The following is a 47,683-nucleotide window of genomic DNA, read 5'->3' as shown; positions in this document are numbered from 1 at the left end:
CCGGCGGTGCGCCTCGGAGAGCATCGCGTAGGTCTTGCCGACGCCCGGCGCCGCGCCCAGGTAGATCCGCAGCTTGCCCCGTGTCATGAGTCGATCGTCCGTCCGCCTTCGTGCGTGTCGCACCGTCGAGCGTACGACCGCGGGAGCGGTCCGGCGCGCCGGGCGAGTGCCGGGGACCGGACCTTGACGTATCCCTGACGGGGACGGGGGGCGTGCCGGGAGCGGGCGGGCGGGGGGGCGGCGCGGGTACGGGCACGTGGCCGTACGGGGGCGGGTGTACGGGCCGCGGCCCGGGCCGGGCCGGGCCTGAGCCGGGGCCGACGCCCGGCGCCCGGGCACAGGCCCCGCGGCCGGCGCGGGCGTCGCCCGTCAGGGCGCGGCCGGCTCCGGGGCCGGGTCCGTGTGGTCCGTGATCGTGCCGTCGCGCAGCTCCAGCACCCGGTCCGCCAGGTCCAGCAGCGCCGCGTCGTGCGTGGCCACCAGCGCCGTGACGCCCTCGCTGCGCACCACCGCCCGCAGCAGCTCCATCACCGCGTGGCCCGTCTCCGCGTCCAGCTGCCCCGTCGGCTCGTCCGCGATGATCAGCGCCGGCCGGTTCGCCAGCGCCCGGGCGATCGCCACGCGCTGCTGCTGCCCGCCGGACAGCTCCCCGGGCCGCTGCGCGGCGTGGTCCGCGAGGCCGACGAGCGCGAGCAGCAGCTCCACCCGCTCCTCGCGCTCCCGCGGCGGCACCTTGCGCAGCCGCATCGGCACCCCGACGTTCTCCGCCGCGGACAGGATCGGGATCAGCCCGAACGACTGGAAGACCAGCCCGATCCGGTCCCTGCGCAGCTCCAGCAGCTCCGCCTCGCCGAGCCCGGACAGCGCGACGCCGTCCAGCTCGATGCGGCCGCCGTCGGCGACGTCGAGGCCCGCGACGAGGTTGAGCAGCGTCGTCTTGCCGGAGCCGGAGCGGCCCTTCAGCGCGACCAGCTCGCCGCGCGGCACCCGCAGCGACACCCCGCGCAGGGCGTGTACGGCGGTGGCGCCGCTGCCGTACGTGCGGTGCAGGTCCTCGACGACGACCATGGCGTCGGCGGTGTCCGCCGCCCGCTCCCGTACCGCCGTGGCGTCTCTGCCGGTGTCCTCGCTCATGCGTCCTCCCCCTCGTGGTGCTCTTCGCCGTGCTCGCGGCCGTCTTCGCCGTCTTCTCCGCCGTGCCGGTCCGGTTCCCCGCCGGCCCGCCACACCCCGACGTGGTCCCGCTCCGCGGTCAGCCGGACCCGTCGTCGCAGACCGTACCGCTCGACGTACTCGCGCGGGAGCTGCAGTCTGCCGACGCGGTCGAGCACGGCGTACTCCGCGGCCGTCAGCTCCTCGTCCCGCAGGGTCTCGGCGGCGGTGCGGCCGTCGCGGATCTGCACCGTGCGGCGGACCTGGCGGGAGACCAGCGGGTCGTGGGTGACGACGAGGACGGTGGTGGCCAGCTCCTCGTTGGCGCGGCGCAGCGCGGCGAAGACCTGCTCGCCGCTCGCGGTGTCCAGCTCGCCGGTCGGCTCGTCGGCCAGCAGCACCCGCGGCCGGTTGGCGGCGGCGACCGCCACGGCGACGCGCTGCTGCTCTCCGCCGGACAGCTCCGCGGGGCGGCGGTGGGCGCAGTCCCCGACGCCGAGGGCGTCGAGGAGTCCGGCGGCCCGGGCGGGGCGCTCGCGGCGGGGGACGCGGGCGTACGCCATGGGCAGCGCGACGTTCTCCTGGGCGGTCAGGTACGGCAGCAGGTTGCGGGCGGTCTGCTGCCAGACGAAGCCGACGGTGCGGCGCCGGTACGCCAGCCGCTCGCGGCGGCCCATGGCGAGCAGGTCGTGCCCGGCGACGCGGGCGCGCCCCGCGGTGGGCACGTCGAGGCCGGAGAGGATGCCGAGGAGGGTGGACTTGCCGGAGCCGGAGGCGCCGACGAGCGCGGTCATCTCGCCGTCGGCGACGGCGAGGTCGAGGCCCTGGAGTGCCTGCACCTCGACGCCCTCGGTGTGGAAGATGCGGACGAGGTTGTCGCAGTCGACGACGGGGCCGGCGGCCTCGCCGGCCCCGTCGTCCGGCGCGGCCCGGGCGGCACGCTCCAGCTCGGCGAGGTCGGGGGGCGGTGTGCGGGGTTCGGTCACGCGGACCTCCTGGGACGGGTCCTGGGCGGTCGGGGATGTGCGGCGGGCGGGCGCGGTGCGGTCACCGGTCCTCCCCCACGCGCAGGGCCGTCAGGCGGCGGGTGCGGCGGGTGGTCACCCCGTCGGCCGCCACCGCCGCCGCGACGAGGGCCGGCAAGGCGAGGGTGAGGGCGGCGGTGAGGAGGCGGTCGGGGGAGAGCGGCGGAGCGGCCGGGCCGCCGGTGAGGGCCCGGAGGTCCAGCGCCGGGCCCAGCGCCGCGGGCAGCGCGAGGCCCAGGGCCAGGCCGCCGGCCGCGGCGGCGAGGGCGAGCGGGGCGAGCTGCAGTGCGCCGAGGGCGAGGGCGCCGCGGCGGTCGAGGCCGAGGAGCCGCAGGTACGCGGTGGTGCGGGCGCGCTCGGGCGCGGAGAGCAGCAGCTCCACGAGCAGCGTCAGCAGCGCCAGGGCGGCGGCCAGCGCCGCGCACAGGGCGTGCGCGCCCCGGATCGCGCCGAGCACGCCGTCGTCGCCGTCCGCGGCCCGCTCCTCCGCGGCGATCAGCAGCTGCCCGTACGGGCTGTCGTAGCCGGTGCCCGGCGCGGCGGCGTGCAGGGCGGCGGGGGCGGCATCGCCGTAGTACAGGACCGCGGCCGTGCCGCGCGGGGTGTCCGCGGCGCGCTCCCGGTCCGCGGCGGCCAGCGCGGCGGCGTCGGCCAGAAGCAGCGGCCGGTCCTCGCCCGGCGCCGCGCCACCGGCCCCGTACAGCGGGCCGAAGGCCTCGTCCCGGGCCGCTTCGCCGGCAAGCCGCCCCGCGACGCGCACCCGCACCCCGGACCACTCCGTCTCGTACGTCCCGCCGGTACGGACCTCCCCGCGTTCGCCCCCGGCCAGCACCGGCAGCACCAGCCGCCCGGCGCTGTCCCGCGTCGGCTCCCCCAGCCCCGCCAGGGCCGCCGCCGCGGCCGAGCCGGGGTCGGCCCGGCGCAGCGCGGCGGCGTCGACGGCGAGCACGTCGGCGCCGCGCTCCCCGAGGCCGGTCGCGGTGCTCGTCAGGTCGGTGCGTACGAGCCGGACCCGCACCGCGTCCGCCACCCCGGGCGCCCCGCGCAGCGCCTCCTCGGCACCGGGGGTGCGGGCGTCGGTGAGCACCGCGGCGGCGCCGCCGGTCCGCCAGCCGAGCGCGTCGCGGCGGCCCTCCTCGACGGTGCCGGTGACGAGGCCGCCGAAGACCGCGGCGCCCAGTGTGGCGACGAGCACGAGCAGCGCGAGCACGGCGGCGGGCGCGTCGCGGGCGGCGCGGGAGAGGGCCAGCAGGCCGAGCGGGCCGCGGCGGCGGGCCGCGAGCCGGGCCAGCAGGCGCAGCGGCGGCGGGTAGGCCCGTATCAGCAGCACCACGACCGCCAGGCCGCACAGCACCGGCACCGCCGCGACCAGCGGGTCCGACGCGCTGCCGCCGGACGTGCCGCGCACCCGCAGCGCCACCACTCCGGCGGCGGCGAGCAGCAGCACCGCGGCCTCCGCGGTCAGCCGCCGGCCGGCGCGCGCACGGCGGGCCCGGCCCGTCCCCCGGTCCTGGCCCGGCCCGCTGTCGCGGACGGCCGCCCAGGTCAGCACCGGCAGCACCAGCCACGCCGCCGCGGCGACCGCGGCCGCCGGCCACGGCGACAGGGACGTACCGGAGGGCAGCAGCAGCCGCGCCCCGAGGTATCCCGCCGCCAGCCCGGCGCCCGCCACGGGCGCGTACCGCGCGGCGCGGGAGAGCGCGAGGCCCGCCGCGGAGGCGCCGCGGGCGCGCCGCAGCCGGTGCTCGCCGAGCCGCCGCCGCACCGCGAGCCGGGCGGTGACGAGGGCGGCGGCGAGGCCGACGCCCACGACGGAGGCGACGGCGAAGGAGATGACGGTGGCTGCCTGGTCCCACTCGGCGGCGAAGTCGCGGACGAGCGGCTGGACCTCATCGGTGCGGGCCGGGTTCTGGGCGGGGTGGGAGCCGTAGAGGCACGGGGGGCCGCTGGAGGCGGCGCAGAAGTTGTCGGCCGAGGCCCTGTCGTACGCGGCGAGGGCGCGGATCAGCTTGTCGCGGCCGTCGTCCCCGGCGAAGCGGGCGGCGGCCTCCTCGCGCTCCTCGTCGGCCTCGCCCACCTCCAGCCGGAGCCGCCATTCCGCGGTGAGCTGCGGCAGCCCGCGGTCGAGGAGGGCGTCGAGCGCGCCGGGCGCGATGAGCGCCCGGGCCTCGGCCGGTCCGCGGCCGGCGGGGAGCGGGACGGCGAGGAGCGGGTTGCCGCGCCAGAAGCGGGCGGCGGGGTCGGGGCGGAGGAAGCCGGTGACGACGACGGAGGTGTCGAGCTGGGCGACGTGCGGGGTCAGGGCCAGCCGCTGGCCCAGGCGCAGGCCGAGCGCGTCGCGGGTGCGGGTGGAGACGGCGATCTCGACGGGCCCCCCGGCGCCGGTTTCGCGGGGCGGACGGCCGGCGGCGTAGCCGGCGCGGCCGGGGGCGTCCCCGGTGTGGAGCAGGGACAGGGCGGCGGGGCCGCGGGGTCCTTCGAGGGTGGCGGCGGGGACGAGGACCTGGAGCCGGGGCTCGTCGAGGAGGCCGTCGAGGGCGTCGGGGACACCGTTGGTCACGTCCAGTTCGGCCGATCCCAGGTCGTCGGCGACGCGGGTCCCGCCCTCCCCCGACGGCCCGGTGACGGGCTGGCCGAACGTCACGGTGCGGGTGAGCAGCGGGCGTTCGGCCTGCGCCGCGTCGATCCGGTCGACGAGCGCGCGGCCGGCGGCCCGGTCGAGCAGCGGGGGCGCGGCGGCGGCGACGGCGGCGAGGAGCGCGACGAGGACGCCGAGGCAGACGAGGGCGGGCAGGTCGGCGCGGGCCTGGCGCCAGGCGCGGGGCCGGCTCATTCGTCCCCCGCCCTCAGCACCCGTGCCAGGTCCGTGCGCGCCAGCGCCCGCGCCGTGGCCGTGACCGCCAGGCAGATCAGCGCCGTCACCGCCGCCGCCACCACGGCGACCCGCAGCCACGGCACCGCCACCGCCAGCTCCGGGTGCACGGCCGCCCCCGTCTCGGTGACCGTCACCGCCGGCACCACGGCCGCGGCGAGTGCCACCCCCGTCGCCGTGCCCACCGCGGCGGCGAAGGCCGCGACGCACAGCTGCTCCGTCCACAGCAGCGCCGTCAGCTGCCGGGTCCGTACGCCCAGCGCCCGCAGCAGCGCGAACTCCCGCGCCCGCGCCCGTACCGCCAGCACGCTGTGCAGCGCGAAGCCGACGACGGCGAACGCCGGCGCCAGTACCAGGCACAGCCGCAGCGCGCCGTCCGTGCCCTCGCGCAGCGGCGACCGCGCCAGCTCCGCCCGCTCCCCCGGTACGTCGCGCGCCGTGCCCAGCTCCGGCCGCCGCTCGACGGCCGCGCGTGCGGCGCCGGCGTCGCCGCCGCGGGCGGCCAGCCACCAGTGCGACTCCACCGGCGGGTCGAGCCCGGCCCGTACGAGGTACGCCGCCAGCACCCGGGTGTCCACCAGCAGCCGCGCCCGCCGCGGGTCGGTGCCGGGGACGGCGTCGACGCTGCCGACGACCTCCGCGCGCAGCTCCGTCCCGCCGGGCAGCCCGGCCCGCAGCGTCCCGCCCACCTCCGCCTGGCCCGCGGCGAGCAGCGCGTCGGTGACCAGCACGGGGACGGGCCGCGGCTTGCCCTGCCCGGTGAGGCCGAGTTGGAGCTGCCAGCTGAGCAACTCGTCGGGCAGCGAGGTGTCCGGGCCGCGCAGCAGGCCGTCGAAGAGCGTGCCGGGGGCGGTGCGTATCTCGCAGAGGACGTAGCCGGTGGCGCGGCGCGGCGGCATGCCGCGCGGCGGGGCCGGCTTGCGGCCGGGGCAGCCGGCGAGGCCGGGGTCGGGCGGCTCGCCGCCGGTGAGGTCCTGCCAGCGGGCGCCGCGCGGGGCGCCCGCGAAGTCGTCGATCCGCAGCCGGTAGGTACGCTGCCCGCTCTCCTCCTCCGTGTTGAGCCGGAGTCCGGTCAGCCGCAGCGGGTATTGGTGCGCGGCCCCGAGCGGGATGCGCAGTCTGTGCGCCCGGCCGTCGGCGGGCGGCAGGGTGCCGGAGACGGTGTGCGCGAGGCCGTCGGCGTCCTCCAGGGTGGCGGTGAGCGTGAACGGCTCGGCGGTGCCGGGGCCGTCCGCGTCCAGCCGTACGCGCATGGCCAGGGCGTCGGGGCGGCCGGGCAGCGGCAGCCCGTGGGCCGGCGCCGCCTCGGTGCCGCCGAGCGCGGCGAGCGCGGTGTACGGCAGGCCGACCCCGTCCCGTACGGCGGGCACCGGGCCCGCGGCGGCGCCGGCGCCGTCCCTGCGCAGCGTCGGCAGCACCTCCGCGGTGTCCAGCGCCGTCATCCCCGCGAACGAGGTGCCGACGGTGACGTCCCAGTCCACCACCGGCGTGGCCGCGGTGACGCCGGGCAGCCGGCCGTAGCTCGCGTGGCGCTCCGTGCGCGGCACGAATCCCGCGCCCTCCTGCCCGGCCTCGACGCTCAGGTCGGCGCCGACCGCGAACGCGGCCTGGTCGCGGTCGCCGCGCTCCAGCACCGCGAGGGCGGTGGCGCCGAGGGCGGCGATGGCCAGCGCGAGGGCCACGAGCAGCGCGGGACCGGCGTGCCCGGCCGCCCGGCGGCCCAGATGCCAGCCGCCCAGCGGTAGGACGAGCCCGGCGGAGCGGCGCGCGAGCCGGTCGGCGGCGCGGGCGGCGAGGGGCAGCAGGCGCAGCGCCAGCAGCACGGTCGCGGCGGTGAGGGCGACGGGCGCGAGCACGACGACGGGGTCGACGGTGCCGGAGTCGGCGACCGGCGTGCGGTACGTGACCAGTTGGAGCCAGCCGACCGCGGCAACGCCGGCCAGCGCCAGGTCCGTACCCGCCCGCTGGTACGCCGCCAGCCGCGGCACCCGCCGCCGCAGCCGGGCCACCGCGCGCCGGTCCCGGGCGGCGCGGGCGACGGGCGTCAGCGCGGCGGCGGCGTGCACGGCCAGCGCCAGCGCGGCGACCGTCCACCCCGCGCCGGTCGCGGCACCGGCCGGCACCGGCCCGTCGAGGAGCCCGGCGTCGGCCAGCGCCCGCAGCAGCGGGCCGGCCAGGTACGGCCCGGCCAGCGCGGCGGGCAGCGCCACCGCCGCCCACTGCGCCGCGGCCCCGCCGACGAGCCGCAGCGGCCCGGCGCCGCGGCTGCCGAGCAGCACCTGCTCGGCGGCGCGGTGGCGGGCGAGTTGGCGGGCGGTCAGCACCAGCGCGGCGAGCGCCAGCGAGGCGAGCAGGGCCACCGGCAGGTACGCACCGGCCCGCGCCACGGCGACAGGTACCTCCAACTGCCGCAGCGCGTACGGCAGGTCGGCGTCGGCCCGCACACCGGCGAGCCCCTCGGCGCGGCCGAAGACGACCTGCCCGACGTCGCCGGCGGCCAGCGCGGCGACGCGCTCGCGCAGCGGCTCGACCTGCCCGAGTCGCAGCCGCCGCGCGTCGGGCACGGCGAGCCATGCGGCGGTGGCGTCGCCGCGCAGGGCGGGCTGCGCGGCGAAGGCGCCCCGGTCGACGAGCCCGACGCTGTCGGGGGTGCCGAAGGTGCCGGTGAGGTCCTGCCAGAGGGGCGCGGCGGGCTCCCGCGGGACGTAGAGCCCGGAGACCCGCATGCGCACCGGCCGCGCCGCGGCGTCGCCGCCCGCACCGGTCTCGGCGTCCGCCCCGCCGGACCCACCGCGTTCACCGGCGGCGCCCTCGGCTCCCGGGTCCGCGCCCGAGCCGTAGCCGTCCGGGCCCGCCTCGGAGCCCTCCTCGGCGTCCTCGTCGCCGCCCAGGGTGAAGTCGTCGCCCCGCGCCAGCCCCAGCCGCGCCGCGTACCCCTCGTCGAGGACGACCTGCACGGCCTCTCCGGCCGCCGCCCGGTCCCCGCCCGCCGCCCGCGGCCACTCCCCCTCCGTCAGCCGCGCCTGCCGCCGGGCGTCCTCCGCCCACAGCAGCGAAAGGCCCACCGCGCCCCGCCCGCCGACACCGCTCCCGGCCACCGGCAACTGCTGCTCCCGCGCGGCCGGCGCCCGCACCAGCCGCGTCGTACGGTGTGCCACCTCGCCGTACGCGCGCGCCAGCGCACCCCGCACCGGCGCGTCCGCGCGCGCCACGGCCTCCGGGTCGTACTCCCCGCTGATCCGCACCGCCGCGTCCGGATCCGCCGCGAGCCGCTCCCGCGCCCCGGTCTCGGCGGCCTGCTCGGCGACGGCGACGAGGGCGGCGAGGACGGTGACGGCGAGTAAGAGTGCGAGCGCGGCGGCGGCCAGCACGAGGCCGTGCTGCGCGCTCTGCCGCAGCACAGGCGGAAGCCGGCGCCGCACGACGTTCCCGGTCAACGGTCCCCCCTGTCCGGATGCCGGGAGAATAAGCGAGCCGCACCGCCCCGGGCAGCCCCGGAACCCGCCTTGACCGCTTCGTTACGCGCCCGCCGGGTCGCCCGGGCCCGCGTGCGCCGGGACCGCCGCCCGCGCACGGCAACGGCGGCGGGCCGGGTCGTCGTGACCCGGCCCGCCGCCGTGGGAACCCCATCCGCGCGGGAGCGCTCAGCGCACCTCGGTGATCTCCGGGCCGCGCGCCAGCGAGTCGATGCCGCCCGCGAACCGCGAGCCCTCGCTCGCCTCGTCCTGCTGCACCCCGTCCGGCACCATCTGCGCGTCCGTCGGCAGCTGCAGCACGATCGGGTCGCGCGGCGCCATCGGGCCGTCGCCGCGTACGACGACGGTCTCGCGGAAGATCTTCTCCAGCACGCCCGCCGCCTGCGGCTGCACCGCGGCGTGGCCGGAGATCACCCCGCGCAGGAACCACCGCGGGCCGTCGCAGCCGACGAACCGCACGACCTGCATGCCGCTCTTGCCGTCGGGCAGCTTGACGGGCACCTGCGCGCGCAGCTCCCAGCCGAGGGTGTCCTTGCGCTCGTCGATGATGCCGCCCTGCTTGGTGATGCCGTTGGCGATCTCGGTGCGGACCTCGCCCCAGATGCCCTCGTTCTTCGGGGCGGCGAAGCCCTGCAGCTGGATCGCGCTGTCCCGCAGCACCACGGTCGCGGCGACGATCGACTCGCCCGCCACCTCGACGCGCAGCTCCATGCCCTCGACCCCGGGGACGAGCAGCCCGCCGAGGTCCACCCGGCCGCGGGTGGCGTCCTCGACCTCGCCGATGTCCCACGGCCCGTCGGGCCGCTCCTCGGGAGGCAGGGCGTACCTGCGCTCCTCCCCGTCCTCCGGCTCGTCCGCCGACTCCTCGGCGTCCTCGGCGGCCACGCCGTCGGCGAGCTTGTCGGCGGGCTCCTCCTGCCCCTTGCGACGACGTCCGAACACGTCACTGTCCTTCCCGGTCGGCAATGACCGAAGCGTATCCATGAACGGTCTTCCGGTCCCCGAGGGAAGCGTGCCCTCCGGTCGACCCGTGCCCGCCCTCGCCCCTGGCGGAGCCGGGGAGTTCGGCCACTTCGTGGAAGCGGGCCCTCTCCACCTGCTGGATCACCAGCTGGGCGATCCGGTCGAAACGCTCGAACCGCACCGGCCGGCGCGGGTCGAGGTTGACCACGTTCACCTTGATCTCCCCACGGTACCCGGCATCCACCGTCCCCGGGGCGTTCACGAGCGTCACGCCGCAACGGGCCGCGAGACCGGAGCGCGGGTGGACGAACGCGGCGTAGCCGTCGGGCAGCGCGAGGGCGATCCCGGTGGGCAGGACGACGCGCTCGCCGGGGGGCAGCTCCGCGGGCCGGGTGGTGACGAGGTCGACACCCGCGTCACCCGGGTGCGCGTACGCCGGGATCGGCACCTCGGGGTCGACGCGGCGGATCAGCACGTCCACCGGCTCCCGCCCCGCGCTCACGGGTTCACCTCGAAGGCCCGGGCCCGCCTGACCTGGTCGGGGTCGGCCATCGCGGCCTTGATCTCCTGCTCCCGGCCGTTCGCGACGAAGTGGTCGACCTTGACCTCCACGAACAGGGCGTCGGCGCGGACGGCCACCGGGCCCTCCGGGCCGTCCAGGCGGCCCGTGGCGGTGGAGTAGATCTTGCGGCCGGAGACGGCGCGGACGTGGGCCGCCAGGTGCAGCGTGGTGCCCACGGGCACCGGGCGCAGGAAGTCGGTCTCCAGCCGGCCGGTCACCGTGATCGAACGCAGCAGCCAGCTCAGCGCGCCCAGCGTCTCGTCGAGCGCGGAGGTGAGCACCCCGCCGTGGGCCAGGCCCGGGGCGCCCTGGTGGGCGGCCTTGACGGTGAACTCGGCGGTCACGCTCACGCCCTCGCCCGCGCGCGCGGCCAGGTGCAGGCCGTGCTCCTGGTCACCGCAGCCGAAGCACTGGTCGTAGTGGGTGCCGAGGAGCTCACCGGGCGCCGGGGCGTCCGGGTGCCGCACGGGTTGCGCGGCGCCGGGCGGCGGGGTCAGCTTGTCACTTGCAGTCACGCGGCCAGAGCCTACCTGCGCACCCGACCCGCGGCCGAAGCGCGGGCGGCGGCCGTGGGAGGCTGGTGGCCATGGAGACGACGCAGAGCTACGACGAGCGGCTGAGCGCACCGCGGTCCTGGTGGGGCCTGGCGCTGGGCACGGGGGTGTGCCTGGCGCTGGTGCTGACGCCGTTCGGGACGCTGCCGCTGCTCGCCGGGCTCGCCGGCGGCACGGCGCTGGCGGCGGTGGGGGTCAGCTCGTACGGCTCGGCGCGGATCCGCGTCGTCGCCGGGAAGCTCGTCACCGACGACGCCCGGATCCCGCTCACGGCGCTGGGCGAGGCGCACGCGCTGGACGCGGAGGAGGCGCGGGCCTGGCGTACGCACAAGGCGGACACGCGCGCCTACATGCTGCTGCGGGGGTACATCCCGACGGCGGTGCGGGTGGAGGTCACGGATCCGGAGGATCCGACGCCGTATCTCTATCTGTCCACCCGGGAGCCGGAGCGCCTGGTGGCGGTGCTGCGGTCGGCCGCGGGCTGACTCCCCGGAGCGACCGCGGGGCTCCTCAGCGCTCGGTACGCGGCTGCCCCGCCGGCGGAAGTCCGGCCGGGGGTACATCGCCCGGGGGGAGATCGCCCGGGGGCAGTGCGGCCGGGCCGCCCTTGCCCGGTCCGGCGTCCACGGCCCTCTCCGCGCCTGTGCGGCCCTCCGAGCCCCCCGGTGCCGCCGACCCTTCACCCGCGGGCGGGAGCGCGTCCCACGGCACCTGACGGGCGCGCAGGTCGTCGCGGATGCGCTCGGCGAGCTTGCGGGTGTCCCTGTGGTTCATCAGCGCACCGGCGGCCGCGCCCATGAGGAACGGGGCGAGGGTCGGCAGGTTCCGCACGGTGCGCCTGAGTACCTGCTGCCGCAGCCGGCGGCGCATGGGGCCGCCGAGTACGGCGTCGAAGCTGACGAGCTTGGCGGTGTCGATGCCGCGCTCGTCGGTCCAGGCGCCGAGGTACGCCATGGCCCGCTGCCGCGCCGGGCCTGCCGCCCGTACCCCGTACACCTCGTGCAGCTCGGCGATCAGCTTCAGCTCTATCGAGGCCACCCCGACGATCTCGGCGGCCAGTTCCGCGGGCATCGCAGGCGGCGCGGGCATCATCGCCGCCGCTCCGATGCCCGCGCCGACCGTGGCGCTCCCCTTCACCGCTCCGGCGATCAGCCGGTCGGCGATCTCCTCCGGGCCGAGCCCGGGGAACTGCCGGCGCAGGGTCGCCAGGTCGCGGACCGGGACGCGCGGCGCCGTGTGCACGATGGCGTCTGCCACGCGCTCCAGCGCCGCCCGGACGCGCCGGTCGGGGCGCGTCCGCTGCAGGATCCCGGTCTTCGGCCCGGCGGGACCGGAGCCGGCCGTGGGGGCCACGGCCGGCCTCAGGCCGCGCAGTCGCGGCAGATCGGCTGGCCGTTCTTCTCTGCGGCCAACTGGCTGCGGTGGTGCACCAGGAAGCAGCTCATGCAGGTGAACTCGTCCTCCTGGCGGGGCAGGACCCGCACGGACAGCTCCTCGTTCGAGAGGTCCGCACCGGGCAGCTCCAGCCCTTCGTTCTGCTCGAACTCGTCGACGTCGACGGCGGCGGCCGACTTGTCGCTGCGCCGCGCCTTCAGCTCCTCGATACTGTCTTCGTTGACGTCGTCGTCTGTCTTGCGTGGGGTGTCGTAGTCCGTTGCCATTCTCGCTCTCCCCCTCCGGGTGGTCAGTGAGTCTCCAGCGCACGTAACGCATGAGAGGCCGGTCTTGTGCCCGACCCGAAGCGGAGATTTTGCCTCACATCAAGGTCTGTTACTCAATCGACACCCAGCCGCCCCCCGCAGGGGTGATCGCGGCCGGATGGCGAAAGGGACCATACGCGGTCCCGCGCCCTTCTCGTGCACGCCACCCCGTGTACTTCCCGTGACCGCATCCTGCGGAAACGCGGATCTTACGGGCTTTTCCCGGAATACGGCGATGACGCAGCGCACACGGGCGGGATGGGCAGAATGTGACGTATCACACAGTCTGCATGGGCAGGGCGACGTGAATCACCAGGCCCCCGCCTTCGCGCGGCTGTGCGGTCACCGTCCCGCCGTGCGCGCGAATGACGGATCTCACAATGGACAGCCCCAGTCCTACCCCCTTGTCACTGCCGGTACGCTCCGTCCGCAGCCGCCGGAACGGCTCGAAAAGGTTGTCCACCTCGTACGCGGGAACGACCGGTCCGGTGTTGGAGACCGTCAGCACCGCGACGCCGGGCTGCGCCTCCGTCGCCACCTCGACCCAGCCGCCCTCGGGGACGTTGTACCGCACGGCGTTCTGCACCAGGTTCAGCCCCACCCGCTCCAGCAGCACCCCGTTCCCCTGCACGTACGCGGGCTTGCGCACCCCGCGCAGCTCGACGCCCCTGGTCTGCGCCTCGCCGCGGACCTGGTCCATGGCCTGGGAGGCCACCTCGGCGAGGTCGACGGGCTTCCTGTCGACGATCTCGTTCTCGCTGCGGGCGAGCAGCAGCAGGCCCTCCACCAGCAGCTCGCTGCGCTCGTTGGTGGCGAGCAGGGTCTTGCCGAGCTGCTGCAGCTCCGGGGACGCCTCCGGGTCGGAGAGCTGCACCTCCAGCAGGGTGCGGTTGATCGCCAGCGGGGTGCGCAGCTCGTGGGAGGCGTTGGCGACGAAGCGCTGCTGTGAGTTGAACGCCCGGTCGAGGCGGTCGAGCATGTCGTCGAAGGTGTCGGCCAGCTCCTTCAGCTCGTCGTCGGGCCCGTCCAGCTCGATGCGCTTGTGCAGGTCGGAGCCGGCCACGCTGCGGGCGGTGCGGGTGATGCGGCCGAGCGGCGAGAGCACGCGGCCGGCGACGACGTAGCCGAAGGCGAAGGCCAGGACGGTCATCCCGAGCAGCGCGAGGAGCGACTTGCGCAGCAGGGATTCCAGGGCGAGCTGGCGCCGCCGCTCGATGCAGGCTTCGAGGATGCCGTTGAACTGGTCGTACGTCTTCGCGTCCGAGACCTCGGGGCACGGGCCGCTGGCCACCTGCACCGTGCCGCTGCTCTCCAGCAGCTTGAAGGGGGTCGCGAAGCTGTCCAGGGCGGCGGCGGCCAGGAGATAGATGATGGCCAGCAGCACCATGCCGGCCATCAGGAACATGCCGCCGTAGATCAGGGTGAGGCGTATCCGGATGGTCGGGCGCAGCCAGTACGGCGCCGCGGCCTCCCGGGGGTCCCAGGTGGGCTTGGGCGGGGTGCCGGCGGGCAGCGCGTCGGACGCGGAGCGTCTGTTGTCGTCCATGGGGCCATCCGTCGGGTGCGTGGGGGCGTCAGATGCGGTAACCCGAGCCGGGCACCGTGATGATCACGGGGGGCTCGCCGAGCTTGCGGCGCAGCGTCATGACCGTGACGCGTACGACGTTGGTGAACGGGTCGGTGTTCTCGTCCCACGCCTTCTCCAGCAGCTGCTCCGCGGAGACGACGCCGCCCTCGGCGCGCATCAGCACCTCCAGCACGGCGAACTCCTTCGGCGCGAGCTGCACCAGCCGGTCGTCCCGGTAGACCTCCCGGCGGCCCGGGTCGAGCCGGATCCCGGACCGCTCCAGCACCGGGGGCAGCGCCTGGGTGCTGCGCCGGCCGAGGGCGCGCACCCGCGCGGTCAGTTCGCTGAAGGCGAACGGCTTGGGCAGGTAGTCGTCGGCCCCCAGCTCCAGCCCCTCGACGCGGTCGCGGACGTCGCCCGCCGCGGTCAGCATCAGCACACGGGTGGGCAGGCCCAGCTCGACGACCTTGCTGCACACGTCGTCGCCGTGGACCAGCGGCAGGTCGCGGTCGAGCACCACGACGTCGTAGTCGTTCAGCTCGATGCGGTCGATGGCCGCCGCGCCGTCGTAGACGACGTCCACCGCCATCGCCTCCCGGCGCAGCCCGGTGGCCACGGCGTCGGCGAGCAGCTGCTCGTCCTCGACGACGAGTACGCGCACGGCGGGGTCCTCTCTCGTAGTGCGTAGGGGGCACGGATCGGTGCCGCGGAACAGCTCCATCCTGCCTGCAATGTGCGTAAACCGGTGGTAAGCAGCCGGGCACCCAAAGATTCTGCGGATCCGATGTTTCCACCCGGGGTACGGCGGGGAGGACGATTCCACACCCGCCGATCACGTTTCCCAGCCTCCATTCCCGGCATGGCACACAGGCTGTAGCCGGAGGGACGGTCTCCGTGATCTGAACCGTCGGCACACCCCCAAGTGCCTCGACCCGACGACGAGGGGGCGCACACAATGGACGCTTTCACCGCTGGCATTCTGCAGCGCATCAAGAAGGCCGAGAACGAGCTGGACCGCGCCCGCGAGGAAGGCGACGAGTTCGGTGTCGAGGTCGAGCAGGAGGAGCTGGACGATCTGCGCCGGCTCGCCGCGGACCACGGCGTCGAGGTCGGCGCCGGCTCCGGAGTCTGACCGCCCGGCGACCACGACCACACCGCCCCGGCACCCGACGGTGCCGGGGCGCCGCACTGTCCGGAGGTGTCCGGGAGGCGTCGGGGCGGTGGCGCGGAGGTTTCGGGGCACGGGCGCGGAGGTGGCGGTACGGGCCTCGGCAGCCGTGCCGGCGGCCGTCAGTCGTGCCAGGCGCCCAGCTCGTCCAGCAGCCGCTGGAGCGGCTCGAAGAGGCCCGGCACCGCCGCGACGGTCAGGTCGCCGTCCGGCTTCCCGCCCGGCCGTGAGCCCGTCAGCGCGCCCCCCTCGCGGGCGATGAGGTCTCCCGCGGCCAGGTCCCAGGGGTGCAGGCCGCGCTCGTAGTAGCCGTCGAGCCGGCCGCAGGCCACGTCGCACAGGTCGATCGCCGCGGAGCCGCCGCGGCGGATGTCGCGTACCCGGGGTATGAGCTGCCGCGCCACCTCGGCCTGGTGCGCGCGCACGCCCTGGACGTAGTTGAAGCCGGTGGAGACCAGCGCCTGGTCCATCGGCGGGGTGGGGCGGCAGTGCGCCGGTGCGCCGTTGACGAAGGCGCCGCCGCCGCGTACGGCGTGGTACGTCTCGCCGCGCATCGGCGCCGCCACCACGCCGGCGACGGCCTCCCCCGCGTACTCGGCGGCGATGCTGACCGACCAGTCGGGGCGGCCGTAGAGGTAGTTCACGGTGCCGTCGATCGGGTCGACGACCCAGCGCACGCCGCTGGTGCCGGGCCTGCTCGCGCCCTCCTCGCCCAGGATCCCGTCGGCGGGCCGGCGCTCGGCGAGGAAGCCGGTGATCAGCTTCTCGGCGGCGAAGTCCATCTCGGTGACGACGTCGATGGCACTGGACTTGGTCGCCGCCACCCCGAGGTCGGCGGGCCGGCGGTCGCGCAGCAGTTCGCCCGCGCGGCGCGCGGCCTCCAGCGCCACGGCCAGCAGCTCGTCGAGGGGCGGGGCGGCGGGCTCGGGGCGGGGCAGGTCGGTCACGGTGCTCCTCGGGTGCGGCGGCGGGTCCTGCGGGCGGCGCAGCGGGTCAGTCGGCGCCCGCGGTCGCGGGCCGGGGCGTACGGGCCGGGCAGCAGCCCGCCGGGCAGACGTCGTGGCTCGGGCCCAGCAGGCCCAGCGCGGGCCGCTCGACCTGCTCGCCGCGCTCGGTCGCGGCCCGCTCCAGGATCAGCTTCCGCAGCGTCGAGACGAACGCCGGCCGCGCCCCCACCGTCGCCGAGCGCACCGCGGGCAGGCCCAGCTCCGCCGCCTTCGCCGCCGCCTCGGTGTCGAGGTCGTACAGGACCTCCATGTGGTCCGAGACGAAGCCGATCGGCACCATCACCACCGCGGGCGCGCCCTCGGCGTGCAGCTCCTCCAGGTGGTCGCAGATGTCCGGCTCCAGCCACGGGATCTGCGGTGCGCCGCTGCGCGACTGGTAGACCAGCCGCCAGGGCCGCACCACGCCCGTGAGGACCGCCACCGTGTCCGCGACCAGCTTGGCGACGTCCATGTGCTGCTTCACGTACGCGCCGCCGTCGCCGTGGTCCGCGGGGGGTCCCGAGGTGTCGGCCGCGCTGGTGGGGATCGAGTGCGTGCTGAACGCCAGGTGTGCGCCGTCGCGGACGTCCTCGGGCAGCTGCTCCAGCGCCTCCTGGACTCCGACGACCATGTCGCGGACGAAGCCGGGCGCGTTGAAGTAGTGCCGCAGCTTGTCGACCCGGGGCGGCTCCAGCCCCTCCGCGGCGAGCGCGGCCAGCGACTCGGCCAGGTTCTCGCGGTACTGCCGGCAGCCCGAGTACGAGGCGTACGCGCTGGTGACCAGGGCCAGCACCCGCCGGTGCCCGTCCCGCGTCATCTCCCGGAGGGTGTCGGTGAGGTACGGGGCCCAGTTGCGGTTCCCCCAGTAGACGGGGAGGCCGAGGCCGGCGTCCGTGAAGTCCTTGCGCAGGGCGTCGAGGAGCACGCGGTTCTGGGCGTTGATGGGGCTCACGCCGTCGAAGAGGTAGTAGTGCTTGCCCACCTCCTCCAGCCGCTCGCGCGGGATGCCGCGGCCCCGGGTGACGTTCTCCAGGAACGGAACGACATCGTCCGGGCCCTCGGGGCCGCCGAACGAGAGCAGCAGAAGGGCGTCGTACGGCTGGGGGGACGGCACGTCAGGCATGTCTTCGATCCTGCCATGCGACCGCCCCCCGCCCGAGCCGGGCACCGGCGTCGGGCCGGTCCGTACGCGCGAGTATCATCCCTTGCCAACCGGGGGCGGGGTGCCGAGACGAAGGGCCGTACGACAGGCCCGTTCAGCGGATGGACGGCGGATGCATCAGGTGAGCAGCACGAGGGCCGGGGGCGCCTGGCGCAACTGGGCGGGCACCGTCGCCGCGCGCCCCGCGCGCACCGTCAGCCCCGCCACCACCGCCGAGGTCGCCGACGCCGTGCGGGCCGCGGCCGAGGACGGCCTGAAGGTCAAGGCCGTCGGCACGGGCCACTCCTTCACCGCCGCCGCGGCCACCGGCGGGCTCATGGTCCGCCCGGAGCGGCTGGTCGGCATCCACGAGATCGACCGCGAGGCCGGCACCGTCACCGTCGCCGCGGGCACCCCGCTGCACCAGCTCAACCACACCCTGGCGGCCGCCGGCCTCTCGCTGGCCAACATGGGCGACATCATGGCGCAGACCGTCTCCGGCGCCACCGCCACCGGCACCCACGGCACCGGCCGCTCCTCCGCCTCGCTGGCCGCCCAGATCACCGCGCTGGAGCTGGTGACGGCCGACGGCCGGGCGCGTACGTACACGGCGGCGGACACCGGCGAGGACGCGGCGGTCTTCGCCGCCGCCCGGCTCGGCATCGGCGCGCTGGGCGTCGTCACCTCGCTGACGTTCGCGGTGGAGCCGCTCTTCCTGCTCACGGCGCGGGAAGAGCCGATGGCGCTCGACGACGTCCTCGCGTCCTTCGGCGAGCTGGCCGAGGACAACGAGCACTTCGAGTTCTACTGGTTCCCGCACACCGGCCGCTGCAACACCAAGCGCAACAACCGCAGCGAGGGCCCCGCGCGGCCGCTGGGCAGGATCGGCGGCTGGATCGACGACGAACTGCTCTCCAACGGCGTGTTCGCGGCCGCCTGCGCGGTGGGGCGGGCGGTGCCCGCGACGATCCCGGGCATAGCGGCGGTCTCCAGCCGGGCGCTGTCGGCGCGTACGTACACCGACATCCCGTACAAGGTCTTCACCAGCCCGCGGCGGGTGCGGTTCGTGGAAATGGAGTACGCGCTGCCGCGGGCGGCGGCCGTGTCCGCGATCCGGGAACTGAAGGCGATGGTGGACAGGTCGCGGCTGCGGATCAGCTTCCCGGTGGAGGTACGGGTCGCGCCCGCGGACGACATCCCGCTGTCGACGGCGTCGGGGCGGGACACCGCGTACGTCGCGGTGCACCTGTACCGCGGGACGCCTCACCAGGCGTACTTCACGGCGGTCGAGCGGATCATGACGGCGCACGGCGGCCGGCCGCACTGGGGCAAGCTGCACAGCCGGGACGCGGCTTATCTGGCGGGGGTGTACCCGCGGTTCGGCGAGTTCACGGCGGTACGGGACCGGCTGGACCCCGGCCGGGTGTTCGGGAACGACTACCTTCGGCGGGTCCTGGGGGACTGAGCGCCCCCGGGGCGGCTACTGCCGCCCCCGGTGCCGTCGCGCCGTCCGGCTGCGGGGTCGCCGGCGTCTCCCCCGTGCCGGGCTCCTGGCCCTCCTCGCCGGTGTCCGGCGGCGTCGGGGTGGGCGTGGGGGCCGGGGTCGTACCGCCGCCGTCACCGTCGCCGTCGCCGGGAGCGGGGCTGCCGCCGCCGGGCTGCGGGGTGGCGGTGCCGCCGGGGTCGCGGTGCTGTCCGGTGCCGTCGTCCGGGGCGCCGGTGCCGTCGTCGCGGGGTTCGCCGGAGCCGGTGCCGGGGCTGCCGCCGGTCCCGCCGGTCTCCTCGGAGCCGGGCTCGGCGGTGTCCTCGTCGGCGGTGCGGCCGTCGTCGTCACCGGCCGGCGGGGAGTCGGACTTTCGTTCGCCGGGGCTGAAAGATGTGCCGGTGCGGTCGTCGCCCCAGGCGTTGGCGAGCGGGCCGCCGGTGAGCTTCTCGATGCCGAAGACCACGGCCATCACGGCGAGGAACGTCCCTGCGGCGACCAGCGCGAGGCGCCGCCAGCCGCGGGCGCGGGTGCCGTGGGTGCTGGCGGTGCCGAAACCGCCGGTGGGGGCGGGTGCGGCGAGCACGGTCGTGGCGTCGTCGGGCTCCGGGCGGGCGGCGGGCAGGAGTTGGGTCGCGTCGGCGTCCGCGGGCCGTGCGGCGGGCAGCAGTCGGGTCGCGTCCTCCGCCGCCGCGGGCGCGCCCGCGGCCGGCCCGGTCCCGCCCTCGGCGGGCAGCGCCACGGTCCTGAGCAGCTGCGTCTCGTCGTCGGCCCGGTTGCGTACGGGCGTGTGCAGCGGGGCCGTCTGCTTGTGCAGCGCCTTCGGTGCCGCGACCGCCGCGTCCTTCAACTGCTGGCCGGTGCGCCGGAAGACGTGCTGGAAGAGCGCACCGCCCGCGGTGGCGCCCACGCTGACGACGCCGGCACCGATGATCGTGCCGTACACGCCCATGCTGGACGCGAGGAACGCGGCCACCATCGTGGCCGACGCACCGCCCGCGACCTGGGCGCCGCTGAGTTCGATCTTCCCCTTGCGGCGCTCCTCTCCGGGGCCGTCCGCCGTCCTGTCCGCCGTGCTCCGCATCTCCATCCCAAGATCGCTCCATTGGGCTCCTGCCCTCCTGGACGAGCGCGCGGACGGACCCGTTAGTTCCGATTCCGGGGATTCTGTGATGCAACGCACCTCTTGATCGAACCGGGGCGCAACAGGCAGACTCAACTGCCGTGCAGCGTTCCGCGTTCGGTGGCGCGCCGGTCCACCCGCATGGCTCGAATGGAGTACTGTGGGCGAGCCAGTGCTCCGGTGCCCGTCCGACGGCGGCGATCACGGCCGCTGCGTTGCAAATGCGTAACCGTGTCATAACGGCGCATCGGGTTCAAAGACCCGACACGCCGGGCAACTCAGCAATGTTGTGGCAGGCTGCACCCGGGCAGGCCACACTCGACTAGCGGAAAGAGCAGCGACGCACCGAACGTCGGCAGGCACCACCGGGAGGTTCCCATGCCCGAACTGCGTGTCGTGGCGGTCAGTAACGACGGCACACGGCTGGTGCTGAAGGCTGCGGACAGTACGGAGTACACCCTTCCGATTGACGAGCGTCTGCGCGCCGCGGTGCGCAACGACCGTGCGCGGCTCGGCCAGATCGAGATCGAGGTGGAGAACCACCTCCGTCCCCGCGACATCCAGGCCCGGATACGAGCCGGAGCGTCCGCGGAGGAGGTCGCCTCGCTCGCCGGGATCCCCGTCGACCGCGTGCGGCGCTTCGAGGGCCCGGTGCTGGCGGAGCGCGCGTTCATGGCCGAGCGGGCCCGCAAGACGCCCCTGCGGCGGCCCGGCGAGAGCGCCGGTCCCGCGCTGGGCGAGGCGGTCGCCGAGCGGCTGATGATGCGCGGTGCGGAGAAGGACTCTGCACGGTGGGACTCCTGGCGCCGGGACGACGGCACCTGGGAGGTGCTGCTCGTCTACCGCGTCGCGGGTGAGCCGCACAGCGCCGGCTGGACGTACGACCCGCCGCGCCGGCTCGTGCAGCCCGTCGACGACGAGGCGCGCGCGCTGATCGGCGAGACCGACGCCTCGCCGGAGCCGAGCCTGCCCTTCGTGCCCAAGATCGCGCGGCTGCCCCGGAGTCCGGAGCGGCCGGCCGACGGCGGGCGCGGGGACAGGGACTCCTCCGGCGAGGACCGGGACTCCCTGACCAGCCTGCTGGAGGCGGTGCCGAGCTTCCGGGGCGACCTGGTCGTGCCGGACCAGTCGACGGCGGCGTCCGCGCCCGACGGGCCTGCCGCGGCGGCCGGTTCCGCGACCAAGCCGGGGCCGGTCCACGGACCGGTTCCGGGGCCGCCGCCGGAGGAGGAGCCCGAGCCGCCCGCGGTGGAGGAGGAGCCTCCGGCGCCCGCGGCGAGCGCGGGTTCCGCGTACGCGGACGTGCTGATGCCGCGGAGCGTCTCGGCGCACCGGGAGCGGCTGACCGGGCAGACGGACCGGCAGGCGGAGGCCGACGGCGTGCGGCCCGGCCGCCGGGCCGCGGTGCCGAGCTGGGACGAGATCGTGTTCGGCAGCAGGCGCAAGAAGCCGGAGTAGCAGTGCGGTAGGGCGCGGTTCGCGGGGATTCGTCCGTTACGAACCGCGCCCCCGCCTGCCGCCGCGCCACCCCCGGAGTGGCGCCGCCCGCACGCCCGTTGCCCGGGTACGCGGCCGGCGCCGCCCGCTCCGTCAGCCGGGCTCCGCGCCCGTCGCCACCGGACGCGCCGGGTCCGCCACCCACTCCGACCACGAACCCGGGTACAGCGCCGCGGGGATGCCCGCGATCGCGAGCGCCAGCACCTCCTGGGCCGCGGACACCCCCGAGCCGCAGTAGACCCCGACCTCCGTGCCCGGCGCGGCCCCGAGCGCGCGGAACCGCGCCGCCAGGTCGGCCGCGGGCAGGAACCGCCCGTCCGCACCCAGGTTCTCCGCCGTCGGCGCCGACACCGCGCCCGGGATGTGGCCCGCGACCGGGTCGATGGGCTCCGTCTCGCCGCGGTAGCGCTCCCCCGCGCGGGCGTCGAACAGCACGCCGCCGCGGGCGAGTACGGCGGCGTCCGCCGCGGTGAGCACCGGCAGCGCACCCGGCTCCGGCGTGAAGTCCCCCGCGCCCTCCGGGGGCGCCGTGCGGGAGAGTTCGCCGGGCCAGGCGGCCAGGCCGCCGTCGAGGACGCGGACGTCGGGGTGGCCGGTGTAGCGCAGCAGCCACCAGCAGCGCGCGGCGGACCAGCCCTGGCCCGCGTCGTACACGACCACGGGCCGGCCGGCGGTGACGCCCGCGCGGCGCATGGCGGCGCCGAACACGTCGGGGTCCGGCAGCGGGTGGCGGCCGCCGGGGCCGGGCGGAGCGGCCAGTTCGGCGTCCAGGTCGACGTAGGCGGCGCCGGGGATGTGGCCTGCGTCGTACTCGGGACGGCCCGGGGGGCCGCCGAGCGTGTAGCGCACGTCGAGCACGACCGGGGGCCGCGGGCCCGCCAGGTCGCCCGCGAGGTCGGTTCCGGAGATGATGGCATCCATGGAGGCCATCTTGGCGCAGCGTCGCGCCGCGCCTCCCGTCGGCGCCCCATCCCGCCGCTTCCCCGACCGCCCTTCACCCCGAAAGCGAACATCTCCCAGCGAGACGGACAATTCTTCAGATCGATCGGCGCAGAGGGGGCGCACTGCGGCACGGGGGATGGAAACATCTGCAGAGGCGTCACCGGAACGTCACCTACCGCCACCTTCCGATGGTCAGAGAGGGCTGCCATGTCCGAAGGAGCGATCCCCTGCGCGCCGGGAACACCGTGCTGGGTGAGCCTGATGGTGCACGGGCTGGACCGGACCGAGGAGTTCTACCGGGGCCTGTTCGGCTGGGTCTTCGAAGAGGGCCCGCGCGCGCTGGGCGCGTACCGGCTGGCACTCCTGGACGGCGGCCACGTCGCCGGGATCGGCGCGATGGCGCCGGAGCGCAGGCTGCCGGTGGCCTGGACGCCGTACCTGGCGACCGACGACGCCGACGCCGCCACCGAGCAGGTCCGCTGCTGCGGCGGGACGGTGGGGGTGGGGCCGCTGGACGCGGACGCGGCCGGCCGCAAGGCGATCTGCTCGGACCCGGCGGGGGCGGTGTTCGGGCTGTGGCAGCCGCGGCGGGTGCCGGAGGTCGAGCGGCGGGCGCGGCCGGGCACGCCGGTCTGGAACGACCTGCTGGTGGCGGAGCCGACGCTGGTCGCGAAGTTCTACGAGCTGGTCTTCGGCTACGACGTGCGTTCGGAGGGCGACACCGCGACGCTCCACGTCCAGGGCAGGCCCGTCGCGTCGGTCTGCGCCGCGGACGAGGAGACGCTGCGGGAGACGGGGCCGCACTGGACGACGCACTTCGAAGTCGCCGACGTGGACGCCTCCGTGGCGCGCGCGGTGGAGCTGGGCGGACGGCTGGTGCGGGAGCCGCACGAGACGGCGGCGGGGCGGATGGCGGAGGTCGCGGACGTCGAGGGCGCGCGGTTCACGCTGGTGCGCTCGCCGCGGTAGCCGGGCGTACGGTCCTGCCGGGGGCGGGGCCGTGTTCCCCGGGATACCGCGGATATCCGCGGGAACCCGCGGGTCAGGAGCGTACGGTCAGCAGTGGGACGAGCTGTTCCGCCGGGGTCAGCGAGCCGTGCATGCCGGCGAGCGCGGACTCCTTGGGCTCGCGGCGGGTGGCGACGATCGCGATGTCGTCGGCGGTGGCGGCGATGACGTCCCCGAGCCGGTCCCGTACCCGCTCGTCGACCTTCGGCCCGAACCACCCCAGCTCGACGGCCTCTTCGCGGCTCGCCACCCAGGCGCGCTCCCCCAGCACCTCGCGCCAGACGGTGAGCACGTCGGCGGCGGCGCCCGGGGCGGTGTACACGTGCCGGGCGCGGCCCTCGCCGCCGAGGAGCCGGACGCCGGCGCGCAGCTCCCAGTCCTCGTCGACGTCGTAGCGGGCGTCCTCGGTGAAGGGGATGTCGACCATGCCGTGGTCGGCGGTGACGTAGAGCACGGCGCGCGGCGGCAGTTGCTCGGCGAGCCGGCGGGCGAGGCGGTCGGCGTAGCCGAGCTGGCCGCGCCAGGCGTCGGAGTCGACGCCGTGCCGGTGGCCGTTGCCGTCGACCTCGCTGTAGTACGTGTAGACGAGCGTGCGGTCCGCGGCGGCGAGCTGCTCCGCGGCGAGGTCCATGCGCTCCTCCCCCGACAGCCGGCCGTGGAAGGTGCCGCCGCTGAGCGCGATCGTCGTCAGCGGGGTGGTCTCGAAGGCGGGCGAGGAGACCTGCGCGGTGTGCACGCCGGCGTCGTGGGCCAGTTGGAAGACGGTGGGGTACGGCTGCCACGCGCGCGGCGAGGTCCAGGGGTGCCAGCGCAGCTGGTTCATCAGCTCGCCGGTCGCCGGGTCGCGCACCGTGTAGCCCGGCAGGCCGTGGGCGCCGGGCGGCAGGCCGGTGCCGACGGAGGCGAGCGAGGTCGCGGTGGTGGCGGGGAAGCCGGCGGTCAGCGGCTCGCCGGTGGCCAGCCCGTGCAGGAACGGGGCGTCCTCGGGGTGCGCGAGCAGCTGCTCCCAGCCGAGGCCGTCGATGAGGAACACGCAGACGCGGTCGGCCGGTTCGACCCCGGCGAGGGCCGGCACGAAGCCGGGGACGCCGAGGCCGGCGGCGGCGCTGGGCAGCAGGTCGGCCAGGGAGCGGGTGCCGTAGCGGGGGACGGGCGCGGCGGCGGGGTCGAGCGGCGCGGGCCAGTGGTCGGCGCCGGGCGGCGCGGGTGGCGCGGTGTGCTGCGGTGTGCCGCTCTGCGTCCCGTGGCCCGGTGTCCCCCCCGTGGCCGCCATCAGGCTTCGGGGCCGGCGGCGGTCGCCTCGGAGAGCGCCTGGGCGAATTCCAGTGCCTGCCGTACGGTCTCGGGGCCGTCGCCCGCCTCGCTGACGCGCAGGCTCAGGTCGTCGGCGGTGGCCGAGCCGGTGTAGCCGTGGTCGGCGTCGCAGTTGGGGTCGCCGCAGGTGGCGGGCTCCATGTCGAGCCGGCTGACGGCGCCCCAGCCGACGGTCAGGACGACCTCGCGGGGCAGGGTGCCCGCGGTGTACGACTCGGGGTTGCCGACGACGCGGCTGAGGACGACGGAGGAGATCCGGGCAAGCTTGACGGACTCGGTGGAGGTGGTGGCGTACGGCGTCGGGGAGGTGGTGTCCGCGGCCTGCTCGTCGGTGTGGCTGACGATGAAGCGGCTGTCGGTGAGCACGAGCACGGTGACGTGGCGCCGCACCTCGTTGGCGTCGAACGTCGTCTCCTGGTGGACCAGGTACGCGGACACGGGCTCCCCGCCGACGGCGGCCTCCACCGCTTCCGCCACGAGGGCGGGGTAGTAGCCGCTGCGCTCGATCGCCGCGCGCAGCCCCTTGGTCGCGGTCCCGGTCTTAGCCATGCGCCCATCCTACGGCCCGGAGGGCCCGCCCCGGTCCGCTGCCGCGAGGCTCGGGGGGCGGACGGGACGGGCGGGTTGGCGGCCGGGCCGCGCCCGGCGGCGGGGCGGTCGGCGTCCGGGCCGGTCGGGGGCGCACGCCGGCGGCGGGGCGGCGTCGACGGGGTGCGGCCGGGGGCGGCGGCGGGACGGGCGCCGGTACGGGGGGCCGCCTCAGTACCGCGGCATGCGGCGGGCGCCGAGGTCGATGCGGGGCGGCGGCGGGGCCAGCCGCAGGGCGGCGGACAGCACGCTGACGCCGTGCGGCGCCACCACCACCGGGGACAGCTCCGCGGAGACCACCTCGGGGTGCTCGTCGACGAAGATCGACAGCCGCAGCAGCAGTTCCTCCAGCGCGGCGGTGTCCACGGGCTGGGCGCCGCGCCAGCCGAAGAGCAGCGGGGCGCCGCGGATGGCGCGGATCAGCTCGGCGGCGTCGCGGTCGGTGGCGGGCACCAGCCGGTGCGCGAGGTCGCCGAGCAGCTCGGAGGGGGCGCCGGCCAGGCCGAAGGAGAGCACGGCGCCGACGCCGGGGTCGACGGTGGCGCGGACGACGGTGTCGACGCCGCGCCGGGCCATGGCCTGCACCACCGGCTGCAGCTCGGCGGCGTCGCCGAGGGTGGCGGTCAGCTCGGCGTGGGCGAGGCGCAGCTGCTCCTCGCCGGCGAGGTCGAGGCGTACGCCGCCGAGGTCGGGCCGGTGGCGCAGGTGGACGGCGGTGGTCTTGAGCGCCACGGGGTAGCCGAGCCGGGCGGCGGCGGCAGCGGCGGCCTCCGGGTCGGGCGCGGGCAGCGCGGGCAGCACGCTGATCCCGTACCGGCCGAGCACGCGGGCGGCGGCCTGCTCGGGGACGTCGACGGGCACGCCCTCCCCGTCCGCGGCGGGCGGCGCGGGGGCGTGCCGGGGCGTACGCGCCGCCGCTTCGCCGGTGCCGCCCGCCGGCCCGCCGGCCGCGGCGGTGCCACCGGGTCCGGCCGCGGTACCGGGCCGGTCCGCGGCACCGGCCGCGGCTCCCGTCCTGCGTGCGCCTCCCGGGGCCCAGTCCGGCGCGACCCCGCCCTCGTCCCCGGCGGCCGGGGCCGCCTCCCCCAGCAGCGCCGCGATGTCCGCGGCCGCCCCCGCCGGGTCCAGGTCCTCGTACTCCGGCACCCGCCCCGGGTCCGCCGCCCGCCGGCGCCACTGCGCGTACCGCACCGCCTGCGCCAGGGCACGGGCCGCCCGCTCCCCCGCCGGGTAGGTCGGGATGCCGTCCGGCGGTGCCGCCAGGGCGCCGGGCAGGCCTTCGATCTCCAGGTGGACGACGGCCACCGGCTTCGTCGCACCGTCCGCCGCCGCGCGCAGCGCGGCGGCGAGCGCCCCCGCGTCCTGCGGCCCGGGCACCGCGGCGAGCGCGGGCACGTCGGGGTCGGCGACCCATGGGATGGCCGTCACCAGCACCGCGTCGCAGTCGTCGTCGGCCAGCGCGGCGGCGACGGCGGCCCGGAAGTCCTCCGGCGCCGCGGCGGCGGTCAGGTCGCGCGGCGGCAGCGGGCGCAGCCCGGCGGCGCGGCAGGCGTCGTACGCGAGGAGGCCGAGGGAGTCGGAGTTGCCGACGATCGCGACGCGCGGCCCGGCGGGCAGCGGCTGGGCGGCGAGCAGCAGCCCGGTGTCGACGAGTTCCGTGACGGTGTCGACGGCGACGACGCCGGCCTGGCGCAGCAGCGCGCCGACGGTCTCGGCGGGCACCGACGTGCCGGGCACGGCGTGGCCGGCCGGCGTACTGGCGCTGTGCCGGGCGCCCTTGACGACCACGACCGGCTTCTCCGCCGACGTACGGCGCGCGAGGCGGGTGAACTTGCGCGGGTTGCCGAGGGATTCGAGGTACATGAGGACGACGTCGGTGGCGCCGTCGTCGTGCCAGTACTGCAGCAGGTCGTTGCCGGAGACGTCGGCGCGGTTGCCCGCGGAGACGAACGTGGACACCCCGGTGAGCGCCGCGCCCGGCCGCCGGTGCAGCCCGGACAGCAGGGCGATGCCGATGGCGCCGGACTGGGTGAAGACCCCGACCCGGCCGCTGCCCGCGGGCTCGGGGGCGAGGGTGGCGTTCAGGCGTACGGGCGGGGCGGTGTTGAGGACACCGAAGGCGTTCGGGCCGATGACCCGCATGCCGTGGCCGCGGGCCTGCCGGACGAGGTCGCGCTGGCGCGCGCGGCCCTCGGCGCCCGCCTCGGCGTAGCCGGAGGAGAGCACGACGAGCCCCTGGACGCCCTGTTCGCCGCAGTCGTCGACGACGGCGGGGACACGGGCGGCGGGCACGGCGACGACGGCGAGGTCGACGGGTTCCTCGATGTCGCGTACGGAGCGGCGGGCGGGGACGCCCTCGGGCAGGAGCGTCTCCTGGTCCGCGGGGTACGCGTGGTTCACGGCGTAGAGGCGGCCGGTGAAGCCGGCGGCGAGGAGGTTGTGGAGGACGGTGCGGCCGACGCCGCCGGGGCGGCGGCCGACGCCGATCACGGCGACGGAGCGCGGGGCGAGCAGCCGCTGCACGGAGCGGGCCTCGGCGCGCTGTTCGCGGCCGTGCATGACGGCGAGCGACCGCTCGGTGGGCTCCAGCTCGAACTCCAGCCGCACGACGCCGTCCTCGAAGCTGCGCTTCTGGGTGTAGCCGGCGTCCGTGAACACCTTCATCATGCGGCTGTTGGCGGGCAGCACGTCGGCGACGAAGCGGCGCACGCCGCGCTCGCGGGCGCAGGCGGCGATGTGCTCCAGCAGCGCGGAGGCGACCCCGCGGCCCTGCTGGTCGTCCTGGACGAGGAACGCCACCTCCGCCTGCGTCGCACCGTCGGCCGCGGGCTCGGTGCGGTCGTAGCGCACGGTGGCGATGAAGGCGTCGCCGACGACGGCGGCCAGGCCCACCCGGTCGACGTAGTCGTGGTGGGTGAAGCGGTGCACGTCCTTGGCGGAGAGCTGCGGGTGCGGGGCGAAGAAGCGCAGGTACTTGGACTCGTCGGAGACCCGGTCGAAGAACGCGACGAGCCGGTCGGCGTCGTCCGGGACGATCGGCCTGACCTGTGCGGTGCCGCCGTCGCGCAGCACGACGTCGGCTTCCCAGTGGGTGGGGTACTCAAGTGCCGACGGGGTGGCCATGGGGCCCAGGTTACGGTCCGCGCACGCTGGCGGGAGCGGGCGCGGCAGGGCAGTCTGAGGTGACCGCCGGGCGTGCCGGGCCCGGCGGGCGGCCGGGGCGGGCGGCACAGGCCTGCTCGGGGACGCAAAGCACAGGCCGGCCACGGTCCGGCCGGTTCGGCGCGCGTGCAAGGATGGTCTAGACAACTAGAACGATGGAAGGGCAACACCATGGTTGAGCGCCGCGTCACCGTCGGCTGGGCCGAGGGCCTGCACGCCCGTCCCGCGTCGATCTTCGTACGGGCGGCCACCGCCGCCGGCGTCCCGGTGACGATCGCGAAGGCCGCCGACGGCAACGCCGTCAACGCCGCCTCCATGCTGGCCGTGCTCGGCCTGGGCGCCAAGGGCGGCGACGAGATCGTCCTCGCCTCGGAGGACGACGCCTCCGACCCCGCGCTCGACCGGCTGGCGCGGCTGGTCCAGGAGGGCCTGGACGAGCTGCCCGAGGCCGTCTGACGTACGCAGGCGGTCGAATCCGCACGCACCGCCGGGCGGAATTGGCCGATTACCGCAGTGCGAATTCCCCGCGGGCCCGGCTTTCCGCCGCACCGCCGATTTCCACCGGGCACGTCATTGTTACGGCTGATCGCTTCCCGTGTTTACGGCATGTTTCCGGGAACTCACCCGCACGGTTCTCCGCAATTCGTACGCGGCCGTCGAGCGCTCCAGGTGCGCCGCCGCCAGCCCCCTGGCCCGTTCCGCGTACCCCCGCGCCACGGCGTCGGCGAGCGCGCCGAGCTCGTCCCACGCCTCCACCGTCCGCACCGCCGGCGAGGGCCCGTACAGCCAGGACACCTTCCGGCGCACCTGCACCAGCAGCGCGGCCAGGCTGCGGCTGCCGGTGGCCTGCGCCAGCGTCTCGTGGAACCACGTGCTCAGCGACGGCAGCTCCGCGACGTGCCCCCGCTCGGCGCGCTCCCGGCCCAGGCGCACCAGGCCGTGCAGCACCTTCAGATGGGCCTCCGTGCGCCGCTGGGCCGCGCGGGCGGCGCCCAGCGGCTCCAGCAGCGCGCGTATCTCCAGCAGGTCGGCGGCGTCCTGCGCGGTGGGCTCGGCGACACAGGCGCCGGCGTGCCGCTTCGTGGTGACGAAGCCCTCCGACTCCAGCGTGCGCAGCGCCTCGCGGACCGGCACCCGCGAGACGCCGTACCGGCGCGCGAGGTGCTCCTCGGCGAGCCGGGCGCCCTGGGCGAAGAATCCGGAGACGATGTCGTCGCGGACCGCCGTGCACACCGCCTGGGAAATACCGCCGTTCACCGCGCACACCGCATCATCCACGCCCCTCAGCGCCGCCGGGTGAACAGTATGGCAGCGGAATGCGAATAACGGCAGGAACGCGAAAGAGCCCGGCGGAACCGCCGGGCTCTTTCCGGACTGCTACGGCCTTTTACCGCACTGCGCGGAAAAGCCGGCGGTCAGCCCGAGACGACCCTGACCTCGCCGATGCCCAGCCCCCGCACCGGCTCGGCGATCTTCTCCGCGTCGCCGACGAGGACGGTGACGAGCCGGTCCGTGGGGAAGGCGCTCAGCACCGCCGCGGTGGCCTCCACCGTGCCGGTGGCGGCGAGCCGGGCGTACTGCACGGCCTGGTAGTCGTCCGGGAGCTGCTGCTCGACCTGGTCGGCCAGCGTGCCGGCGACCGCGGCCGACGTCTCGTACCGCAGCGGGGCCACGCCGACCAGGAAGTCGGCCGCCGCGTCCCGCTCGGCGTCGGTCAGCCCGTCGGCCAGCGAGCGCAGCACCTGCCAGGTGTCGGCCAGCGCCGGACCCGTCACGTCGGTCTCCACGGAGCCCCCGATGGCCAGCAGCGCGGCGCCGGTGCCGTCGGCCGGGGAGCGCAGCGACTGGGCCGAGGCCCGTACGCCGTAGGTGTAGCCCTTCTCCTCGCGCAGCACGACGTCCAGGCGGGAGGTGAGGGTGCCGCCGAGGCAGTACGTGCCGAGGAGCTGGGCGGGCCAGACGGCGTCGTGCCGGTCGGCGCCGACGCGGCCGACGAGCATCTGCGTCTGCACCGCGCCCGGGCGGTCGACGATGACGACCCGGCCGGTGTCGTCCGCGGCCACCGGCGGCAGCGGGCGGGCCTCGGCGGGCGTGCCGGACCAGGTGCCGAGCGTGGCGGCCAGCGCGTCGCCGACGTCGGCGCCGGTCAGGTCGCCGACGACCACGACGGTGGCGGTGGCCGGCCGGACGTGGGCGTCGTAGAAGGCCCGTACGGACGCGGCGTCGATCCGCGCGACGGACTCCTCCGTGCCCCAGCGGGGGCGCGAGAGGCGGTCGCCGGCGTCGAACAGCTCGGCGTACAGCGCCATCGCGGCGCGCCGGCCGGGGTTGGCCAGCTCGTGCGGGATCTCGTCGAGCCGGTTGGCGACCAGCCGCTCGATCTCGTCGTCCGGGAAGGCGGGCGCGCGCAGCGCGTCGGCGAGCAGCGTCAGGCCGCGGCGCAGCCGCGAGACGGGCACCTCCAGGGAGACGCGGACGCCGGGGTGGTCGGCGTGCGCGTCCATGGTGGCGCCGCTGCGCTCCAGTTCCGCGGCGAACTCCTCGGCGGTGTGCGTGTCCGTGCCCTCGGAGAAGGCCCGCGCCATGATCATGGCGACGCCGTCGAGCCCGGCGGGCTCGGCGTCCAGCGGCGCGGCCAGGCACACCTCGACGGCGACGACCTGCTGGCCGGGGCGGTGGCAGGTGAGCACCGTGAGCCCGTTGGCGAGGGTGGCGCGGTCGGGGGCCGGGAAGGCCCAGGGCCGGGCCTCGCCGCCCTGCGGGCGGGGGTGGAAGGTCATCGTGCTGGTCGTCTCGGCGGTCACGCCTGAACCTCGTCTTCCTCGGTGCTCGCGGCGCCCGCGGCGCCGGCGTTCTCGTCGGCGTCAGCCTCGTCGGCCGCCGGTGCCGTGGGCTCGTACACGAGGGCCGCGCGGTTCTCCGGGATCAGCCGCGCCTTGGCGACGGCCTGCACCTCCTCGGCGGTGACGCCGAGGATCCGCTCGACCGCGCCGAGCGCCAGCTTCGGGTCGCCGAAGAGGACCGCGTACCGGCAGAACTCGTCCGCGCGGCCGGCGACGGTCGCCAGCCGGTCCAGCCACTCGCGCTCCAGCTGCGCCTGCGCCCGCTCCATCTCCTCGGGCGTGGGCCCCTGTTCGGCGAAGCGGGCCAGCTCCTCGTCGACGGCGGCCTCGATGGCGGGCACCTCGACGCCGCCGGACGCCTTGACGTCCAGCCAGCCGAGCGACGGCGCGCCGGCGAGCCGCAGCATCCCGAACCCGGCCGCCACCGCGAGCCGGTCGCGGCGCACCAGGCGGTTGTAGAGCCGGGAGGACTCGCCGCCGCCGAGCACGGTCAGGGCCAGGTCCGCGGCGTCGGCCTCGCGGGTGCCGTCCTCGGGCAGCCGGTACGAGGCCATCAGCGCCCGCGACGGCACCTCTTCGGCGAGCGGCACGCGCTGCGCGCCGCCGAGCGTGTCGGGCAGCGAGCCGTCGCGCGGGGGCTGCTTGCCCTCGTGCGCGGGGATGGAGCCGAAGTACCGCTGGACCCAGGCGAGCGCCTGCGCCGGGTCGATGTCGCCGACGACGGAGAGCACCGCGTTGCTCGGCGAGTAGTACGTGCGGAAGAACTCCTGGCAGTCCGCGAGCGAGGTGGCGTCCAGGTCGGCCATCGAGCCGATCGGCGTGTGGTGGTACGGGTGCCCTTCGGGGTACGTCATCGCGGCGAGCTTCTCGAACGCCGTGCCGTACGGGACGTTGTCGTACCGCTGCCGGCGCTCGTTCTTCACCACGTCGCGCTGGTTGTCCAGGCTCTCCTCGGTGAGCGCGGTGAGCAGCGAGCCCATCCGGTCGGCCTCCAGCCACAGCGCCAGTTCGAGCTGGTGGGCCGGCATGGTCTCGAAGTAGTTGGTGCGCTCGAAGCTCGTGGTGCCGTTGAGCGAGCCGCCGGCCCCCTGCACCAGCTCGAAGTGCCCGTTGCCGGAGACCTGCGCCGAGCCCTGGAACATCAGGTGCTCGAAGAGGTGGGCGAGGCCGGTGCGGCCGGCCACCTCGTGGCGCGAGCCCACGTCGTACCAGATGCACACCGAGGCGACGGGCGTGAGATGGTCCTCGGAGAGGATGACCCGCAGCCCGTTGTCCAAGCGGTGTTCTTCCAGTGTCAGTCCGCCTGAGTTGGCCTGCGGGGTGGCCGTCTGACCCATGGGCATGGAGTCCCTTCGATCGCTGCTGTACGCGGGACACCGGACGTCCGGTGTCGCGCCCCCACTGTATGCCGGGGGCAGTGCGCCGGGTCGTGGTCGGCGATGTCGGCGCGTGGGTCCACAATGGGGGCGCACGCCGACCGCCCGTGAACGAGCCGATGAGGAGCAGCAGCCGAGATGGCCCGCCGCAGAAGCAGTGCCCCGCCGCCTGAGGAGTTCGAAGAGCGGATCCTCGACGTCGACGTCGTGGACGAGATGCAGGGCTCCTTCCTTGAATACGCGTACTCGGTCATCTACTCCCGCGCGCTCCCCGACGCCCGCGACGGCCTGAAGCCCGTGCACCGCCGCATCCTGCACCAGATGAACGAGATGGGCCTGCGCCCCGAGCGGTCGTACGTGAAGTGCGCGCGCGTCGTCGGCGAGGTGATGGGCCGGCTGCACCCGCACGGCGACTCCGCCATCTACGACGCGCTGGTGCGCACGGCGCAGCCGTTCTCGATGCGGCTGCCGCTGGTCGACGGCCACGGCAACTTCGGCTCCCTCGGCAACGACGACCCGCCCGCGGCCATGCGGTACACCGAGTGCCGCCCGGCGCCCGCCGCGACGCTCATGGTCGAGTCGATCGACGAGGACACCGTCGACTTCGTCCCCAACTACGACGGCAGCGAGCAGGAGCCCGTCGCCCTGCCGTCCGCGTTCCCGAACCTGCTGGTGAACGGCGCCTCCGGGATCGCGGTCGGGATGGCGACCAACATGCCGCCGCACAACCTCGGCGAGGTCGTCGCCGCCGCGCGGCACCTCATCCGGCATCCGGGCGCCGACCTGGAGACCCTCATGCGGTACGTGCCGGGTCCCGATCTGCCCACCGGCGGGCGGGTCGTCGGCCTCGACGGCATCCGGGACGCGTACGAGACGGGCCGCGGCAGCTTCAAGATCCGCGCCACCGCGACGGTGGAGCAGGTCTCCGCGCGCCGCAAGGGCATCGTCGTCACCGAGCTGCCCTTCACCGTCGGCCCGGAGAAGGTCCGCGCCAAGGTCAAGGACCTCATCGGGGCGAAGCGGCTGCAGGGCATCGCCGACCTGAAGGACCTCACGGACCGCGAGCACGGCCTGCGGCTGGTCTTCGAGATCAAGAACGGCTTCCACCCGGAGGCTGTGCTGGAGCAGTTGTACAAACTGACGCCGATGGAGGAGACCTTCGGCATCAACAACGTCGCGCTCGTCGACGGCCAGCCGCTCACGCTGGGCCTGAAGGAGCTGCTGGAGGTCTTCCTCGACCACCGCTTCACGGTGGTGCGGCGCCGCAGCGAGTTCCGGCGCACCAAGCGCCGCGACCGGCTGCACCTGGTGGAGGGCCTGCTCGTCGCGCTGCTCGACATCGACGAGGTCATCCGCATCATCCGGGCCAGCGAGAACGCCGCGCAGGCCAAGGAGCGGCTGATCGGGCACTTCTCGCTCTCCGAGACCCAGACGCAGTACATCCTGGACACGCCGCTGCGCCGGCTGACGAAGTTCGACCGGCTGGAGCTGGAGGCCGAGCGGGACCGGCTGACGGCGGAGATCGCCGAGCTGACGCGGATCCTGGAGTCGGACGCGGAGCTGCGCAAGCTGGTGTCCGGGGAGCTGTCGGCGGTGGCGAAGAAGTACGGCAGCGAGCGCCGCACGGTGCTGCTGGAGGCCGGCGGGGAGCCGGCCGCGGCGGTGCCGCTGGAGATGTCCGACGACCCGTGCCGGGTGCTGATGTCGTCCACCGGGCTGCTGGCCCGTACCGCCAACGGCGACCCCTTCGGCGAGCCGGCACCCGCGAAGCGCGTCAAGCACGACGTGATCGTCTCCGCCGTGCCGACGACGTCGCGGGCGCACATCGGGGCGGTGACCTCACAGGGCCGGCTGCTGCGGGTGTCGGTGATCGACCTGCCGGTGCTGCCGGAGACCGCGGCCCGGCCCAGCCTGGCGGGCGGCGCGGCGGTGTCGGAGTTCCTGACGCTGGCGGACGGCGAGAAGGTCGTCTGCCTCACCACGCTCGACGAGTCCTCGCCGGGACTCGCGCTGGGCACCGAGCAGGGCGTGGTCAAGCGGGTGGTGCCGGACTACCCGGCGAACAAGGAGGAGTTGGAGGTCGTCGCGCTCAAGGACGGCGACCGGATCGTCGGCGCGGCGGAGCTGCGCACCGGCGAGGAGGACCTCGTGTTCGTCACCAGCGACGCGCAGTTGCTGCGGTATCCCGCGGGGCAGGTGCGGCCGCAGGGCCGGCCGGCGGGCGGCATGGCCGGCGTGAAGCTGGCCTCGGGGGCGAAGGTCGTCGCGTTCCACGTGGTCGACCCCGCGGCGGACGCGGCGGTGCTGACGGTCGCGGGCTCCACCGGGGCGCTGGACGGTGCGTGGGTGCAGACGGCGAAGCTGACGCCGTTCGACCAGTTCCCGCGGAAGGGGCGGGCGACGGGCGGTGTGCGCTGCCAGCGGTTCCTGAAGGGCGAGGACGGCCTGACGTTCGCCTGGGCGGGGCCGGTGCCGGCCCGCGCGGCGGGGCGTACGGGTGCGCCGGTGGAGCTGCCGGAGCCGGACCCGCGCCGGGACGGCTCGGGGACGCCGCTGGCGAAGCAGGTGACGGCGGTGGCCGGGCCGGTGTAGCCGGCCCGCGGTGCGGGCGGCGGGGCGCCGGCCGGGCGCTCGGGCCGATTTTCGTTGGACCCGGGCGCCGCCCGGTGCCAGCGTGGGGTGCCATGAGGACTCCGAGCGTCACCGACGCCCTGCTCGCCCGCCGGCTGATCCGCGACGTGCTGCCGCCCACCCCGCTGTGGTCGTACCCCGCGCTGGACCGGGGCGCGGCCTCGGCCCTGCTGGTCAAGCACGAGAACACCCAGCCGACGGGCGCGTTCAAGGTACGCGGCGGACTCACCCTGCTCGCCTCGATGACCGGAGAGGAGCGCGCCCGCGGCATCGTGGGCTACTCCACCGGCAACCATGCCCAGTCGCTCGCCTACGCCGCCGCCCGGTACGGCGCGCCGTGCACGATCGTGATGCCGGAGCGCCCCAACCCCGGCAAGGCCCGCGCCGTCACCGCCCTCGGCGCGGAGCTGATCGAGCACGGCGCGACCTTCGACGAAGCCGGCCCGTACGCCGCGCGGTTGGCCGCCGAGCGCGGCGCCCGGCTGGTCAGCGCCGCGGACGAGCCGGAGATCGTCGCCGGGGTGGCCACGGCGTACCTGGAGCTGTTCGAGCAGGCGCCCGACCTGGACGCGGTGCTCGTCCCCGTCGGCAGCGGGAGCGGGGCCGCCGCCGCGTGCCTGGTCGCGGCGGCCGTCGCGCCCCGCTGCCGGGTGGTCGCGGTGCAGGCGGAGGCCTCCCCGGCGGCGTACGAGTCGTGGCGCGCGGGCCGCCTCGTCGAACGCCCCAACCGCACCCGCGTCGAGGGGCTCGCCACCGGCACCGGCTTCGCGCTGCCGCAGTCGCTGATGCGCGCCGGGCTCGCGGACTTCCTCCTCGTCGACGACGAGGCGATCGCCCGTGCCCAGGGCAGCCTGATGCGCGACGCGCACACCCTGGCGGAGGGCGCGGGGGCCGCCGCGTACGCGGCGCTCCACGCGCACCCGGACGCCTTCGCCGGGCAGCGCGTCGCGGTCGTGTGTACAGGAGGCAATGCCCAGGTGGCAGAAATCGCCAGGGCTATCGCCTGAAGGTGTGAAGGGTCTGGAATGCCCCGTCTGTGATCTCCCCGCGTTGCTCATTCTGGGCTGTCGGCAACCCCGCCGAGCGAGGAGAGCACTCCGGTGAACAACCCCCTCGGGCCCGAGGAGGCCCCGCCAGCCCCGCTCCACGATCCGTGGTCCGACCGGCCGGACTGGTCCGGCCGGCCGGACGGGCCGCCCTGGCCGGACGTGTCGCCGTGGCCTGCCCGGTCGGTGCCGACCGACCGGCGCGAGCAGCTCTACGCCCCCGCCGCACCGGCCCCCGGCTGGGGCTGGGACGGCTGGGAGCCGGAGCCGGAGCCAGCCCCGGCCGTGCCGCCGCCCCGGGCCGCGGAGAGCGCGGAGTCCGGCGCGCGCGACGGCGACGCCTGGGCCGAGCCGGACGACGACGTGTACCTCGCCGTCCACGCCACCCCCGAGTTCCAGCGCGTACGCCGCCGGTACCGCCGGTTCGTGGTGCCGGCCGCGCTCGCGTTCCTCGCCTGGTACCTGTCGTACGTCGTCGCCGCCACCGTCGCCCCCGAGCTGATGGGCCGCCGGGTCGCAGGACCGGTCAACGTCGCGCTGCTCGCCGGCCTCGGCCAGTTCGCGACGACGTTCCTGCTCACCTGGGCGTACGCCCGGCACGCCCGGCTGCGCCGGGACCCGGCCGCACTCGACCTGCGCTGGGACATCGCCATGCGGACCCGCCGTGCCGACGGCTACGTGGACTCCCGGAGCAACCCGCCGCGGGAGCCGGGCCGGTGACCGGGGAGCACCAGAAGCTCGCGCTGCTGCTGTTCTGCGCTTTCGTGGCGCTGACGCTGGCCATCACGCTCTGGGCGGGCCGGCGGCGGCACGGCTCACCGGAGGAGTTCTACGCCGGCGGGCGGCTGTTCACCCCCATGGAGAACGGTTTCGCCATCTCCGGGGACTACATGTCCGCCGCCTCCTTCCTCGGCATCTCCGGCCTCATCGCCCTCTACGGCTACGACGGCGTGCTGTACTCCGTCGGCTTCCTCGTCGCGTGGCTCGTCGTGCTGCTGTTCGTCGCCGAACTCGTACGCAACTGCGGCCGGTTCACCCTCGCCGACGTCGTCGCCTCCCGGCTGCGCCGGCCGCAGGTGCGGTTCGCTGCGGGCATCTCGTCGGTCACGGTCTCGGTGCTGTACCTCGTCGCGCAGATGGTCGGCGCGGGCAGCCTGGTGGCGCTGCTGGCCGGCGGCCACACCGGCACCGGCGCGCGCACCGCGGCGGTCGCGGGCGTGGGCGCGCTGATGGTGACGTACGTCGTGCTCGGCGGGATGCGCGCGACGACCTGGATCCAGATCGTCAAGGCCGTGCTGCTGCTGGCCGGGGCGCTCACGCTCACCGTGCTGGTGCTGCTGCGCTTCCACGGCGACGTCGGCGCGCTGCTGGAGTCCGCGGCCGGGCGCAGCGGCCACGGTGCCGACTTCCTCGCTCCGGGCCTGGCGTACGGCGGCGGGGTCACCGACCGGCTGGACTTCCTCAGCCTCGGCATCGCGCTGGTCCTCGGCACCGCGGGGCTGCCGCACATCCTGGCCCGCTTCTACACCGTGCCGACGGCCACCTCCGCGCGCCGCTCGGTGGTCTGGTCGATCGGGCTGATCGGCGGCTTCTACCTGATGACGATCGTGCTCGGCTTCGGCGCCGCGGCGCTCGTGGGCGGCGACGCGGTGCGCGCGGACGACCCGTCGGGCAACATGGCGGTGCCGCTGCTGGCGCTCGACCTCGGCGGCGGCGCGGCCTCCACCGGTGGCACGGTTCTCTTCGCCGTGGTGGCGGCCGTCGCGTTCGCGACGATCCTCGCGGTGGTCGCGGGGATCACGCTGGCGTCGTCGGCGTCGGTGGCCCACGACCTGTACGCGACGGTGCGCCGCTCCCGCGCGCGGCGCCGCGGGGACCGTACGGCCGGGGACGCGGACGGCGCGGGCGCCGGCGAGGTGGCCGTGGCGCGGGTGGCCGCGGCGGTCATCGGGGCGCTCGCCATCGGCCTCGGGCTGCTGGCCCGGGACCTGAACGTGGCGTTCCTGGTGGGGCTCGCGTTCGCGGTGGCGGCCTCGGCGAACCTGCCGGTGCTGCTCTACGCGCTGTTCTGGCGCCGCTTCACCGCGCGCGGCGCGCTGTGGGCGGTGTACGGCGGCCTCGGCCCCGCGGTGCTGCTGGTGGTGTTCTCGCCCGTGGTCTCGGGCAGCCCGGACGCCCTCTTCCCAGGCGTGGACTTCCACGTCTTCCCGCTGCAGAACCCGGGGCTGGTCTCCGTGCCGCTGGGCTTCCTCGCGGGCTGGCTGGGCACGGTCACGTCCGCGGAGCCCGCCGATCCGGTACGGCACGCGAAGACCGAGGTCCGGGCGCTGACCGGGGCGGGGGCGGCGTAGCGGCGTGGCCGCGGCGGGCACGGCGGCGTGGCGGGGCGGGGGCGGCGGCCCGGGCTACGGGGCCGGCAGCCGGCGGCCCGGTACGCGCCCGGCCGCCGGCGCCAGCGCCTCCGGCAGCACGACGGTGAACTCCGCGCCCCCGCCGGCCCGTTCGCCGACCTCCGCGCGGCCGCCGTGCCGCTCGGCGAGCCGCCGTACCAGCGCGAGGCCGAGGCCCCGCCTGCCGTGCGCGGGCGGCTCCTTCGTCGTCCAGCCGTCGGCGAAGACCAGCTCGCGCCGCTCGGCCGGCACCCCGGGCCCGGAGTCGGCGACCCGCAGCCGCACCGTCTCGCCGTCCGCCCGCAGGTCAACCTCGACCAGCGGGGCCGGCGAACCCACCGCCGCGTCCAGGGCGTTGTCGACGAGGTTGCCGACGATCGTGACCAGCCCGCGCGGGTCGACGGCCCGGTCCGGCAGCTCCCCCGTCACCACCAGCGGCACGCCCCGCTCCGCGGCGACGGTCGCCTTGCCGACGAGCAGCGCGGCCAGCAGCGGGTCGCGGATCCGGCCGGTGACCTGCTCCGCGGTGGCCCGGCGGGCGCCGGCGGCCTCGGCGATGTACTCGGTGGCCTCCTCGGCCATGCCCAGCTCCAGCAGCCCGAGCAGGGTGTGCAGGTGGTTGGCGTGCTCGTGGTCCTGGGCGCGCAGGGCGTCGATGAGGCCGCGGGTGGAGTCGAGTTCGCGGCCGAGCTGCTCCAGTTCCGTACGGTCGCGCAAGGTGGCGACGGCGCCGCCGTCGGCTGTGGGCATCCGGTTGGCGACGAGCACCCGGCCGTCGCTGACGGTCAGCAGGTCGGAGCCGGCGACCCGGCCGGCGAGCACGTCGGCGGTACGGCCCGGGCGCAGCACGTCGTCCAGCGGCCGGCCGGTGTGCTCGGGGTCGATGCCGAGCAGCCGGGCGGCCTCGTCGTTGACGAGCCGCAGCCGGCCGCCGCCGTCGAGGGCGACGACGCCCTCGCGGATGCCGTGGAGCATCGCCTCGCGCTCGTCGAGGAGGGCGGCTATGTCGGAGAACGCGAGGTCGCGGGTGCGGCGCTGGAGCCGGCGGGAGTGCGCGAAGGCGACCAGCGCGCCGACGGCCAGCGCGCCCCCCGCGTACGCCAGCACGCCGGGGACCGCGGCGATGAGGCGGTCGCGTACGCCCTCGTAGGGGATGCCGACGGAGACGGCGCCGACGATCCGCCCCTCGCGGTCGTAGAGCGGCACCTTGCCGCGGGCGGTGCGCCCCATGGTGCCGGTGTCGATGCCCATCCACTCCTCGCCGGCGAGCGCGGCGGAGGGGTCGGTGGAGACGCGGTGGCCGACGCGCTCGGGCCGGGTGTGGGACCAGCGCACACCGCGGTTGTCCAGCACGACGACGTACTCGGCGCCGGTGGCCTTGCGGATCCGCTCAGCGCGGCGCTGCACGGGCCCCGCCGGCTCCGCGGGGGTGGTCAGCAGCGCCTCGGCGAGGCCGGGTTCGACGGCGGTGCTCTGCGCGATGGCCATCGCACGGCGCATCACCTGCCGGTCCAGCTCGTCGCTGTACGGCGCGAGGAACAGCGCGGCGGCGAGGATGGTGACGCCCGTGGCCAGGGCGAGCTGCATGAGCAGGATCTGGGAGGAGACACGGCGCGGCCAGCCGAGCCGCCGGCCGGGGCCGCGGGGCTGGCCGCGGCGTGCGGTCGACGTTGCGCCCATGAGCGCGAACCGTAACCGACCGGGATGCTACGGGCACTCCCCCGGACGCACATCCCCACGCGCATCCCCACGCACCCGCCCCAGGGTAGCCGCATACGACTACTCACAGTAGTCATTCGATGGAGGCTTCGGGCTCAGTGCGGTCTCGGCGCCCCCGCGGCCATGTGCGTCTGCGGCAGCGGCGCGGCGCCGCAGCTCGCCGGGGTGGCGGTCGCTGCGGCGAGGGGGGCGACGGGCACGTCCCAGGTCCGCCCGTCGCGGTGCTCGACGGTCACCCGCCAGCCGTCGCCCCCGCCTTCGCCGTCGCTCTCGGTGCGTACGACGGCAAGGTCGTCCGCGCCGTACGCGCCCGTCAGCCGGCGCACCGCCAGCTCCGCCGCCTGCCCGGGGCGCTCCCAGGTCGAGCGCCCGCGGCAGCCGTCGGGGACGACCAGCCCGGAGGCGAGCGACTCGACGACCTCCTTGACGGCGTGCGGGGTCATGCGGCCGTAGGCGTAGCCGTGCGGCAGGAGGAGCAGCGTGGGCGAGAAGCGGTGGCCGCCGATGTGCGTGATCTCCCAGGCCGCGGTCCCCCCGGCGGCGTGCAGGTCGGCCGCGAGCGGGCGGCCGAGGAGCGCGCAGCAGCGGTCGCGCCGGCCGTTGGTGCAGACGAGCACGAGCGGGTCACCGCGGTACGGGCCGGCGCCGAGGGCGGCGTCGAAGCCGGCGTGCTCGCCGCTGCCGAGTGCGGCGAGATCGAGGTCGAGGAGGTGCGCCGGGTCGCGGACGTCGGTGGTCCGGATCCAGGTGCCGCCGGGGGCGGTGTGGGCGGCGAGGACGCGGCGGCTGGCGGGGCGGCGGACGTCGGCGTGGCGGCCGGGGCGGCGGATGAGCGCGACGCGCACACCGGTGCCCTCGGCGCGCTCCTCCAGGGCACTGCCGATCTCGGGGTCGAGGTGGCTCTGGGTCAGCGCCTCTTTCCCCCACGGGCCGGTCTGCTCGACCAGCAGCCAGGTCGCGGCCACGGCCGCGGTCCCGGCGAGCGGTTCGGCGAGCTCTCCGGAGGCGGTCGCGCACGTACTCACGAAGGTGAGCCTAACCGTTCTTCAACGCCCCGTCCCGCGGGGCCCGTCCGTCCCGGTGATGCCTCCGCGCCCCGCGCGCCCCCGGGGTCCCGCGGAGCAGCTGCCCCCGGGTGCGTACGGTGGCGGCGTGGGCGCGGCGAGGGTGCGGCCGGAACGGGCCGGTCCGGAACCCACCGCAAGCAGCTTGCGTTTCTTGCGCTAATCTTGCGTCCATGACTCGACGACTTGCTGAGGTTGCCAAGAAGGTGGGGGTCTCCGAGGCCACCGTCAGCCGCGTGCTGAACGGGAAGCCCGGGGTGTCGGAGGCGACCCGGCAGGCCGTGCTGTCGGCCCTCGACGTGCTCGGCTACGAACGGCCCACGCAACTGCGCGGCGAGCGCGCCCGGCTGGTCGGCCTGGTGCTGCCCGAGCTGCAGAACCCGATCTTCCCCGCGCTGGGCGAGGTGGTCGGCGGCGCGCTGGCCCAGCTCGGCCTGACCCCGGTGCTGTGCACCCAGACGAAGAACGGCGTCTCCGAGGCCGCGTACGTGGACCTGCTGCTGCAACAGCAGGTCTCCGGCGTGGTGTTCGCCGGCGGCCAGTACGCGCAGTCCGCCGCGCCGCACGAGCACTACCGCAGGCTGGCCGAGCGGCGCATCCCTGTGGTGCTGATCAACGCCGCCATCGAGGACCTGGGCTTCCCCCGCGTCTCCTGCGACGACGCGGTCGCCGTCGAGCAGGCGTGGCGCCACCTGGCATCCCTCGGCCACCGCCGGATCGGCATGCTGCTGGGCCCCGCGGACCACGTGCCGTCGGCCCGCAAGCTCGCCGCCGCGGACGAGTTGGCCCGGCAGACGGGCCTGGAGCTGCCGGAGTCCCGGGTGGCGCGGGCGCAGTACTCGCTGGAGAGCGGGCAGGCGGCCGCGACGCGGATGCTGGAGGACGGCGTCACGGGCTTCGTCTGCGCCAGCGACCCGCTCGCCCTCGGGGTGATCAGGGCGGTGCGGCGGCGCGGCCTGGACGTGCCGGGGGACGTGTCCGTGGTCGGGTACGACGACTCGGCGTTCATGAATTGCACGTCCCCGCCGCTGACGACCGTGCGGCAGCCGATCGAGTCGATGGGCCGCGCGGCGGTCGAGCTGCTGTCGGCGCAGATCGGCGGCGCCCCCGTGGCCGCCGACGAGCTGCTGTTCGAGCCGGAGTTGGTGGTGCGCGGCTCCACCGGCCCGGCGCGGTGAAGGATCTTCAACTTCTAGTCTCATTCTTGCAATTTCCGCGCGACATATTGCGAAGACCTGTCGACGGTGGTTGAGTGTGCGCGCCACGGCAGCGTGCAGCCGTGGCTTCCCGCTCATGCCCAGAGGGGTCACCGAGATGAGACAGACCGGGTTCCGCCGTACCAGCGCCGCCCTCGCCGTCAGCGCCGCCCTGGCGCTCGTCGCCGCCTGCGGCACCTCCAGCTCCGACGAGGGCGGGGACGACGCGGCCGATCCGGCCGACGCCGCCGCCCCGCTGGACCCGGAGACCAAGGTCACCCTGACGATCGACTGCATGCCGCCGGCGGCCGAGAAGGCCGAGCTGAAGGAGTGGAACGAGGACGTAGCGGCTTTCAACAAGGAGTACCCGAACGTCACGATCAAGGGGAAGCAGACCGACCCCTGTCTGGAGCCCCCGCGGTTCACGGCCATGCTCAAGGCCAAGTCCCAGCCGGACGCCTTCTACACGTACTTCACCGACCTCCAGCAGGTGCTGGACAACGACGGCGCCGCGGACATCACCGCGTACGTCAACGACGAGACCGTCCCGGCGCTCGCGGACATCGACCCGCAGGTCCTCGACGTCCTCCGGGAGGACGGCAAGCTCTACGGGCTGCCGACCAGCAACTACACCATGGGGCTGCTGATCAACCGCAAGCTCTTCGAGGAGGCAGGCCTCGACCCCGACAAGCCGCCGACGTCCTGGGACGAGGTGCGCACCGCCGCGAAGGCGATAGCCGGCCTCGGCGACGGCATCAGCGGCTTCGGCGAGTACAGCGCCGGCAACAACGGCGGCTGGCACTTCACCGCATCGATGTACGGACTCGGCGCCGACATCGTCTCCGAGGACACCACCAAGGCCGCGTTCAACGACGAGACCGGCCTCGAATACGTCGAGAACCTCCACGCGATGCGCTGGGAGGACGACAGCATGGGCAAGACCCAGCTGCTCAAGTGGGGCGACCTGCAGAAGCAGATGGCGTCCGGCAAGCTCGGCATGTTCCTCGCCGCGCCCGACGACATCACGTACATGGTCCAGCAGCTCGGCGGCGACTACGCCGACTACGGCATGGGCCCCATGCCCGGCGGCGAGGCGACCCTCTTCGGCGGCAACGACTACCTGATCAAGAAGGGCAGCTCGCCCGACCAGATCAAGGCCGCCATCGCCTGGCTGAACTTCAAGTTCCTCACCCCCGGCAAGGGCCAGTTCGAGTGGGCGCGGACGAAGGCCGACGGACTGCCCGTCGGGCTGCCGCAGCCGGACTTCTGGAAGGGCGCGAGCAAGCAGCAGGACGACGAGCTGCGCGCCGAGCACTCCACGATGCCGGTCGAGAACTTCCAGCCGTTCCGCGACGACCCGGTACCCGGCCGCGCCGAGCCGCCCAAGGCCCAGGAGATCTACAAGGTCCTCGACACGGTGATGTCGGGCGTGCTCACCAACGAGGACGCCGATCCCCAAGGGCTGCTCGACACCGCCGAGGACCAGGTCAACCAGGTCCTCGCGAACCAGTAGCCATGGCGGCGCCCACACTGTCCCGGCCGGCCGCCCCCGCGAAGGGGCGGCCCGCCGGCCGGCGGCGCGCGAGCCGCGAGAGCTTCGGCCGCGCGCTGCGCCGCAACCTGACCGCCCACGGCTTCCTCATCGGCGCCGTGCTCTGCTTCGGCCTCTTCTCCTGGTATCCGATGGTCCGGGAGTTCATCCTGGCCTTCCAGAAGAACGAGGACGGCGAGACCGTCTGGGCGGGCTGGTCGAACCTCAGCTACATCTTCAACGACCCCGCCTTCTGGCAGGCGTGGCGCAACACGTTCGCCTTCACCGGGCTCGCGCTGCTCCTCGGCTTCGCCGTGCCGTTCGCGGTCGCGATCGTGCTGAACGAGTTCCGGCACGGCCGCGCGTACCTGCGGGTGCTGGTGTACCTGCCGGTGATGCTGCCGCCCGTCGCCTCCGTGCTGCTCTTCAAGTACTTCTACGACCCGGGCTACGGGCTCTTCAACCGCGTCCTGGAGACCTTCGGACTGCCCGCGCAGGACTGGCTCCAGTCCAGCGACACCGCGATGCTGTCCGTCGTCATCGCCGCGACGTGGATGAACATGGGCGCCGCCACGCTGATCTACCTGGCCGCGCTGCAGGGCATCCCGGGCGAGCTGTACGAGGCCGCGGAGCTGGACGGCGCCGGCCTGTTCCGCAAGATCTGGCACGTCACCATCCCGCAGACCCGGCTCATCCTGTCGCTGATGCTGCTGATGCAGATCATCGCCACGATGCAGGTCTTCGTGGAGCCGTTCCTGCTCACCGGCGGCGCCGGCCCGGAGAACTCGACACTGACCGTCGTCCAGCTCATCTACCAGTACGCCTTCACGTTCAACAACTACGGCAGCGCCGCGGCCCTCGGGGTCGTGCTGATGCTGGTGCTCGCCGTCTTCTCCGCCGTGTTCGTCCGCCTCGACCGCAGCAGCGAAGACTGAAGCCGGGAGATCCCAGATGGCCGAATCACAAAGGACGCTGATCTCGCCGGCGGTGCTGGCCAGGCCGCGCGGAAAGGCCCTGTACTGGGGCGCGTTCGCCCTGGTCATGGTGGTCTTCACGCTGGCGTTCATCGGGCCGCTGTACTGGATGGCGACCAGCGGGCTGAAGTCCTCCCAGGAGTTCGCGCAGACCCCGCCGACGCTCGTGCCCGGCGAGGTCCGGCCGGAGAACTACTCCGAGGCGTGGAGTGTGCTGGACCTGGCCCAGTTGCTCCTGAACACCTGCGTGTACGCCTTCGGCGCGCTGGCCTTCATGCTCGTCTTCGACGTGGCCGCGGCGTACTCGCTGTCCAAGCTCCGCCCGGTGCTGGGCAAGGCGATCCTCGGCGCGATGCTCGCGACGCTGATGATCCCGGCCACCGTGCTCGTCGTACCGCAGTACCTCACGGTGCTCGACGTGCCGCTGGTGGAGCGCAACCTCATCAACTCACCGTGGGTGATCTGGCTCCCGGCGGTCACCAACGCCTTCAACATCTTCCTGCTCAAGCGCTTCTTCGACTCCATCCCCCGGGAGCTGATGGACGCCGCCGCCATGGACGGCGCATCGCCGATGCGCACCCTGCGGTCCATCGTCCTGCCGATGTCCCGGCCGATCCTCGGCGTCGTCTCGATCTTCGCGGTCGTCGCCGTGTGGAAGGACTTCCTCTGGCCGATGCTCACCCTGCCCGACCCGTCGAAGCAGACCCTCAACGTCGGCATCTACTCGCTGGGCGCGAGCGTTCCGGAGAACCAGCTCATCGCGGCCCTCGCGATCGCCTCGGTGCCCACGCTGGTGATCTTCCTCGTCTTCCAGCGCAACATCATGCACGGCCTGACCGCCGGCAGCCTCAAGGGCTGACGGTGAGGGCCCTCTTCCTGAACCAGTAGGGATTTCCTGTGAGGGATTCAGTGTCGGATACGAGCTGGTGGCGCGACGCCGCCATCTACCAGGTCTACGTACGCAGCTTCGCCGACGGCGACGGCGACGGCACCGGCGACCTCGCTGGCGTCCGCGCCCGGCTGCCGTACCTCGCCCAGCTGGGCGTGGACGCCATCTGGTTCACCCCGTGGTACGTCTCGCCGATGGCCGACGGCGGCTACGACGTCGCCGACTACCGGGCGATCGACCCCGCGTTCGGCACTTTGGACGAGGCCGAGAAGCTGATCGCCGAGGCGCGCGCCCTCGGCATCCGCACGATCGTCGACGTCGTGCCCAACCACGTCTCCGACGCCCACCCCTGGTTCCGCGCCGCGCTGGCCGCGGGGCCCGGCAGCCCGGAGCGCGAGCTGTTCCACTTCCGCCCCGGCCGCGGCCCCGGCGGCGAACTGCCGCCGAACAACTGGCCCTCCCAGTTCAACGGCGAGTCCTGGACCCGGCACGCCGACGGCGACTGGTACCTCCACCTGTTCTCCGAGCGGCAGCCGGACCTCAACTGGGCCCACCCGGCGGTGCGCCGGGAGCACGAGGACGTGCTGCGCTTCTGGTTCGAGCGCGGCGCGGCGGGCGTACGCATCGATTCCGCGGCCCTGCTCGCCAAGGACCCCGAGCTGCCCGACTGGGACGAGGACGACCCGCGCGGCGAGCCGAACCCGTACGTCGACCGGGACGAGCTGCACGAGATATACCGCTCCTGGCGGGCCATCGCCGACGAGTACGACGGCGTGCTCATCGGCGAGCTGTGGGTGCCGGAGCCGGAGCGCTTCTCCCGCTACCTGCGCCCGGACGAGCTGCACACCGCGTTCAACTTCGACTTCCTCGCCCGCCCCTGGGACGCCGCCGAGCTGCGCGCGTCCATCGACACCACGCTGGAGTACCACGCGCCGGTCGGCGCGCCCGCGACGTGGGTGCTGTGCAACCACGACGTGACCCGCACCGTCACCCGCTACGGCCGCGACGACGCCGCCCCCGGCACCGGCTTCGACTTCGCCGCCAAGCGCTTCGGCACCCCGACCGACCCGGTGCGCGGCACCCGCAGGGCGCGCGCCGCGGCGCTGCTCTCGCTCGCCCTGCCCGGCTCCGTCTACCTCTACCAGGGCGAGGAGCTGGGCCTGCCGGAGGCGGAGGTGCCGCGGGACCGCATCGTCGACCCGATGCACTTCCGCTCCGAGGGCCGCGACCCGGGGCGGGACGGCTGCCGGGTGCCGCTGCCGTGGCGGCCGGACGGACCCGCGTACGGGTTCAGCGACCCGGCGGACGCGGGCACCCGGTCCCCCGGCGGCGGTACGCCCGCGGACGGCGGCGGCGACAGTGGCGGCAGCGGCGGCGCGCCGGCCGAGCCGTGGCTGCCGCAGCCGGCGGGCTGGGGCGCGTACGCCGTCGAGCGCCAGGAGGACGACCCGCGCTCGATGCTGCGCCTCTACCGCGACGCGCTGCGGCTGCGCCGCGGCGAGCCGGGGCTCGGCCACGGCCCGATGCGCTGGCTCGACGCCCCCGTTGGCGTGCTGTCCTTCGCCCGCTCCGACGACTTCGTCTGCGTCGTCAACCTCGCCGCGGAGCCCGTGCCGCTCCCGGCACACCGAGACGTCCTGATCGGCAGCGGCCCCCTCGACGACGGGCTGCTGCCACGGGACACGGCGGTCTGGCTGCGCACCTAGCCCTGCTGCGCCGCGCGGCCGGACCGCCGGCTCCC

39 protein-coding genes are annotated in these 47,683 nt (G+C 75.4%); 15 read left to right on the top strand and 24 right to left on the bottom strand.

Features of this window, described 5'->3' with window-relative positions:
• The 8 genes from LG396_RS37105 to LG396_RS37070 form a co-directional block, all read right to left on the bottom strand.
• Positions 1-87, bottom strand: an 87-nt coding sequence (locus LG396_RS37105; RefSeq protein ID WP_308190158.1) for a hypothetical protein, incomplete at its 3' end; no start/stop codon positions are given.
• A 282-nt stretch (positions 88-369) separates the two neighbouring features.
• The gene (locus LG396_RS37100) at positions 370-1,134 is read right to left on the bottom strand and encodes an ABC transporter ATP-binding protein (protein WP_100300990.1); all 765 of its coding nucleotides are present in this window, start codon (positions 1,132-1,134) and stop codon (positions 370-372) included.
• Complete coding sequence (locus tag LG396_RS37095; RefSeq protein ID WP_225798064.1) at positions 1,131-2,138, bottom strand: ABC transporter ATP-binding protein; 1,008 nt, start codon at positions 2,136-2,138, stop codon at positions 1,131-1,133. Before LG396_RS37095 ends, LG396_RS37100 begins: the two co-directional genes overlap by 4 nt.
• 61 nt (positions 2,139-2,199) lie before the next feature.
• A complete protein-coding gene (locus LG396_RS37090) occupies positions 2,200-5,010 on the bottom strand; it encodes a hypothetical protein (RefSeq protein ID WP_225798063.1) in 2,811 nt (936 codons plus the stop codon).
• On the bottom strand, positions 5,007-8,486 hold the full coding sequence (locus LG396_RS37085; RefSeq protein ID WP_225798062.1) for an FtsX-like permease family protein: 3,480 nt from the start codon (positions 8,484-8,486) through the stop codon (positions 5,007-5,009). The genes LG396_RS37090 and LG396_RS37085 overlap by 4 nt, the downstream gene beginning before the upstream one ends.
• 207 nt (positions 8,487-8,693) lie before the next feature.
• Positions 8,694-9,467, bottom strand: coding sequence for a DUF3710 domain-containing protein (locus tag LG396_RS37080; RefSeq protein ID WP_018838176.1), 774 nt, complete (start codon positions 9,465-9,467; stop codon positions 8,694-8,696).
• A 1-nt stretch (position 9,468) separates the two neighbouring features.
• Complete coding sequence (gene dut / locus LG396_RS37075) at positions 9,469-9,990, bottom strand: dUTP diphosphatase (RefSeq protein WP_018838175.1); 522 nt, start codon at positions 9,988-9,990, stop codon at positions 9,469-9,471.
• Positions 9,987-10,565, bottom strand: coding sequence for a PaaI family thioesterase (locus LG396_RS37070; protein ID WP_020679053.1), 579 nt, complete (start codon positions 10,563-10,565; stop codon positions 9,987-9,989). The genes dut and LG396_RS37070 overlap by 4 nt, the downstream gene beginning before the upstream one ends.
• 71 nt (positions 10,566-10,636) lie before the next feature.
• On the opposite strand from LG396_RS37070, the gene LG396_RS37065 reads away from it, so the two are divergent.
• Entirely contained in the window at positions 10,637-11,089 is a 453-nt protein-coding gene (locus LG396_RS37065; protein WP_225798061.1) for a DUF3093 domain-containing protein, read from the top strand.
• Between the two features lie 25 nt (positions 11,090-11,114).
• Here the strand turns inward: LG396_RS37065 and LG396_RS37060 are convergent, their stop codons facing one another.
• The 4 genes from LG396_RS37060 to LG396_RS37045 all read right to left on the bottom strand — a co-directional run bounded on the left by LG396_RS37060 (position 11,115) and on the right by LG396_RS37045 (position 14,532).
• Positions 11,115-11,957, bottom strand: a complete 843-nt coding sequence (locus LG396_RS37060) for a hypothetical protein (protein ID WP_225798060.1) — start codon at positions 11,955-11,957, stop codon at positions 11,115-11,117.
• A gap of 8 nt (positions 11,958-11,965) precedes the next feature.
• Complete coding sequence (locus tag LG396_RS37055; RefSeq protein WP_018838171.1) at positions 11,966-12,265, bottom strand: DUF4193 domain-containing protein; 300 nt, start codon at positions 12,263-12,265, stop codon at positions 11,966-11,968.
• A 316-nt stretch (positions 12,266-12,581) separates the two neighbouring features.
• The gene (locus tag LG396_RS37050; protein WP_018838170.1) at positions 12,582-13,850 is read right to left on the bottom strand and encodes a sensor histidine kinase; all 1,269 of its coding nucleotides are present in this window, start codon (positions 13,848-13,850) and stop codon (positions 12,582-12,584) included.
• Between the two features lie 28 nt (positions 13,851-13,878).
• Positions 13,879-14,532, bottom strand: coding sequence for a response regulator transcription factor (locus tag LG396_RS37045; protein WP_018838169.1), 654 nt, complete (start codon positions 14,530-14,532; stop codon positions 13,879-13,881).
• Between the two features lie 294 nt (positions 14,533-14,826).
• Here LG396_RS37045 and LG396_RS37040 point away from each other — a divergent pair, with 294 nt between their 5' ends.
• A complete protein-coding gene (locus LG396_RS37040) occupies positions 14,827-15,003 on the top strand; it encodes a hypothetical protein (RefSeq protein ID WP_164492590.1) in 177 nt (58 codons plus the stop codon).
• 158 nt (positions 15,004-15,161) lie between these two features.
• Here the strand turns inward: LG396_RS37040 and LG396_RS37035 are convergent, their stop codons facing one another.
• Together LG396_RS37035 and LG396_RS37030 are read right to left on the bottom strand one after the other, a co-directional pair.
• Complete coding sequence (locus LG396_RS37035) at positions 15,162-15,986, bottom strand: inositol monophosphatase family protein (protein ID WP_051642512.1); 825 nt, start codon at positions 15,984-15,986, stop codon at positions 15,162-15,164.
• 46 nt (positions 15,987-16,032) lie between these two features.
• Positions 16,033-17,148 carry a ferrochelatase gene (locus LG396_RS37030; protein WP_225798059.1) on the bottom strand — a complete coding sequence of 372 codons (1,116 nt, stop codon included), beginning with the start codon at positions 17,146-17,148 and terminating at the stop codon, positions 16,033-16,035.
• Positions 17,149-17,299: 151 nt separating this feature from the next.
• Between LG396_RS37030 and LG396_RS37025 the strand changes: the two genes are divergently transcribed.
• On the top strand, positions 17,300-18,631 hold the full coding sequence (locus LG396_RS37025; protein ID WP_225798058.1) for a D-arabinono-1,4-lactone oxidase: 1,332 nt from the start codon (positions 17,300-17,302) through the stop codon (positions 18,629-18,631).
• Here the strand turns inward: LG396_RS37025 and LG396_RS37020 are convergent.
• The gene (locus LG396_RS37020) at positions 18,555-19,739 is read right to left on the bottom strand and encodes a hypothetical protein (protein ID WP_225798057.1); all 1,185 of its coding nucleotides are present in this window, start codon (positions 19,737-19,739) and stop codon (positions 18,555-18,557) included. The two genes, LG396_RS37025 and LG396_RS37020, sit on opposite strands and share 77 nt — an antisense overlap.
• Positions 19,740-20,150: 411 nt before the next feature.
• Here LG396_RS37020 and sepH point away from each other — a divergent pair, with 411 nt between their 5' ends.
• Positions 20,151-21,230: a septation protein SepH gene (gene sepH / locus LG396_RS37015; protein WP_018838163.1), complete on the top strand. Its 1,080-nt coding sequence runs from the start codon at positions 20,151-20,153 to the stop codon at positions 21,228-21,230.
• 132 nt (positions 21,231-21,362) lie between these two features.
• Here the strand turns inward: sepH and LG396_RS37010 are convergent, their stop codons facing one another.
• Positions 21,363-22,190 (bottom strand): sulfurtransferase, encoded by an 828-nt coding sequence (locus LG396_RS37010; protein ID WP_225798056.1) that lies wholly within the window; start codon positions 22,188-22,190, stop codon positions 21,363-21,365.
• Positions 22,191-22,463: 273 nt separating this feature from the next.
• Here LG396_RS37010 and LG396_RS37005 point away from each other — a divergent pair, with 273 nt between their 5' ends.
• Entirely contained in the window at positions 22,464-23,180 is a 717-nt protein-coding gene (locus tag LG396_RS37005) for a VOC family protein (RefSeq protein WP_225798055.1), read from the top strand.
• Positions 23,181-23,253: 73 nt separating this feature from the next.
• Here the strand turns inward: LG396_RS37005 and LG396_RS37000 are convergent, their stop codons facing one another.
• The 3 genes from LG396_RS37000 to LG396_RS36990 all read right to left on the bottom strand — a co-directional run bounded on the left by LG396_RS37000 (position 23,254) and on the right by LG396_RS36990 (position 28,244).
• A complete protein-coding gene (locus LG396_RS37000) occupies positions 23,254-24,492 on the bottom strand; it encodes an alkaline phosphatase family protein (RefSeq protein WP_225798054.1) in 1,239 nt (412 codons plus the stop codon).
• A complete protein-coding gene (locus LG396_RS36995) occupies positions 24,492-25,082 on the bottom strand; it encodes a DUF5998 family protein (RefSeq protein ID WP_018838159.1) in 591 nt (196 codons plus the stop codon). Before LG396_RS36995 ends, LG396_RS37000 begins: the two co-directional genes overlap by 1 nt.
• A 210-nt stretch (positions 25,083-25,292) precedes the next feature.
• Positions 25,293-28,244: a bifunctional acetate--CoA ligase family protein/GNAT family N-acetyltransferase gene (locus tag LG396_RS36990; protein WP_225798053.1), complete on the bottom strand. Its 2,952-nt coding sequence runs from the start codon at positions 28,242-28,244 to the stop codon at positions 25,293-25,295.
• A 210-nt stretch (positions 28,245-28,454) separates the two neighbouring features.
• Between LG396_RS36990 and LG396_RS36985 the strand changes: the two genes are divergently transcribed.
• Positions 28,455-28,739 (top strand): HPr family phosphocarrier protein, encoded by a 285-nt coding sequence (locus LG396_RS36985; RefSeq protein ID WP_018838157.1) that lies wholly within the window; start codon positions 28,455-28,457, stop codon positions 28,737-28,739.
• A 120-nt stretch (positions 28,740-28,859) separates the two neighbouring features.
• Here LG396_RS36985 and LG396_RS36980 read toward each other — a convergent pair whose 3' ends face one another.
• The 3 genes from LG396_RS36980 to LG396_RS36970 form a co-directional block, all read right to left on the bottom strand.
• Positions 28,860-29,549 carry a GntR family transcriptional regulator gene (locus tag LG396_RS36980; protein ID WP_225798066.1) on the bottom strand — a complete coding sequence of 230 codons (690 nt, stop codon included), beginning with the start codon at positions 29,547-29,549 and terminating at the stop codon, positions 28,860-28,862.
• A 149-nt stretch (positions 29,550-29,698) separates the two neighbouring features.
• Positions 29,699-31,063, bottom strand: a complete 1,365-nt coding sequence (locus LG396_RS36975) for a M16 family metallopeptidase (RefSeq protein WP_051102902.1) — start codon at positions 31,061-31,063, stop codon at positions 29,699-29,701.
• Between the two features lie 20 nt (positions 31,064-31,083).
• Positions 31,084-32,463 (bottom strand): M16 family metallopeptidase, encoded by a 1,380-nt coding sequence (locus tag LG396_RS36970; protein ID WP_051102899.1) that lies wholly within the window; start codon positions 32,461-32,463, stop codon positions 31,084-31,086.
• A 177-nt stretch (positions 32,464-32,640) separates the two neighbouring features.
• On the opposite strand from LG396_RS36970, the gene LG396_RS36965 reads away from it, so the two are divergent.
• The 4 genes from LG396_RS36965 to LG396_RS36950 all read left to right on the top strand — a co-directional run bounded on the left by LG396_RS36965 (position 32,641) and on the right by LG396_RS36950 (position 38,530).
• Complete coding sequence (locus tag LG396_RS36965; RefSeq protein WP_225798052.1) at positions 32,641-35,094, top strand: DNA gyrase/topoisomerase IV subunit A; 2,454 nt, start codon at positions 32,641-32,643, stop codon at positions 35,092-35,094.
• Between the two features lie 92 nt (positions 35,095-35,186).
• A complete protein-coding gene (locus LG396_RS36960) occupies positions 35,187-36,140 on the top strand; it encodes a threonine ammonia-lyase (protein ID WP_037745168.1) in 954 nt (317 codons plus the stop codon).
• Positions 36,141-36,233: 93 nt separating this feature from the next.
• Positions 36,234-36,899, top strand: coding sequence for a DUF485 domain-containing protein (locus LG396_RS39875; RefSeq protein ID WP_225798051.1), 666 nt, complete (start codon positions 36,234-36,236; stop codon positions 36,897-36,899).
• Entirely contained in the window at positions 36,896-38,530 is a 1,635-nt protein-coding gene (locus tag LG396_RS36950; protein WP_225798050.1) for a monocarboxylic acid transporter, read from the top strand. The genes LG396_RS39875 and LG396_RS36950 overlap by 4 nt, the downstream gene beginning before the upstream one ends.
• Positions 38,531-38,584: 54 nt before the next feature.
• On the opposite strand, the gene LG396_RS36945 is transcribed toward LG396_RS36950, so the two are convergent.
• Positions 38,585-40,249 carry an ATP-binding protein gene (locus LG396_RS36945; protein ID WP_018838149.1) on the bottom strand — a complete coding sequence of 555 codons (1,665 nt, stop codon included), beginning with the start codon at positions 40,247-40,249 and terminating at the stop codon, positions 38,585-38,587.
• A gap of 134 nt (positions 40,250-40,383) precedes the next feature.
• Positions 40,384-41,313 carry a ferredoxin family protein gene (locus tag LG396_RS36940; RefSeq protein WP_225798049.1) on the bottom strand — a complete coding sequence of 310 codons (930 nt, stop codon included), beginning with the start codon at positions 41,311-41,313 and terminating at the stop codon, positions 40,384-40,386.
• Between the two features lie 212 nt (positions 41,314-41,525).
• Between LG396_RS36940 and LG396_RS36935 the strand changes: the two genes are divergently transcribed.
• From LG396_RS36935 to LG396_RS36915, 5 genes are all read left to right on the top strand, one after another.
• A complete protein-coding gene (locus tag LG396_RS36935) occupies positions 41,526-42,530 on the top strand; it encodes a LacI family DNA-binding transcriptional regulator (RefSeq protein ID WP_026276443.1) in 1,005 nt (334 codons plus the stop codon).
• A gap of 136 nt (positions 42,531-42,666) precedes the next feature.
• Entirely contained in the window at positions 42,667-44,061 is a 1,395-nt protein-coding gene (locus tag LG396_RS36930; RefSeq protein ID WP_018838136.1) for an ABC transporter substrate-binding protein, read from the top strand.
• A gap of 2 nt (positions 44,062-44,063) precedes the next feature.
• On the top strand, positions 44,064-45,014 hold the full coding sequence (locus LG396_RS36925) for a carbohydrate ABC transporter permease (protein ID WP_018853418.1): 951 nt from the start codon (positions 44,064-44,066) through the stop codon (positions 45,012-45,014).
• A 16-nt stretch (positions 45,015-45,030) separates the two neighbouring features.
• Complete coding sequence (locus tag LG396_RS36920; RefSeq protein WP_037730083.1) at positions 45,031-45,912, top strand: carbohydrate ABC transporter permease; 882 nt, start codon at positions 45,031-45,033, stop codon at positions 45,910-45,912.
• A gap of 50 nt (positions 45,913-45,962) precedes the next feature.
• Complete coding sequence (locus tag LG396_RS36915) at positions 45,963-47,648, top strand: glycoside hydrolase family 13 protein (RefSeq protein WP_225798065.1); 1,686 nt, start codon at positions 45,963-45,965, stop codon at positions 47,646-47,648.
• Positions 47,649-47,683 lie beyond the last annotated feature (35 nt).

The organism is Streptomyces aculeolatus (assembly GCF_020400605.1).
Taxonomy (GTDB): domain Bacteria; phylum Actinomycetota; class Actinomycetes; order Streptomycetales; family Streptomycetaceae; genus Streptomyces; species Streptomyces aculeolatus.
Note: the sequence above shows the minus strand (reverse complement) of the source record. Positions and strands in the feature narration are given on the sequence as shown.

Bases quoted from the DNA above. Each gene is read 5' to 3' on its own strand.
- LG396_RS36920 (WP_037730083.1), top strand. From the start codon at position 45,031: ATGGCCGAATCACAAAGGACGCTGATCTCGCCGGCGGTGCTGGCCAGG.
- LG396_RS37065 (WP_225798061.1), top strand. From the start codon at position 10,637: ATGGAGACGACGCAGAGCTACGACGAGCGGCTGAGCGCACCGCGGTCC.
- LG396_RS36965 (WP_225798052.1), top strand. From the start codon at position 32,641: ATGGCCCGCCGCAGAAGCAGTGCCCCGCCGCCTGAGGAGTTCGAAGAG.
- LG396_RS37020 (WP_225798057.1), bottom strand. From the start codon at position 19,739: ATGGAGATGCGGAGCACGGCGGACAGGACGGCGGACGGCCCCGGAGAG.
- LG396_RS36970 (WP_051102899.1), bottom strand. From the start codon at position 32,463: ATGGGTCAGACGGCCACCCCGCAGGCCAACTCAGGCGGACTGACACTG.
- LG396_RS37100 (WP_100300990.1), bottom strand. From the start codon at position 1,134: ATGAGCGAGGACACCGGCAGAGACGCCACGGCGGTACGGGAGCGGGCG.
- LG396_RS37055 (WP_018838171.1), bottom strand. From the start codon at position 12,265: ATGGCAACGGACTACGACACCCCACGCAAGACAGACGACGACGTCAAC.
- LG396_RS36945 (WP_018838149.1), bottom strand. From the start codon at position 40,249: ATGGGCGCAACGTCGACCGCACGCCGCGGCCAGCCCCGCGGCCCCGGC.
- LG396_RS37030 (WP_225798059.1), bottom strand. From the start codon at position 17,148: ATGCCTGACGTGCCGTCCCCCCAGCCGTACGACGCCCTTCTGCTGCTC.
- LG396_RS36960 (WP_037745168.1), top strand. From the start codon at position 35,187: ATGAGGACTCCGAGCGTCACCGACGCCCTGCTCGCCCGCCGGCTGATC.
- LG396_RS37010 (WP_225798056.1), bottom strand. From the start codon at position 22,190: ATGGATGCCATCATCTCCGGAACCGACCTCGCGGGCGACCTGGCGGGC.
- LG396_RS36995 (WP_018838159.1), bottom strand. From the start codon at position 25,082: ATGGCTAAGACCGGGACCGCGACCAAGGGGCTGCGCGCGGCGATCGAG.
- LG396_RS36990 (WP_225798053.1), bottom strand. From the start codon at position 28,244: ATGGCCACCCCGTCGGCACTTGAGTACCCCACCCACTGGGAAGCCGAC.
- LG396_RS36935 (WP_026276443.1), top strand. From the start codon at position 41,526: ATGACTCGACGACTTGCTGAGGTTGCCAAGAAGGTGGGGGTCTCCGAG.
- LG396_RS37000 (WP_225798054.1), bottom strand. From the start codon at position 24,492: ATGGCGGCCACGGGGGGGACACCGGGCCACGGGACGCAGAGCGGCACA.
- sepH (WP_018838163.1), top strand. From the start codon at position 20,151: ATGCCCGAACTGCGTGTCGTGGCGGTCAGTAACGACGGCACACGGCTG.
- LG396_RS37050 (WP_018838170.1), bottom strand. From the start codon at position 13,850: ATGGACGACAACAGACGCTCCGCGTCCGACGCGCTGCCCGCCGGCACC.
- LG396_RS36985 (WP_018838157.1), top strand. From the start codon at position 28,455: ATGGTTGAGCGCCGCGTCACCGTCGGCTGGGCCGAGGGCCTGCACGCC.
- LG396_RS36925 (WP_018853418.1), top strand. From the start codon at position 44,064: ATGGCGGCGCCCACACTGTCCCGGCCGGCCGCCCCCGCGAAGGGGCGG.
- LG396_RS37040 (WP_164492590.1), top strand. From the start codon at position 14,827: ATGGACGCTTTCACCGCTGGCATTCTGCAGCGCATCAAGAAGGCCGAG.
- LG396_RS36930 (WP_018838136.1), top strand. From the start codon at position 42,667: ATGAGACAGACCGGGTTCCGCCGTACCAGCGCCGCCCTCGCCGTCAGC.
- LG396_RS37090 (WP_225798063.1), bottom strand. From the start codon at position 5,010: ATGAGCCGGCCCCGCGCCTGGCGCCAGGCCCGCGCCGACCTGCCCGCC.
- LG396_RS37025 (WP_225798058.1), top strand. From the start codon at position 17,300: ATGCATCAGGTGAGCAGCACGAGGGCCGGGGGCGCCTGGCGCAACTGG.
- LG396_RS36975 (WP_051102902.1), bottom strand. From the start codon at position 31,063: ATGACCTTCCACCCCCGCCCGCAGGGCGGCGAGGCCCGGCCCTGGGCC.